The 45,416-nt window shown below is 68.7% G+C and carries 41 protein-coding genes; 17 read left to right on the top strand and 24 right to left on the bottom strand.

Features of this window, described 5'->3' with window-relative positions:
• Positions 1–359 precede the first annotated feature (359 nt).
• The gene (locus GH736_RS01025) at positions 360–1,046 is read left to right on the top strand and encodes a YdeI/OmpD-associated family protein (protein WP_159599420.1); all 687 of its coding nucleotides are present in this window, start codon (positions 360–362) and stop codon (positions 1,044–1,046) included.
• 17 nt (positions 1,047–1,063) lie between these two features.
• On the opposite strand, the gene GH736_RS01020 is transcribed toward GH736_RS01025, so the two are convergent.
• Positions 1,064–1,999, bottom strand: coding sequence for a LysR family transcriptional regulator (locus tag GH736_RS01020; protein ID WP_159599418.1), 936 nt, complete (start codon positions 1,997–1,999; stop codon positions 1,064–1,066).
• A gap of 77 nt (positions 2,000–2,076) precedes the next feature.
• Between GH736_RS01020 and GH736_RS01015 the strand changes: the two genes are divergently transcribed.
• Together GH736_RS01015 and GH736_RS01010 are read left to right on the top strand one after the other, a co-directional pair.
• Complete coding sequence (locus tag GH736_RS01015) at positions 2,077–3,831, top strand: L-aspartate oxidase (protein ID WP_159599416.1); 1,755 nt, start codon at positions 2,077–2,079, stop codon at positions 3,829–3,831.
• A gap of 21 nt (positions 3,832–3,852) precedes the next feature.
• On the top strand, positions 3,853–4,260 hold the full coding sequence (locus GH736_RS01010) for a VOC family protein (protein ID WP_159599414.1): 408 nt from the start codon (positions 3,853–3,855) through the stop codon (positions 4,258–4,260).
• On the opposite strand, the gene GH736_RS01005 is transcribed toward GH736_RS01010, so the two are convergent.
• The gene (locus GH736_RS01005) at positions 4,257–4,742 is read right to left on the bottom strand and encodes a nucleoside deaminase (RefSeq protein ID WP_159599412.1); all 486 of its coding nucleotides are present in this window, start codon (positions 4,740–4,742) and stop codon (positions 4,257–4,259) included. The genes GH736_RS01010 and GH736_RS01005 overlap by 4 nt on opposite strands.
• A 76-nt stretch (positions 4,743–4,818) precedes the next feature.
• Between GH736_RS01005 and GH736_RS01000 the strand changes: the two genes are divergently transcribed.
• Positions 4,819–5,292, top strand: a complete 474-nt coding sequence (locus GH736_RS01000; RefSeq protein ID WP_159599410.1) for a GNAT family N-acetyltransferase — start codon at positions 4,819–4,821, stop codon at positions 5,290–5,292.
• Positions 5,293–5,316: 24 nt separating this feature from the next.
• On the opposite strand, the gene GH736_RS00995 is transcribed toward GH736_RS01000, so the two are convergent.
• From GH736_RS00995 to GH736_RS00980, 4 genes are read right to left on the bottom strand one after another with little or no spacing between them, the layout of a single operon-like run.
• Positions 5,317–6,063, bottom strand: a complete 747-nt coding sequence (locus tag GH736_RS00995) for a formylglycine-generating enzyme family protein (protein WP_159599408.1) — start codon at positions 6,061–6,063, stop codon at positions 5,317–5,319.
• Between the two features lie 26 nt (positions 6,064–6,089).
• Positions 6,090–6,563, bottom strand: coding sequence for a DNA alkylation repair protein (locus GH736_RS00990; RefSeq protein ID WP_159599396.1), 474 nt, complete (start codon positions 6,561–6,563; stop codon positions 6,090–6,092).
• Positions 6,564–6,600: 37 nt separating this feature from the next.
• Positions 6,601–7,362 carry an SDR family NAD(P)-dependent oxidoreductase gene (locus GH736_RS00985; RefSeq protein WP_159599394.1) on the bottom strand — a complete coding sequence of 254 codons (762 nt, stop codon included), beginning with the start codon at positions 7,360–7,362 and terminating at the stop codon, positions 6,601–6,603.
• Positions 7,363–7,384: 22 nt separating this feature from the next.
• The gene (locus GH736_RS00980) at positions 7,385–8,335 is read right to left on the bottom strand and encodes a cytochrome D1 domain-containing protein (RefSeq protein ID WP_159599392.1); all 951 of its coding nucleotides are present in this window, start codon (positions 8,333–8,335) and stop codon (positions 7,385–7,387) included.
• A 204-nt stretch (positions 8,336–8,539) separates the two neighbouring features.
• Between GH736_RS00980 and GH736_RS00975 the strand changes: the two genes are divergently transcribed.
• The 3 genes from GH736_RS00975 (at position 8,540) to GH736_RS00965 (ending at position 11,219) form a co-directional block, all read left to right on the top strand.
• Positions 8,540–9,517 carry a ThuA domain-containing protein gene (locus tag GH736_RS00975; RefSeq protein ID WP_203230608.1) on the top strand — a complete coding sequence of 326 codons (978 nt, stop codon included), beginning with the start codon at positions 8,540–8,542 and terminating at the stop codon, positions 9,515–9,517.
• Between the two features lie 187 nt (positions 9,518–9,704).
• A complete protein-coding gene (locus tag GH736_RS00970; RefSeq protein WP_159599390.1) occupies positions 9,705–10,445 on the top strand; it encodes an IclR family transcriptional regulator in 741 nt (246 codons plus the stop codon).
• 3 nt (positions 10,446–10,448) lie between these two features.
• Positions 10,449–11,219 carry an IclR family transcriptional regulator gene (locus GH736_RS00965; protein WP_159599388.1) on the top strand — a complete coding sequence of 257 codons (771 nt, stop codon included), beginning with the start codon at positions 10,449–10,451 and terminating at the stop codon, positions 11,217–11,219.
• A 6-nt stretch (positions 11,220–11,225) separates the two neighbouring features.
• On the opposite strand, the gene GH736_RS00960 is transcribed toward GH736_RS00965, so the two are convergent.
• Genes GH736_RS00960 through GH736_RS00945 form a run of 4 tightly spaced genes read right to left on the bottom strand, consistent with a single transcriptional unit; the run spans position 11,226 to position 14,951 of the window.
• On the bottom strand, positions 11,226–11,900 hold the full coding sequence (locus tag GH736_RS00960) for a TetR/AcrR family transcriptional regulator (protein ID WP_235933786.1): 675 nt from the start codon (positions 11,898–11,900) through the stop codon (positions 11,226–11,228).
• Positions 11,897–12,808 carry a shikimate dehydrogenase gene (locus GH736_RS00955; RefSeq protein ID WP_159599386.1) on the bottom strand — a complete coding sequence of 304 codons (912 nt, stop codon included), beginning with the start codon at positions 12,806–12,808 and terminating at the stop codon, positions 11,897–11,899. The genes GH736_RS00960 and GH736_RS00955 overlap by 4 nt, the downstream gene beginning before the upstream one ends.
• Positions 12,805–13,107: a Dabb family protein gene (locus GH736_RS00950; protein WP_159599384.1), complete on the bottom strand. Its 303-nt coding sequence runs from the start codon at positions 13,105–13,107 to the stop codon at positions 12,805–12,807. Before GH736_RS00950 ends, GH736_RS00955 begins: the two co-directional genes overlap by 4 nt.
• A complete protein-coding gene (locus GH736_RS00945; protein WP_159599382.1) occupies positions 13,104–14,951 on the bottom strand; it encodes a bifunctional sugar phosphate isomerase/epimerase/4-hydroxyphenylpyruvate dioxygenase family protein in 1,848 nt (615 codons plus the stop codon). The genes GH736_RS00950 and GH736_RS00945 overlap by 4 nt, the downstream gene beginning before the upstream one ends.
• Positions 14,952–15,084: 133 nt before the next feature.
• Here GH736_RS00945 and GH736_RS00940 point away from each other — a divergent pair, with 133 nt between their 5' ends.
• Together GH736_RS00940 and GH736_RS00935 are read left to right on the top strand one after the other, a co-directional pair.
• The gene (locus GH736_RS00940; RefSeq protein WP_159599380.1) at positions 15,085–15,843 is read left to right on the top strand and encodes an IclR family transcriptional regulator; all 759 of its coding nucleotides are present in this window, start codon (positions 15,085–15,087) and stop codon (positions 15,841–15,843) included.
• A 3-nt stretch (positions 15,844–15,846) separates the two neighbouring features.
• The gene (locus GH736_RS00935) at positions 15,847–16,611 is read left to right on the top strand and encodes an IclR family transcriptional regulator (RefSeq protein ID WP_159599378.1); all 765 of its coding nucleotides are present in this window, start codon (positions 15,847–15,849) and stop codon (positions 16,609–16,611) included.
• An 80-nt stretch (positions 16,612–16,691) separates the two neighbouring features.
• Here the strand turns inward: GH736_RS00935 and dctP are convergent, their stop codons facing one another.
• On the bottom strand, positions 16,692–17,750 hold the full coding sequence (dctP, locus tag GH736_RS00930) for a TRAP transporter substrate-binding protein DctP (protein WP_159599376.1): 1,059 nt from the start codon (positions 17,748–17,750) through the stop codon (positions 16,692–16,694).
• Positions 17,751–18,067: 317 nt separating this feature from the next.
• Here dctP and GH736_RS00925 point away from each other — a divergent pair, with 317 nt between their 5' ends.
• Both GH736_RS00925 and GH736_RS00920 read left to right on the top strand, forming a co-directional pair.
• Positions 18,068–19,156 carry a Gfo/Idh/MocA family protein gene (locus GH736_RS00925; protein WP_159599374.1) on the top strand — a complete coding sequence of 363 codons (1,089 nt, stop codon included), beginning with the start codon at positions 18,068–18,070 and terminating at the stop codon, positions 19,154–19,156.
• 10 nt (positions 19,157–19,166) lie between these two features.
• A complete protein-coding gene (locus tag GH736_RS00920) occupies positions 19,167–20,528 on the top strand; it encodes an FAD-dependent oxidoreductase (protein WP_159599372.1) in 1,362 nt (453 codons plus the stop codon).
• A 26-nt stretch (positions 20,529–20,554) separates the two neighbouring features.
• Here GH736_RS00920 and GH736_RS00915 read toward each other — a convergent pair whose 3' ends face one another.
• From GH736_RS00915 to GH736_RS00900, 4 genes are all read right to left on the bottom strand, one after another.
• Complete coding sequence (locus GH736_RS00915; protein WP_159599370.1) at positions 20,555–21,001, bottom strand: type II 3-dehydroquinate dehydratase; 447 nt, start codon at positions 20,999–21,001, stop codon at positions 20,555–20,557.
• Positions 21,002–21,010: 9 nt separating this feature from the next.
• Entirely contained in the window at positions 21,011–22,291 is a 1,281-nt protein-coding gene (locus tag GH736_RS00910) for a TRAP transporter large permease (protein ID WP_159599368.1), read from the bottom strand.
• Positions 22,292–22,294: 3 nt separating this feature from the next.
• Positions 22,295–22,951 (bottom strand): TRAP transporter small permease, encoded by a 657-nt coding sequence (locus tag GH736_RS00905; protein WP_159599366.1) that lies wholly within the window; start codon positions 22,949–22,951, stop codon positions 22,295–22,297.
• Between the two features lie 207 nt (positions 22,952–23,158).
• Positions 23,159–25,849 (bottom strand): outer membrane protein assembly factor BamB family protein, encoded by a 2,691-nt coding sequence (locus GH736_RS00900; RefSeq protein ID WP_159599364.1) that lies wholly within the window; start codon positions 25,847–25,849, stop codon positions 23,159–23,161.
• A gap of 322 nt (positions 25,850–26,171) precedes the next feature.
• Here GH736_RS00900 and GH736_RS00895 point away from each other — a divergent pair, with 322 nt between their 5' ends.
• The 6 genes from GH736_RS00895 (at position 26,172) to GH736_RS00870 (ending at position 34,659) form a co-directional block, all read left to right on the top strand.
• Positions 26,172–27,623, top strand: coding sequence for an aldehyde dehydrogenase family protein (locus GH736_RS00895; RefSeq protein ID WP_159599362.1), 1,452 nt, complete (start codon positions 26,172–26,174; stop codon positions 27,621–27,623).
• Complete coding sequence (locus GH736_RS00890) at positions 27,620–28,504, top strand: citryl-CoA lyase (RefSeq protein WP_235933784.1); 885 nt, start codon at positions 27,620–27,622, stop codon at positions 28,502–28,504. The genes GH736_RS00895 and GH736_RS00890 overlap by 4 nt, the downstream gene beginning before the upstream one ends.
• Positions 28,505–28,515: 11 nt before the next feature.
• Positions 28,516–30,279, top strand: a complete 1,764-nt coding sequence (locus GH736_RS00885; protein WP_159599360.1) for a thiamine pyrophosphate-binding protein — start codon at positions 28,516–28,518, stop codon at positions 30,277–30,279.
• Between the two features lie 49 nt (positions 30,280–30,328).
• Positions 30,329–33,049, top strand: a complete 2,721-nt coding sequence (locus tag GH736_RS00880; protein ID WP_159599358.1) for a TIM barrel protein — start codon at positions 30,329–30,331, stop codon at positions 33,047–33,049.
• A gap of 65 nt (positions 33,050–33,114) precedes the next feature.
• Positions 33,115–33,720 (top strand): helix-turn-helix domain-containing protein, encoded by a 606-nt coding sequence (locus tag GH736_RS00875; protein ID WP_159599356.1) that lies wholly within the window; start codon positions 33,115–33,117, stop codon positions 33,718–33,720.
• Between the two features lie 63 nt (positions 33,721–33,783).
• Positions 33,784–34,659, top strand: coding sequence for an EamA family transporter (locus tag GH736_RS00870; RefSeq protein WP_159599424.1), 876 nt, complete (start codon positions 33,784–33,786; stop codon positions 34,657–34,659).
• Positions 34,660–34,732: 73 nt separating this feature from the next.
• On the opposite strand, the gene GH736_RS00865 is transcribed toward GH736_RS00870, so the two are convergent.
• The 9 genes from GH736_RS00865 to GH736_RS00825 form a co-directional block, all read right to left on the bottom strand.
• The gene (locus tag GH736_RS00865) at positions 34,733–35,782 is read right to left on the bottom strand and encodes a LacI family DNA-binding transcriptional regulator (RefSeq protein ID WP_159599354.1); all 1,050 of its coding nucleotides are present in this window, start codon (positions 35,780–35,782) and stop codon (positions 34,733–34,735) included.
• Between the two features lie 45 nt (positions 35,783–35,827).
• Positions 35,828–36,865 (bottom strand): ABC transporter permease, encoded by a 1,038-nt coding sequence (locus tag GH736_RS00860; RefSeq protein WP_159599352.1) that lies wholly within the window; start codon positions 36,863–36,865, stop codon positions 35,828–35,830.
• The gene (locus GH736_RS00855) at positions 36,862–37,929 is read right to left on the bottom strand and encodes an ABC transporter permease (RefSeq protein ID WP_159599350.1); all 1,068 of its coding nucleotides are present in this window, start codon (positions 37,927–37,929) and stop codon (positions 36,862–36,864) included. The genes GH736_RS00860 and GH736_RS00855 overlap by 4 nt, the downstream gene beginning before the upstream one ends.
• A complete protein-coding gene (locus GH736_RS00850) occupies positions 37,929–39,494 on the bottom strand; it encodes a sugar ABC transporter ATP-binding protein (protein WP_159599348.1) in 1,566 nt (521 codons plus the stop codon). Before GH736_RS00850 ends, GH736_RS00855 begins: the two co-directional genes overlap by 1 nt.
• Positions 39,495–39,611: 117 nt before the next feature.
• Positions 39,612–40,607 carry an ABC transporter substrate-binding protein gene (locus GH736_RS00845; protein WP_159599346.1) on the bottom strand — a complete coding sequence of 332 codons (996 nt, stop codon included), beginning with the start codon at positions 40,605–40,607 and terminating at the stop codon, positions 39,612–39,614.
• A gap of 269 nt (positions 40,608–40,876) precedes the next feature.
• The gene (locus GH736_RS00840) at positions 40,877–42,412 is read right to left on the bottom strand and encodes a sugar ABC transporter ATP-binding protein (RefSeq protein ID WP_159599344.1); all 1,536 of its coding nucleotides are present in this window, start codon (positions 42,410–42,412) and stop codon (positions 40,877–40,879) included.
• A gap of 157 nt (positions 42,413–42,569) precedes the next feature.
• Positions 42,570–43,589: a LacI family DNA-binding transcriptional regulator gene (locus GH736_RS00835; RefSeq protein WP_159599341.1), complete on the bottom strand. Its 1,020-nt coding sequence runs from the start codon at positions 43,587–43,589 to the stop codon at positions 42,570–42,572.
• A gap of 195 nt (positions 43,590–43,784) precedes the next feature.
• Entirely contained in the window at positions 43,785–44,111 is a 327-nt protein-coding gene (locus tag GH736_RS00830; protein ID WP_159599339.1) for an LPXTG cell wall anchor domain-containing protein, read from the bottom strand.
• Positions 44,108–45,196 (bottom strand): WxL protein peptidoglycan domain-containing protein, encoded by a 1,089-nt coding sequence (locus GH736_RS00825; protein ID WP_159599337.1) that lies wholly within the window; start codon positions 45,194–45,196, stop codon positions 44,108–44,110. Before GH736_RS00825 ends, GH736_RS00830 begins: the two co-directional genes overlap by 4 nt.
• Between the last annotated feature and the right edge of the window lie 220 nt (positions 45,197–45,416).

Genomic DNA, 45,416 nt, shown 5'->3' with positions numbered 1-45,416 from the left:
CCGCAACACCCGCGGCGTTCACCGCGAAGACCGCGCCGACCGCCAGCGCCACGACGCCGACCACGACGCCGACGTATGCCGCGACGCGGCGCACGAGACGCCACCCCGTGATGCGCGCCCGCCCCGGACGACGCTCGCCGAACTCGTCGGCGAAGGAATCGTCATCCCAAGACATCGGTGTGGTGCTCCGTTCGGGCGTCGGTTCATGGGGTGCCCGCGGGGCGGCCGTCGGCTCGTGGTGAGCATGCGTCGCCGACCCGTCTCTCCAGAGTACGCGCTCGCCCGCGGCCCCGCCCGCCCGATTTCCGTGGTGCGTTCAGTGGTGCACGGACGTCAGCGGCTGCTGGCAGACTCGGCTCATGGCCACGACGATCGGCACCCCCGGCGGCACGCCCGAGCGGCCGGCTGTCTTCTTCTCGGGCCCCGAGGAGTTCCGCGCCTGGCTCGAGGCCAACCACGACACCGAGACCGAGCTCTGGATGGGGCTGTACAAGCGGCACGTGCCCGATCGCGGGCTGACCTGGGAGCAGGCGGTGCCCGAGGCGCTCTGCTTCGGCTGGATCGACTCCGTCTCGCAGCGCATCGACGACGACGCGCGCCGACAGCGCTGGACCCCGCGCAAGGCCGCGAGCATCTGGTCGAGCGTGAACATCGCGCTCGTGGAGCAACTCACCTCCGACGGGCGCATGCATCCCGCCGGCCTCGCCGCGTTCGAACGGCGCCGCGAAGACCGGTCGAGCGTCTACTCGCACGAGAACCCCCTCCAAGAACTGCCGCCCGAGTCGGCGGCGCGATTGGCGGCGGATGCCGCGGCATCCGCGTTCTGGCAGGCCGCCACCACCACCTACCGCCGACAGGTGACGCACTGGGTGCTCTCGGCCAAGCAGGAGGCGACCCGCGAGCGGCGCCTGGCGCAGCTCATCGAGGAGAGCGCGGCGGGCCGGCTGGTGTCGTTCCAGCGCTACGGCGAGACACCCAAGTGGGTGGAGCGCGCCGCAGCGGCCGCGCGGGCCGCGGCATCCGGCTCAGGCTCGCAGAGCGACTGAGCGAGGCGACTCGAGCATCAGAGGCTCGTCGCCGCGAGCCGCATCGTGTCACCCGCTCTCGCCGCGAATGCCGTGGCACTCGTGGTGATCGTTCGCCGCATGACCTCGACGGCCGCGGTCGGCGCCACGTCTGCCGGTCGCGCGACGCTGATCGTGCGGTCGAGCGTCGTCCCCTCGAGCCGCACCGACCGCAGTCCCGGGCGATCGATGAGCACCATCGCGGGCACGATCGCGACCCCGAGCCCGCGCTCGACGAAGCGCAGCACCGCGTCCATCTCGGCCCCCTCGAGCACGACCTCGGGCGTGAGCCCCGACGCGCGGAATGCGGCATCCGTGGCGCTGCGGAGGTCGTAGCTCGAGCCGAACGTGATCTGCGGCAGCCGCGCGACCTCCTCGAGCGTGACGGTGTCGCGGGTGGTGAGCGGCGGCGCGGCGGCCGACGAGACCACCACGAGCTCTTCGACGAGCAATGGGGTCACGGTGAACCGCTGGGCCGACGAGGCATCCGTCGTCGTGATCAGGGCGAGGTCGAGCTCCCCACTGCCGAGTTCGTCGAGCAGCCTGAGCGATCCCTGCTCCGAGAGGTGCAGTTCGATGGCCGGATGCTCCGCGTGGAACGCGCTGAGCACCTCCGCGACGAGGCTGATGCACAGCGTGGGGGTCGCGCCGAGCCGCACCCGGCCGCGCTCGAGGCCGGCGAGCTCGGCGAGCTCCCTTCGCACCGATTCGGCATCGGCGAGCATACGGCGGGCGAGCGGCAGCAGGGACTCGCCCGCGACGGTCAGCGTGCTGCCACCGCGCGCGCGGTGGAACAGCTCGGCGCCGAGGTCCTGCTCGAGCGCGGCGATCTGGCGGCTCAGCGAGGGCTGCGCGAGGTAGAGCTCCTCGGCGGCCCGCGTGAAGTTGCCGAAGCGGGCCACCTCGACGAAGCCCCGCAGTTGCTCCAGGTTCATGTCGATAGCCTACGTGCATTGTTGTGACACGCAAGATGCATTGGAGTAATGATCCAGGCCTGCCTAGCGTGGGTCACATGAGCACCACGATCCCTTCGGGCACCGCGCCAGAGCGCCAGATCTCCACGACCGTCCTCGTCATCGGCACCGGCGGATCGGGCTTGCGCGCCGCCATCGAACTCGCCGAGGCGGGCGTCGACGTACTCGCCCTCGGGAAGCGCCCCAAGTCCGACGCCCACACGTCGCTCGCCGCCGGCGGCATCAACGCCGCCCTGGCCACGATGGACGCCGACGACAGCTGGCAGCAGCACGCCGCCGACACCCTGAAGGAGAGCTACGTGCTCGCCAATCCGCACACGGTCGAGATCGTCACGTCGGGCGCGGCCCGCGGCATCGAGGACCTCGAGCGGTACGGCATGCCCTTCGCCCGCGAGGACGACGGCCGCATCTCCCAGCGCTTCTTCGGCGCCCACACCTACCGCCGAACCGCCTTCGCGGGCGACTACACCGGGCTCGAGATCCAGCGCACGCTCATCAACAGGGCCGCGCAGCTGGGCGTGCCGATCCTCGACACCCTCTACGTCACCCGCATCCTCGTCAACGACGACGGCGCGGTCTTCGGCGCCTACGGCTTCGACCTGGAGGACGGCACCCGCTACCTCATCCACGCCGACGCGGTGATCCTCGCGGCCGGCGGGCACAACCGCATCTGGCGGCGCACGTCGTCGCGGCGCGACGAGAACACCGGAGACTCGTGGCGCCTCGCTGTCGAGGCGGGCGGGCGCGTACGCGACCCCGAGCTCGTGCAGTTCCATCCGTCGGGCATCATCGAGCCCGAGAGCGCGGCCGGCACGCTCATCAGCGAGGCCGCGCGCGGCGAGGGCGGCATCCTCACCAACGGCCTCGGCGAGCGCTTCATGGCGAAGTACGACCCCGAGCGCATGGAGCTCTCGACGCGCGACCGCGTGGCGCTCGCGGCGTACACCGAGATCAAGGAGGGCCGCGGCACTCCCAATGGCGGGGTCTGGCTGGATGTCTCGCACCTGCCCCGCGAGACGATCATGCAGCGCCTCCCCCGCGTGTACCAGACGATGCTCGAGCTGCAGATGCTCGACATCACGAAGTCCCCGATCGAGATCGCGCCCACCGCGCACTACTCGATGGGCGGCGTGTGGGTGCGACCCGAGGACCACGGCACCGACGTCCCCGGGCTCTACGCCATCGGCGAGGCGTCCTCCGGCCTGCACGGCGCCAACCGCCTCGGCGGCAACTCGCTCATCGAGCTGCTCGTCTTCGGGCGCATCGTGGGGCAGGCCGCGGCGGCGTACTCGGCCTCGCTCGACGCCCAGAAGCGCTCGGCTGCGGCCGTGCAGACCGCACGCGACGAGATCGCGGCGCTGCTGGCATCCGACGGCGCCGAGAACGTGCGTGCCCTGCAGCGCGCCATCCGCGACACCATGACCGAGCACGCCGGGGTGGTGCGCGACGAGGCCGGCCTCCTCGCGGGGCTCGCCGAGCTCGACGCGATCGAGGCGCGCATGGCTGACATCGGGGTCCACCCCGACATCGCCGGCTACCAGGACCTGGCGCACGCCTTCGACCTCAGGTCGGCGGCGCTGGCGGCCCGTGCGACCCTCGAGGCGGCGCTCGAACGCCGTGAGACCCGCGGCTGCCACAACCGCAGCGACTTCCCCGAGACGGATGCCTCGCTGCAGGTCAACCTGGTCTGGTCGCCGTCGACCGGCGTGACCCGCGAGGGGATCCCGCCCATCCCCGCGGAGATCGCGGCGCTCATGCGCGAGGTCTCGGTGGCCGGCAAGCTCGTCGAATAGCCGGGCTCATATGATGTCCGGGTGTCTCTCTTCGACCATCTCGGCATCAGCGTCGATGACCTGCCCCGCTCGATCGCGCAGTTCGATCCGGTGATGCAGGCGCTCGGGTGCACCCGTCAGGATGCCGACAACGGAGTGTCCTGGTACAAGGGCGAGGAGGAGCTGATCCTCTTCCCGGCGCGCGAGGCGGGCAGCGGGCCGCACCGCACCGGGCGGGTCGGCTGGCAGCACCTCGCCTTCGCTGTCGACTCACGCACCGAAGTCGATCGCCTGCACGCGATCGCCGTCGACGCGGGCTGGACGGCGGTGCGCGAACCGAAGCTCTACCCACGGTTCAACGACCGCTACTACGCGTCCTTCATCGAGGACGACAACGGCATCCGCCTCGAGTTCATGTACAACCCGCCGCGGGACTCGGCCGCAGGCTAGTTCGCGCCCACCGCCCGTTCGATGAGCGCGCGCACCTCGGGAACGAGTTCGTCGACCGGCCCTTCCACCGGGAGGCCGGGCGCGACGACCGTGATCGGCAGCACGCCCACGGGAGACGGCCCGGCGCCGAGTTCCCTGCGCCAGCCCGCGATCTGCTCCGCCGAGGCGACGTAGACGATCCGGCCCAGGCCGGCCCAGGCGTGCGCCGCCGAGCACATCGGGCAGTGCTCCCCCGACGTGTACACGGTGGCTGCCGCCCGCTCGTCGACGGTCAGGTGCTCGGCCGACCACCGGGCGATCTCGAACTCCGGATGCCTCGTGGGGTCGCCCGTGCTCTCCTCCCGATTCCGATCTGCGAACCGCTCGACGCCGGCACGATCGACGAGCACCGATCCGAACGGGCCGTCACCCCCTTCGAGCGCCTCCCGCGCGAGCTCGACCGCGCGGCGCAGGTGGATGAGGTCGGCCTCGGAGATCGTCATGGGCTCAAGCTTGGCGCGAGGCGGCGCCGATGGCGAGCCCTCGAGAGGTCGTGCTGCGCGGGCTAGTCTGACGGCCATGTCGGACGTCTCCGCAGATCCAAGCCCCCGACGCGCCCGCCCCGACGATGCCGAGACGGTCGCGCGCCTGCTGCACGACTTCAACACCGAATTCGAGACGCCTTCGCCGGGCACGGCCGTCCTGAGCCGACGGCTGCGGTCGCTGCTCGGCGGGCCCAGCACCATCGCCTACCTGGCGGGTGAGCCCGCGGCCGGGGTCGCACTCGTGACGCTGCGGAGCAACGTCTGGTACGCCGGGCCGGTCGCGCTCCTCGACGAACTCTACGTCCAGCCCGATCGTCGAGGTCATGGCCTCGGTGCGGCGATGATCCGGCTGCTGGTCGCCGAGGCGAGAGCGACGGGCGTCTCGGCGATCGAGATCAACGTCGACGCGGGGGACGTCGACGCGCAGCGCTTCTACGAGCGCCACGGGTTCAGTGGCACAGACCCCGATACGGGAGAGCGGGCGTTCTACTACTCCATGGAACTGTAGCCACGACGGCGCGTGCGCCACGCGTCAGCGGCGCGGCGTCCACCCGGGCGGGAGCGGACCGTCGACCGCGGCGCGCTCCGCGTCGGCCTCCGCAGACCAGCCCTGCGCGGCATCCGTCGCATCGAAGCCGCCACGCGCGACGCGGAACCCGACATCCTCGTGGTGCATGCGCGGAGCGCCGCCCCGCCGGGTCGAGGCCCTGACACTCCAGGCATCGTCGGCGAATCCACCGCCCCGGAAGACCCGATAGTCGTCGTAGCGGGCTGGGTCGAGCAGGTCCCAGCACCACTCCCAGACGTTGCCGAGGGTGTCGAACAGTCCGTTGAGGTTCGGGAGCTTGGCGCCGATGTCCTGCGGGGCCGTCACGCCGTCGGCGCTCGTCCAGGCGACCTCGGCGAGCGGTCCGTAGTGCGCTCCAGTCGATCCGGCACGGCACGCGAACTCCCACTCCGCCTCGGTCGGCAGGCGGTACCCGTCGGCGTCGACGTGCCACGTGACCTCCTCGCCGTCGAAGGTGTACACGGGGTCGAGCCCCTCCCACTCGGATGCCGCGTTGCAGAACCGGATGGCCCGCAGCCAGCTCACGTCGGTCGCCGGCCGGCGCGGGTGGGTCGCGGTCTCTCCGAGCATCTCGGCGAGCTGCTCCTGCGTCACCGGGTACACGCCGATCTCGAACGGCTCGAGGTCGACGCTCCACCGCACCTTGCGACGTGCGTCGTGCAGGATGACGGCGCCCGCTGCGATCCGTGCGAGCTCGATGTCGGTGGTCACCCGGGCAGTCTGGCCGTCATCCGAACTCAGAGCAACCTGGCGGCACGGCGCAGGTTCGGGTCGTCCGACTCCGACCACCGATGGACGATCCGTCGTGCGCGCGTGGCATCCGGTTCCTCCAGCCGTTGGAGCAGCGGACGGACGACGTCGCCGGCAAGCGGGTCGATGAGGTCCGGCACGCGAGCGTCGCGAAGGAACTGCTCGACCCGGGTGAGGTCGTTTCCCCGCAGCATCGGCACCGCGCGCTGCAGGAGGACGATCGCCGCCAGCCGGCGCTCGTACACGGGCTCCGACCACAGCTCCGACGCGAGCGCCGTGACCTCGTCGTGCGGCATCCGGGGATACCGCCGGTCAGCATCGCGCACCGTGCCGCGCACGGCGCCGACCGAGGCACCGTAGAACCTGAGGCCACCGCCGATGCGGTCGGCGTCGGCATCCGCTCGCGTGTCCGAGCCCTCGGCCTGGAGGGTGCGGTCGATGAACTCGGCCGCGGACGTCATGCTTCGATTCTCCCCGAGCCCGGGAGTCGCCCGGTCATCAGACGGCGGTGTACCCGCCGTCCACGACGAGGATCGAGCCGGTGACGAACGACGACGCGCCGCTGGCGAGGAACACGACGCTCGGCGCGATCTCCTCGGGAAGGGCGAAGCGCCGCTGGGGCGCATCCTCGACCCAGTACCGCTGGAACTCGGGTCGGTCGACCGGCGCCATCTCGGTCTTGACGTAACCCGGCGCGACGGCATTCACGCGGATGTTGTACGGGGCCCACTCGACCGCGAGCGACTTGGTGAGGTGGTGCACTGCTGCCTTCGAGGCGTTGTAGGCCGGTTGCCATTGGGGGCGGTTGACGATCAGTCCCGACATGCTCCCGATATTGACGATGGACCCGCCTCCGAGTTCACGCATGTGGGCGCCTGCTGCGATGCTGGCCTTCCACAGGGCTCGCACGTTCAGGTCCCACACGGCGTCCCACTCGTCGTCGGTCACGTCGAACGACGGGTTGTGCACGCACGTCCCGGCGTTGTTGACCAACACGTCGACCCGGCCGAGGCCGTCGATCGCGGCGTGCATCATCGCCGAGACCTGGGCGTCATCGGTGAGGTCGGCGGTGATCGGCACGAACTCGTGGCCCGCACCTCGCGCTTCGTCGACGACCGCGGCGTTCCGTGGCTCGCTGCGTCCGGCGATGGCGACGCGCGCGCCGGCTTCGGCCAGCCCGAACGCGAACGCCTTCCCGAGGCCCTGGTTGCCGCCCGTGACGAGGGCGGTCTTGCCCTCGAGGCTGAATGGTGAAGTCATGCGTGCACCTTTCGCGAACTGCTCATCCCATCCCGGCCGGAGTGGGAAGCCGGCTCCAGGCGATCCCATCGGGATTGCGACCGGTCGTGATCCGACGCAGCAGCCGTCCTGCACGGATGTCGACCTCCACGACGCAGTCGTCGGCATCGCAGGCGGAGTACGCGCGGACGCCGTCGGGGTGCAGCACGATCGCCTGCGGGTGCTCCGGGGTCGGAATGCGATGCACGACCTCGCCGGATCGGGGATCGACCACCGCGATCTCCGAAGCGGCCCTGAGCGCGACGACGAGGTGCGAACCGCTGGCCGTCACCGCCGTGCCGAACCCGATCGACGGCAACTCGATCCAACCGACGCGCTGGACGAGCTCCGTATCGATGACGGTGATCCGAGGCGAACCCTGGTCGGCTGTGTAGGCGTACCGTCCTCGGGGCTCGAGGCAGATGCGGTTGACCTTCTCCGCCACCTCCACGACGCCACGGAGCGCACGCGACGGGACATCGATCACGCTGACGCTCCCCGGGCCGACATTCGCCGTCACGAGGCGACGTCCGTCCGCGCTGACTGCGAACGTGTGCGACTCCGCCTGACCGGTCGGCAGTCGCGCGACGACTCGAAGGGTTCGCTGGTCGATCACGGTGACCGATTCGTCGAGCTCCGTGGAGACGGCCACGCGATCCGTCGAGAGCAGGCTCGATTGGTGCGGTCGGCTCGCGAAGCCCAGCCGGATCTCGCCGACACGCTCGAACGTCAGGAGATCGACGACGTCGACCCGCCGACCGTCGCTTCCCGGAGACCCGACCGGCGCATCGCTGTACACGGGCAGGAAGGCACGTCGTCCGTCGTCGGTCGCGACGACCTCATGCGGAGTGAAGCCCGATGCCGTGACGACCCCAGCAGGCATGGACGTCTCGAGGTCGATGACCTCGAGCGTGCTGTCGTCCTTGCACACGACGAGCAATCGACCGTCATCCATGGCGCCTCCGGTCTCCAGTGAACGCCATCATCGACGTTCGTGTCCATCTCCGAGCGGGTCTCCGGTGGTTGGACGTCGCGGTCGGCTTACTGGGTGGAACGGACTTTGCCTCCCCGCTTGGGCGGCGCCTAGATTCACACCAGCCTCGGACCGGTCGCGCTCGGCGCACTCGAGGAATCAGCAGGAACGATCAAAGGAGATCACATGAAATCCCTCATACGCTCCGGAGTCGCCCTCGTCGCCGCGGCAGCGCTCGGCGCGAGCATGGCCGTCGGAGGAACAGCCCTGAGCGCTGGCAACGGGAACGGCAACGGCAACGGCAACGGACTCGGTGGACAGCCGACGACGGCAAGCGAGATCTACCTCGATGAGATCAAGGACTACGGCGTCTGCCGCGGTGCCGACCCGACCTGCTACAACGAATGGGGCAACGGCTGGACCGAGGGTGAGCCGAAGCGGATCCTCATCTGGAGCCGCACCGCGGGTCCGCGCCACGCCCACCTCGGCTCGCCGCTGGCGGCAGGGCTCAACCCCCCGCTGAAGGCCGACAACATCGCCCAGGCCGCGCTCATCGCCTGGGCGGCGGAGCGCGGGATCGCGGCCGACTACACCGAGGACCTCTCGCAGTTCCGCCTCAACAACTACCAGGCGGTCGTCTTCCTGAGCTCCAACCGAGACACCCTCGACGACGCGGCGCAGACGACGCTGATGCAGTACATCCGGGGCGGCGGCGGCTTCGTCGGCATCCACAACGCGTTCGGAGCCGAGTACCACTGGCCGTACTACGAAGGCCTGCTGGGTGGAGCGAACTTCTACAACCACGGACCGAACCGGGACGGCACGGTCGAGACGATCAACGGCAACGACGTCTCGACGTCGTTCATGCCGGAGACCTGGGCCTTCAAGGACGAGTGGTACAACCTGGTGCCCTATCCCAGCTTCGTCAACGTGCTGCTCGAGGTCGACAAGGCCACGAGCGAGGCGACCCCTGCCGGCCATGGCGAGTCGCACCCGGTGAGCTGGTGCCAGTACTACGACGGCGGCCGGGCGTGGCTGACGACTCTCGGTCACGACGCCGCGGCTTGGACCGATGTCCCGCTGGCGGGTGACGAGTTCTTCAAGCAGCACGTGATGGAGGGCCTCGAGAGCGCCATGGGCATCAAGCCGTTCTGCACGGTCTGACACACGTCCACGGACTCCGCGAGTCCTGAGCCGGAGGGCCCGAACACGCCGAAGCGGCGGGTTCGGGCCCTCTCCACGCCGGCGAGACGACGTGGTCGAGCAGGGTGTGTCCCACTCAGTGGGACCGCCCCGTCGGCATTGCAGACCGCGCTTGCCGCCCCTGCCGAAGTCGGCGGATACTGCCGACATGCGATCCGCTCTCAGAGACGAGCCCGTCTCCGTGCTCGACCGGATTCTCGCCATCCTCGAGACCGTCCGGGAGTCCCACGGCTCGACCACGATCACCGGGCTCGCGCTCAGCACCGGCATCCCGAAGTCCACCGTCTCGCGTCTGGTCGGCGATCTCGTGCGGCAGCACTACCTGATGCGGACCGAGGATGGAGTCGTGATCGGCCTGAGGCTCTTCGAGCTCGGGGCGCGCGCCAGCACTCCCCGACGCCTCAGCGTTGCCGCTCTGCCGGTGCTCGTCGAGCTGTTCAACGCGACCGGTGAGCACCTGAACGTCGCGGTTCAGGAAGGGCGCGACATGCTCTCGGTGATCTCGGTGCGGGGCCGGTTGCGGCCGGTACCGTCGCGGGCGGGAGTGCGGGTGCCGTCGGTGACCACCGCACTCGGCAAGGCCGTCCTGGCATTCACGGATGACGAGTCGGTCCTCTGCAGCGTGATGACCGGCCTCGATCCTCACCAGCGTCGCGTGCTCGAGCGGGAGCTCGCCATGGTTCGGGCGGAATCGGTCGCCATCGACCGCTGCGAGACCTTCGCCGGAGTCGTGGGGGTGGCGAGCCCGGTCCTCTCACCGGAACGGTTGCCGGTGGCGGCGATCTCCGTCGCGGGGCCGGTGACGGACATGGATGCGAACCGGATGATGCCGCTCGTGCGACACGCGGCGCTCGCGCTCACCCATCGGCTGGCACTGCAGGTGGCCTGACCGATGCCCGAGGCTGCCGCGAACGACGCGCTGGGCGTCCTCGACCGCATGACCTCCATCCTCGAGGCGTTCGACCAGGACGACCGGGGATTGGGCATCTCCGAACTCGCGCTGCGTGCGGGCCTTCCGAAGTCCACCGTCTCCCGACTGGTCGCGACGCTGGTGCGCCAGAGGTATCTGGAGCGCGAAGGGAAGCGGATCCATCTCGGCCTCCGGTTGTTCGAGCTCGGGCAGCTCGCCCAGCAGCCGCGAGAGCTCAGGGTCGCTGCTCTGCCGGTGTTGGCCGACCTTCGCAACGCGACCGGTGAGAACGTGCACCTGGCCATCCCCGACCGCGGCGAGATGGTCTGCATCGGCGTGATGCGCGGTCGCTCGGCGGCACCGCCGACCGTCCGCACCGGCGGACGGCTGCCGATTCATGCCACCGCGCTGGGAAAGGCCGTGCTCGCGCACTCACCCCTTTCCGACGTCGAGGAGGTCCTCGCCTCGGGGCTCGAAGCCTGGACGTCCCGGACGATCAGGGATCCGGCGGTGCTGCGGCGTCAGCTCGTCGGCATCCGACGGGGCGCACTCGCCGAGGAGGTCGGGGAGTTCGCCGCCGGGCTGTCGTGCGCGGCGAGCGCCGTGTTCGCGCCCTCGGGCGGGCTCGTGGGGGCGGTCTCGGTCTCGGGATGCACGGATCGATTCGACGCCGACCGGTTCGCGCCGGCGATCCGCGCTGCTGCGCAGGCGCTCACGCGTCGCCTCGCCCCGGGCAGGCCGCCGGCGGTCTGACGCCGGTCAGGGCACGCGTCGATCGTTGCGACGATCCGTCATGGTCGCAACGACCATGTCGCCGATGAGCCGTCGGTGCGACTCCTGGAGTGCGGGGTCGAGCATGTCCCGATCGAAGATGGCGGCGAAGGTGTGCCGGTTGGCGACGTGGAAGCACGCGTAGGCGCTGATCATCATGTGCACGTCGACGGCATCGACGTCGTCGCGGAAGATGCCGTCGCGCACCCCCCGATCGATGACCTCCTCGAGCAGCGTGATAGCGGTGACGTTCTCGCGCAGAATCGTCTCGGACTGGCGCAGATGCTCGGCACGATGGATGTTCTCGATACTGACGAGCTGGATGAACGCCTCGTGCGTCGTGTGGTGATCGTACGTCGCCTCCGCGAGGGTTCGCAGCGCGTCATCCGGTGACAGCTCGTCGATCTGGATGCCGCGCTCGACCCGGCGGATCTGCGCGTAGACGCGTTCCAGAACTGCGAGGTACAGCCCCTCCTTCGAACCGAAGTAGTAGTAGATCATGCGCTTCGTCGTGCGAGTGCGCGCGGCGATCTCGTCGACTCGGGCGCCCGCGTAGCCGTTCGCCGCGAACTCGGCGGTGGCGACCTCGAGGATGTCCCCCTGGGTCCGGATCGCACGCTCGGTCATCCCGTTGTCGCGCACATCGCTCAGGCGATCGGTCATTGCGAACTCCCTCCGGCGCGGGACTGCCCCTCAGCGCGGACGAGCGCACGGAAATGCCGCTCCATCCGCTCACGATCGGGCAGCAGGCCCGAGATGATTCGGAGACTAGCGCATGCCTGGCCCACGGCCATCCGCCCGCCGTCGAGCACCGGATGCCCGCGCTCCGCAGCCCGCCGGACGAGTTCCGTCTCGAGGGGTCGGTAGACGACATCCGACACCCAGGCTCCCTGCCGCAGCAGGTCGGGGTCGAAGGGGATCCCGGGGTGGTGGAGCATCCCCATGGGCGTGGCGTGGACGACGCCGCTCGCGCGCGCGATCGCTCGGGGGACGTCGTCCGGTGCGAGCGTCCCGATGCGCAGCCCAGGGAAGTGCGTGCGCATCCGAGCGGCGAGGTCTTCCGCGCGGGCGGGGTCGACGTCCACCAGGTCGAGCCGCTCGGTGCCCTCCGAGAGGAGCGCGTACGCGGTCGCGGCCCCCGCGCCCCCGCAGCCGATCTGCACCACGCGCTCGAACGATGCGCCCGGCAGGCCTGCCACGAGACCGTCGCGGTACCCCATCCAGTCCGTGTTGAACCCGATGAGACGGCCATCGTCGAAGACCACGAGGTTCACTGCTCCCAGGTGCGCGGCATCCGAATCCAGCTCATCGACGAGGTCGACGACGAGCTGCTTGCATGGGTGGGTGATGTTCATCGCCGCGAAGCCCGCGGACTCGGCTTCGGCGAGGATCGCGCCGACGTCCGTTGCCGGGCGGCCCAGCTCGATCAGGTCGAAGATGCGGTACTCGTAGTCCAGTCCCATCTCCCGGGCTTCCGCTTCGTGCATCGCCGGGGTCAGGGATGCGGTGATGCCCTCGCCGATCAGGCCGACGAGGTAGCGTCCTCCGAGGTCACGCGCACGACCGGTCACGAGGCATCCGGAATCTCGAAGTCGACCGTCGCAAGCGACACCTTCACCGGTGCGGAGAGCTTCAGCACCTCGGCGTGGGCCGGATGCCGCGTGTAGGCGGCCAATCCGTCGAGGTCGTCGAAGTCGGCGACGATGGCGAGCTCATGCGACGTCGGGGCTCCCAGCACATCCGGACCGACGGTCATGCTGCGCAGTTCGGGGATGTGCCTCGGCAGCGCCCGCAGCAACGACATCCAATGCTCTCGCTGTTCCATCGTGAATTCCGGGGCGAATCGAAAGACGGCGACGTGCCGGATCACGTGAGGGCCCCCCGACGTACGGCGTGGCGATGCTGGTATTGGGCAGCGAGCCGGACGGGCGCGTTGAGCGCACCGTACCCCGCGTATCCGCCACGACGCTCGACGACCTCGAGGAACACGGTCCCGATGGGATGGGTGTAGAAGTGCAGGAATTCCCCGGTCTCGTCCCGGTCGTACATGACGTTCAGCTCCCTGAGCTCATCGAGGAGCGCAGGCTCGAGCTGGTAGCGTGCCTCGATGTCGTCGTAGTAGTTCGCCGGGATGTCGAGGGGCCTGAAACCGCGGTCACGAGCCGCACGAGCGAGCGCGAGGGCATCGGATGTCGCGAAGGCGAGGTGCTGCGGAAGGATCGCATCCGCGCTCGCACCCGAGGGCACCAGGTTGAGCGCGATTCGCAGGATCCCGTTGTCGCTGTGGAGGACCTGGCTGCGCACCAGGCCCACCGGTGCGGCCACCTCGATCGACGCCTCCGTGCGCAGGTCGAGCACCGAACGGAAGAAGAGCACCGCTGCATCGAAGTGCTGCCAGGGCTGGGCGAGGTTGACGTGATCGATACGTTCGACCATCTGCGGGTCGCCGTGCTCGGGGGCGCCGAACTCACTCACCCATGCGGGCGTCGATGCTCCCGCGGCACCGAAGAACACCTCCGACCCGTCAGGCGCTCGAACACCGACGAGGGGTTCCTCGCCTGTTCCCTCCTCCCGAGGAACGTCGGGAGCGAACAGGTCCCGCGCCCGCCGCAGCGCAGTGGCAGGATCACTCACGGAAAGGCCGATGCCCGCGACCGTCGGCCGCATCTGCTCCGAATCCGGCGCGCCGAGCACGATCCGAACGCCGCCCTGCGACCACAGCTCGACCGGCTTCGTCCGGTGCCCTCCGTGGGAGCGGAAGCCCAGTTGCCCGAGCAGGCGCCTGAGCTCGTGCAACTCGCCGGTTCGCAGCTCGACGTAGTTGATGTCGGCAGGGGGCTCGACGGCGGGAAGCCCGGCCGTGCACATCCGAGCCGCACCTCCGCCCGCCGCTGCGCCCAAGGAGGCGGCGGTCTCATGCTCGAGCCAGCGCAACGAGCGTCGCGCGTCGACCGCCGTCGCGAGCGGATCGGCCTGGCGGAAGGTGTCGTTGAAGATCTCGAGTGAGATCGGGCCGTCGTAGCCCGTTCGGACCAGGTGTCCCATGAAGGTGCCGAGGTCGAAACCGCCCTCCCCCGGGAAGAGGCGGTGGTGCCGGCTCCACGAGAGCACGTCCATGGAGAGGAGCGGGGCGTCAGCCATCTGCACGAAGAAGATCTTGTCAGCGGAGATGGTCTCGATCGCCTCAGGATTGTGGCCCTTCGAGAGGATGTGGAAGCTGTCGAGACAGAGGCCGATGCGCGGGTGGTCGGCGAGGCGCACGATGCGAGCCGCTGCTTCGAAGCTGTCGACGAATCGGCCCCAGGCGAGCGCCTCATAGGCGACGCGAACACCGAAGCGCTCGGCGACGTCCCCGAGTTGCCGCAGTTGGGCAGCGGCGAGCTGCTCATCCCCGCTCCGCGCCGTCGCGACGTTGCTGCACAACAGCAGGGTCTCGATGCCGAGGCGATTCATCAGGGCGAACTTGGCCGCGGCCCGGCGAAGGTTCTGTGCGAGGAGCTCGGGACCGACTCCCTCGAAGTCGCGGAAGGGCTGGTAGAGGTCGAGCGACAGGCCGAGCTGCTCGGCTCTCGCGCGGATCGCCTCAGGCGACTCGGGCGAGGCGACCAGATCCGGCTCGAAGATCTCGACGCCATCGAATCCCGCCTCGTGCGCGGCAACGAGTTTCTGGTCGAGTGTGCCGCTCAGGCAGACCGTGGCGATCGATGTGCGCATGGCACCCTTCTGCGTCCACCGGCATTGGCGTCCGCCTGGTTCTCAAAACAGCATTGCATGGATCTGTACGAACTAGTACGTTCGGAATCAAAGGCGATCGACGACGATTCAAGCCGCTGGGAGGGGATACTCGATGACGAGTTTCGCCGAATGGAACACGACTCCCGCTCCGCCGGGCGGACCGGCCTCCGTGCTCGGACGCATGATCGCCATCCTCGATGCCGTGAAGGACTCCGGCGGCTCGATCTCCATCACCGATATCGCGTCGACGACGTGCCTGCCGAAGTCCACCGTCTCGCGGCTCGTCGCGGAGCTCACCGCTCAGCGCTACGTCGAACGCACGGAGGACGGCGTGACCCTCGGGTTGCGCCTCTTCGAACTCGGCACCCGCGCGAGCCTCCCTCGCCGGCTGCTCACCGCCGCGGCGCCCGTCATCCGGCAGCTGCGGGACGTCACGGGCGAGCGGGTGGGTCTCTGGGTGCAGCAGGGGACGGACATGGTGTCGATCGCCGCCGTCGCGGGTCGTCTTCCGATGCTCCCGACCCGTGCCGGCATGCGCTCGCCCGCACTGACGACCGCCAGCGGCAAGGCCTACCTCGCCTTCTGCGCCGATCAGGACGTGGTGGACCGGGTCACCGCGCCGCTCATCGACGACGACGCCGACCACTTCCGCGCCGAACTCACCCATGTGCGCGCCTCCGTCGTCGCGACGGACCTCGAGGTCTCGTACCCCGGCATCTTCGCCGTCGCGAGCCCCGTCCTTGCGGGTGACCGTGTCGTGCTCGGCGCGATCTCGATCGCGGGACCCAGCGGAGCGATGGATCCGGATCGCGTCGCACCCCTCGTACGTGCCGCAGGCACGAACGTCAGCCGTCGACTCACGGCCGCATAGGACATGCGCACTTCAGACTGGACGGATTCGGTCAGCGTGCTCGACCGCGTGACGGCCGTCTTCGACGCGTTCGGCGAGAACGACGAAGGGATCGGTGTCTCGGAGCTGGCCCGGCGTGCCAACCTTCCGAAGTCCACCGTCTCCCGGCTCGCCGCCGACCTCGTCGCGCAGCGCTTCCTCGACCGCCATGGCGACAAGCTCTATCTGGGCACTCGCCTCTTCGAATTGGCCATGACCGTCGAGCAGCCGCGAAGGCTGCGGCACCTGGCGCTTCCGGTGATGACCGAGCTGCGCGACGCGACCGGTCAGACGGTGAACCTGGCGGTGCTCGAAGGCGCCGACGTCGTCTTCGTCGCGATCGTGCGCGGCGAGTCCGCCTCGAAGCCGTTGGCGAGGATGGGCGGCCGCCTCCCCGCACACGCGACGGCACTCGGGAAGGCCATCCTGGCCTTCTCACCGCAGGACGTCGTCGAGCGCGTCATCCGAGCTGGCCTGGAGGTGCGCACGCCGCACACGATCTCCGAGCCATCGGCGTTGCGGCGCGAGCTGATCGAGATCCGCAGGCTCGGGGTGGCGACCGAGAACGAGGAGTGCGCCATCGACCGCGCGTGCGCAGCGAGCCCGATCCTCGGCCATGGTGGCGCGCCCGTCGCAGCGATCTCCGTGACCGGGACGGTCGCGGACGTGGTACCCGACCGCGTCGCTCCGGCGGTGCGCGCCGCCGGGATGACGCTGAGTCGTCGGCTGGGGACGAGCCCGGCGCACTGATCCGGCACACGAGCCGGTCGGACACGCGGAGAACGGGGTGGGTGCGTCTGCGCACCCACCCCGTTCCTGGCTCGCGGAGGTCAGTCCGCGGTCTCGCGGATCGCCTGGTATGCCTCGAGGTTCTCACCGGTGAAGTAGCCCTCGAAGAACTCCTCCGCCTGACTGATGAAGGCATCCATGTCGATGTCCTCCTTCTCGATCACCGTGAACGCGTCGTTCGCGCGATACTCGTCGAGGATCTCCTCGGTCGCCTCCTCGACGCATTCCCGGTTCTCGGGGCGGATGTCGTGGACGGTCTCCTCGAGCAGCGCCGTCTGTTCCTCGCTCATCTTCTCGTACGTCTTGTCGCTGACGAGGATCCAGTGGATGCCGACGTTGTGGTCGTTCAAGATGGCGGTGTTGAGGACCTCATCGTAGCTGGACGAGCGCGTCGCGACGATCGGGTTCTCCTGGCCCACCGCGATCCCCTGCTGCAGGGCGGTGTAGACCTCCTCGACGGCCACCGACACGGGGCTCGTCACTCCGAGCGCTTCGGCATTCGCGAGGAAGATCGGGGAGTTCGGGAATCGGATCGGCACACCCTCCAGGTCATCGGGGCCGTGCACCTCGACGTCCTTGGTGGTGAAGGTGCGGTTGCCGAAGAACCACCCGTCGACGATGTTGACGCCGGTGGCCTCATGGAAACCCGAGAACAGGTCTTCCGAGCTCTCGTCGATCCACTTGAACGCGTGGTCCACGTCATTGAACGCGTAGGCGGCATCGACGACGCCGATCGGCTCGTACGTGGCGCTCAGCGCGGACGCACCCTGCAGGTCGATATCGATGTCGCCGGCCTGCACGAGCGGGAAGCGGTCTGCGTCGGGGCCGAGCTGACTTGCCGGATACAGCTCGACGGTGAAGCCGATGTCGGCTTCCTCGAGTCGCTCCTTGAGCAGCTCGACGCCGCAGAAGTAGTTCGGGGTCTGCTCGTTCTGGCTCGTCGCGACAGTGATGGTCACGGGCTTGTTGTCCGAAGCGCCCGCGTCACCGGACTCTTCGGGAGCGCCGCCGCCGCCGGAACAACCGGTGACGACGAGGGTGGTTGCTGCGAGCACCGACGCGGCGATCAAGCCTCGGCGCGTCGATCGGGCTGTGCCCATGGGACTCTCCTCTTTTTCTTCGCACGTCTTCGTGCAAGCGCCGACGTGAGATCGGTGGCCGAAGCGCGACATGCAATCGACATGCTCCGCACGGGGCGAGATCGTCGTCGACCACGCTGTCAAGCTACGGCTCGGTGGCAGTGCCGACTCTTACGGACTTCGATCGGTTCGCAAAGCGATGTCCCGTCGAGTGGAACATGCTGCCCGGAGCTCCAGTGGAGACCGTCGCCGCTGAATGGAACGACTCGTGTGCGTCGATCCATCCTGCCATACGCTCGATTCCGACCGGTGCGACGGCGACGTTGCAGGGAGGCCCCATGACCGCATCCGAACCACCCCCGCTTCGCATCGGAGTCGTCGGAGCAGGGTTCATGGGGCGGCAGCACATCGAGTTCATTCGAGCGGCCCAGGGGGCGGTCCTGGCCGCGATCGCCGACCCGCTCCTGTCCGCAGACGTGGGTCACGACTGTCCGACGTATGAGGACGTCGTCACGATGCTCGACGCAGGGGGAATCGACGCAGCCATCATCGCCAATCCCAACCCCCTGCACGTCGAGACAGCCGTCGAATGCCTCGAGGCCGGCGTCGCGGTACTGCTCGAGAAGCCGATCGCCATGGACTCCGCCGATTCCCGTCGGCTCGTCGACACGGTTGCCAAGCTGAACGGGCGACTCCTGGTCGGCCACCACCGCCGCCATCATCCGGCCGTCGCACGTGCCCGCACCGCCATCCGCGAGGGCGAGCTCGGAGAGATCGTCGCCGTCAGCGGACTCTGGTCCGCGCGCAAGGACGACGCGTATTTCACCGACACCCCATGGCACCGCGCACCGGGCGCAGGCGTCATGCTCATCAACGTCGTGCATGACCTGGACCTCCTGCGGCACCTGTGCGGCGAGGTGGCCGAGATCCAAGCGATGCGCAGTTCGCATGCCCGTGGCCTCGAGGTCGAGGACACGGTGTCGCTGAACCTCCGGTTCGAGTCCGGAGCAGTCGGAAGCTTCCTCGCCTCCGACGCCGGGGTCTCGCCGTGGGGCTGGGACCAGGCCACCGAAGAGACGCTCGCGTTCCCATTCGTCCCCGACGGGGTCGCCTACCGGATCGTCGGCACGCACGGGGCACTGTCGGTGCCGAATCTCGCGAAGTACACCTATGGTCCGTCCGTCCCTCGCGACTGGCATTCGCCGCTGTCACGTACCTACCTCCCCGTCGAACGGCGCGGCTCCTTCCAGGCACAGCTCGACCACTTCGTCGACGTCGCACGTGGAATGGCGGAGCCACTCGTCACGGCCGAAGACGCCTCCCGCACGCTCGCACTCGTCGAGGCGGCGGCGCTCGCCGCCGGCACCTCCCGGACGGTCGACGTCGCGCGGTTCCGGGCGGAAGTCGAAGCGTCGGAGCAGCCGTGACCGGGCAGCGATGACGACGCCGTCCGGTCGGGTGTTCGACGCGATCATCGTCGGCGGAGGACTCGCCGGCCTGGCCGCGACGCACCGCCTCGCCACGAACGGGCTGAGGGTCGCCCTCGTGGAGAAGCGCGATCGGCTGGGAGGCAGCTCCGCCCTGAGCGGAGGTTGGTTCGCGTTCTCCGGCTCGACGCTCCAGCGCCGAGCGGGGGTCGAGGATTCCGACGACCTGTTCCTGGCGGACATGGCGGCGACCGGCGGAGGCTTCGCCGACGAGACACTGCTGCGCGCGCTCGTCGACCGGCAGGCCGACGCGGTCGCGGCGATCGATCGTGCGGGGGCATGGACCGATGAACTCAAGGTCAGTGCCGGAATGACCGTCGCCCGCGCACACCTGATCCGCATCGGCGATCTGCTCGCGCACCTCGAGGACGAAGCCGTCGCGGCGGGTGCCGTCATCCTCACCGGCCACCCGGCCGGTGACCTCGTCACGGACGGATCCCGGGTGGTCGGCATCACGTCCGCGACCGGAGACCTCTTCGCCTCCTCAGGGGTCGTCCTCGCCAGCGGCGGGTTCTCGCGCTCGCGCGAGCTGCTCGACCTGTTCGTGCCGGATCAGGCTGCTGCCATGCCGTACGGAGGCGCGGGCAACACCGGCGACGGGCTCCGAATGGCATGGATGCTCGGTGCCGGCCTCGCCGACATCGGGCACGTCGCCGGCACCTACGGCCAGCACGCGGAAACGAGCGACGACGAGCACGAGCTGTTGACCGCCAACTACCTCGGCGCGATCCTCGTGAACGTCCACGGTCAGCGCTTCGCGGACGAGTCAGCGTCGTACAAGGTCCTCGGGTCCGCTGTGCTGGGCCAGCCGGGCCGGACTGCCTTCCAGATCTTCGATGCCGTCGTGCGGGCCCGTTCGAAGCCCGGCGTTCCGCTGTCGGACATGGAGCGCCTCGAGGAGCTCGGGCACCTCGTGAGCGCACCGACGATCTCAGCGCTCGGGCGTGAGCTCGGTATCCCGCCGGAACGCCTCGAGCGCACCGTTGCGCAGTACAACGAGAGCGTGTCAGGGCGCCGCGACGACCCGTTCGGACGGACGGGTCTCGTGAACGGAGTGGGCTCGCTGGTGCGCTTGGAGACCCCGCCGTTCTACGCCTACGCCGCCGTGACGGCGATGACCTCGACGTACGGCGGACTGAGCGTCGGGGCCGACACGGCGGTGAAGCGGGTGGACGGAAGCCGCATCGAGGGGCTGTACGCCGCAGGTGAGGTCGTCGGTGGTTTCCACGGCGCGTCCTACATGACCGGAACAGCGCTGACGAAGGCACTCGTGTTCGGGATCGGAGCCGCCGACTCGATCGCCCGCAGCTGACCTGGCGCACGACGGTCAGGCGGTCGCTACGTGCCCTGTGGCGCCAATCGGTCGGCCGCACGAATCGCCAGTTCATATCCGTAGACGCCCGCGCCGGCGATCACCACCCGTGCGACCGACGACATGAGGGAGTGGTGGTAGACCGCATCCCGGGCATGGATGTTGGTGATGTGCACCTCGACCACAGGGGTGGTGAGCATTCGAAGGGCGTCGAGGATCGGCACGGACTGGAAACTGAAACCCGCGGGGTTGATCACGACGGTCGCCTGCCGCCGGAACGCCTCGTGCAACCACTCCACGATCTCGTGCTCGGCATTGGATTGCGCGAAGAAGAGGTCGAATCCCAACTCGCTCGCCACCCGTTCGCAGTCGCCGCGAACATCGTCCAGCGTCGATGAGCCGTACACCTCAGGCTGGCGTAGACCGAGCATGTTCAAGTTCGATCCGTTCAGCACGAAGAGGGTCCTCGACATGGATGTCTCCTACATCAGGCCGAGCAGCGTCGGCAGGCTCGTGACGATGACCGGGAACAGGGTCAGGAGCAGCAGCACCGCCCCGAGCGGGATCAGGAAGGGAAGGATGCCGCGGAAGAGCTCTCCCATCGGCCTGCGAGTGATCGAGCCGACGACGAACAGCACTGCCCCGACCGGTGGTGTCAACGAACCGATCATCAGGTTGAGGATCATGATGACGCCGAGTTGTACGGGATCGATCCCGAACTGCGCGATGATCGGCATGAGGATCGGCACGAGCACCAGGATCACCGGCGGCGCCTCGAGCGGGATGCCGAGCAGGATCAGCAGCACGTTGAGCATCAGCAGGAACACGAGCGGATTGTCGGTGAATCCTGTCAGCCACTCCCCCAGCATGCGCGAGACCTGCTCGCGCGCCAGGACTTGGCCCATGAGGTTCGACGCGCCCAGGATCAGGAGGATCCCGCCCGAGATGACGACCGTCTCCTTGGCGGACTTCCAGAACACGCGCCAGTTCAGCGTGCGGTAGATCGCACCGAGGATGAGCATGTACACCGCCGCGATGCCGGCGCTCTCGGTGGGTGTGAACAGCCCACTGAAGATGCCGCCGAGGATGATCACGGGGAGCAACGCCGGTCCGATCACCCGCACGGCCGCCTTGCCGAGCATCGAGCCGACGAAGGGGCGGCTCACCGCGACGTCGGGATGGCGCCGGACCCAGAAGAAGACATAGGCGGCCAGCCCGACCGCCATGAGCATGGCAGGGATGATCGAGCCTGCGAACAGGGCACCGGTGGAGATGGACGCGGTCGCCGCGAAGAGCACGGCGGGGATGCTGGGCGGCATGACGGTGCTCATCAGCGAGCCCGCTGCCGTCAGGCCGGCCGAGAAGCCGTACGGGTAACCCGCCTTGAGCATCTGAGGGATCTGGACTTTGCTCGTCGACGCTGCATCGGCGAGCGCGGAGCCGCTGATCCAGGAGAAGCCGATCGCCGTACCGAGGTTCACGTATGCGAGGTTGCCCGGGAGCCGCGGCAGGAGCGCCCGCGCCAGGTCGTAGAGCCGCGTGGCGATGCCCAGGTGATTGGCAATGGTTCCGACGAAGATGAACAGCGGGACCGCGAGCAGCGGGAAGCTGTTGATGCCGTTGACGATCGAGGAGATCGCATAGCCCGCCGAGAGCCCGTGGCTGTAGAAGTACAGCATGCTCGACCCGATCATCGCGAACGCGACGGGGACTCTCAGCAGCAGCAGGATGACGAACAGCAGGATGTAGAGCCAGAGATCCAAGTGTCAGCCTTCCATCTCGCCGATGTCGAGCTTGCGCTCCGGACGGTTCGCGAACGGGATCTTGAAGGAGGAGTGGATCGCTGCCGAAAGGAAGCCGACGAGGGCGAAGAGGTACAGCACGCCCATCGGCACATGCATCGCCGCGCTGAGCCTGCCCCACTCGGTCTCGATCTTCACGAACGCCTCATACGCGAGGGCCAGGCTGATGATGACCATGATGACCGCCGAGACGACCCGCAAGGCGACGAAGAGCCGGGATCCGGCAAGGAGTTCGTCGAACATCTCGAGCACGATGTGCCCGTTGCGTCCAACCAGATAGCCCGTCGTGATGAAGGTCATGGCCACCATCGACATCAGGGCGATCTCGCCGGCGCCGACCCAGCTGATCGATGGGAAGTACCGCCCCAGCACTTGGTACATGACGCCGAAGACGATCAAGGTGAAGAGCGTGACGCCGATCGTGATCTCGACTGCCGAGAGGACCCGAATGAAGCCGGGGTCGGTTGGGACGCCCTTGTTGAGTTCGGGCCCAGCATAGAAGGTGTCGGTATGAGGGTAGATCGAGTCGCCGAGGGCCGCCTCTGACGCCTTCCGCGTCGCGTTCTCAGGCTCGGCGGGCTGGTCCCCCTCGGGCTCCGGCCCCGGTTCCTTGTCGGTCATGGCGTCACCGCCACGGTGTCGGGGTGCATGGTCAACCTCTCTGTTGATGCGGGGTCCTGCGTGCTCACGCACATCGCTGCCCCTGTGACTCTGGTCTGCCGTCCGGCATGTGCAAAGTCGAGTCTCGCCGAATGGGACACGGCCCGCACAGACCGATCCGTCTCCATCGAAGACGACGGAGACGGATCGGTGTCGTGTCGGAATCGGCTACTTGCGGATGGTCACCGTCGCGCTCGACGAGAGTTGTTCCTGCACGCCTTGGGTGTTGAGGACGTTGGCCCTCAGGGTCAACGTCACCTCGCCGGTCGGCACGTTGTTGTCGACGTCGGCGGCCTCGAACTGGACGATGATCCGGTTCTTGTTCGCCGTCACCTTCGCGGCCGGGATGGGAGCCGGCGAGAGCGGAGCAAGCAGGACGGCACCGCTTTCGTATTCGTATCCCGATGGCAGTTCGAAGTGAGCCGAGATCGTTCCGTTCACCCCGGTGAAGAGCCCGGTTCCCGAACCGAGATCGAGCCGGGCCGGCGTGAACCTCAGCGCCCCCGGCTGATCCTGCGGCTCGAGGTACACCTCGATCTTGCCGGTCGGCCGCGGATCGGTGCAGTCGTTGAAGAAGTACTCGCCGGCACGGTCGAACGTGTGCTGGTACGTCTCTCCCGGCTGCAGCTCGACGTCGAACTCACCCTCGAAGAACTGCGTCGCGCAATGCGGCTTCAGGTTCGGGAAGTTCGGGAACGTCTCCGCCCCGGGGTTCCGGAACGTCACCGTCGTGCCGACGGGCACGCGCAGGTGCGTGGGCTGCATCCCGTTCTGGGACACACTGTCTCGCGCCGCGGCGGTGTCGGCAGTGCGGCTGGTCCGTGCGAGGAGCACCGTGTTGCCGACCGTCTCACCGGCGACGGCCGCACCGCCCACCGGCCGACGGATCGACAGTGGTGCCGTGTCGGGTCCCTCCTGGCTTCCCGACTCGGTCGTATAGGTCCCGCCGAGCTTGAAGGCCCAGAGCGAGTCGCCCTGCGTGACGGATGCCCCGTACGGATTGGTCGATCCGGCGGCGAACACGGCGACGTACTGCTCGCCGTCGACCTCGTAGGTGACCGGCGCCGATGCGATGCCGGAGCCCGTCTGGAAGCTCCAGAGCACGCTGCCGTCAGCGGCATCCATCGCCAGGACCTCGCCATCGATCTGTCCGACGAAGAGCAGGTCGGATGCCGTCGTCAGCGGTCCTTGGCCGTGCGACATGTCCGTGCCGAGGTGGTTGCGCCACGCGACCTCGCCGGTCGACGCGTCGTAGGCCAGGATGCCACCGGTCTGGTACTGCCCGATGGCACGCAGGCCGTTGGAGGCTGCGCCGTCAAAGTGCGCGACCGGGTTCGTGCCGTACGGGAAGTAGACCAGGTTCGTGCTCTGGCTGTAGGAGTTGTTCGACCAGTCGCCGCCGCCGTTCTGACTCGTCGTCGACAGGATCGGCGCTTGGAACTGCGGGTCGTACAGGCAGCCCTCGCGGTGTCCCGACGAACCCGCAGGATAGTTGAGGAACGGCTCGTCGACCGAGACGTAGCTGTCGGGGTTGAACACGAGATTCCCCTCGGCATCCGCCTGGTACCCGTTGTAGTTCGGCACACCGCGCCAGGGGTTTCCCGGGACGTTGTCAGCGTCGAGTTTCTCCCACACGACGCAGTCCGGCATGAGCCGCGTCTCCGGCATGGGCTGCGTCGCTGCGTTGTGCTGGCGCGAGTCCGTGATCACGGGCTTCTCGGTCACGGGCAGCACGGGCTTGCCGTTGGTGCGGTCGATGACGAACTGGTGGCCTGACTTGCTGCCGTAGAAGGCGACCTTTCGCTCCTCACCGTCGACCGTGATGTCGGCGAGCGTCGGCGGGTGCACGTTGTCCATGTCCCACACATCGTGGTGGATGGACTGGTAGTGCCACTTGAACGTGCCGGTCCGTGCGTCGACGGCGACCATCGTGTCCGAGAACAGGTTGTCGCCGGGGCGCCCCGAGGCGTTCTGCGACGACGTGCAGCTGCGCGCGTTGCCGAAGGTCATGATGTAGTAGCCCAGTTCGGGGTCGACGGCGCCGTGCATCCACGACGTCGCACCGCCCTCTTCCGCGCAGTCTGTGCCGTCGGCCTGCACGGGGCCCCAGGTCGCCGACGCGTCGAAGGTCGCGCCGTCCAGGCCCGTGAAGAGCTCGCCGCGCTTCGGTCCGCCGAAGAAGTGCCAGAGGTAGTGGCCGTCGCTCGCGTCCAGCGCGACGACCGCACCGCGGTCGCCGTCCGCAGCGTGGGCGTACACGACCCCGTCGGAGTACACGGTCGCGACCTTGCCGACGCGGCCGAGGTCTTCGCCGTTGGGCCCGGTGGGCTGCACCGCCCACACCTCAGCGCCTGTCGCCTGGTCGAGCGCGACCACGCGGTTGCCGCCGGCCAGGGTGAAGATCTTCCCGTCGCCCGCCGAGACGCCGCGCCGAGTGCCCGAGGTTCCGTAGGCGGGCTTGTCCCACTTCCAGATGGCGTCCCCCGTCACGCCGTCGACGGCGATGACGCCGCCGCTCGGCGTATCGAGGTAGATGACGCCGCCGACGACGATCGGCGTCGTCTGCTGTCCGACGTTGGTCGACGCGGGCGCGACGGCCGACAGGTGCGTCCGCCAGGCCGGTGCGAGATCCTTCAGGTTCTGCTTGGTGATATCCGTCAGACCCGAATAGTGCTGATTGCCGAGGTTGCCGCCGACGGTCGGCATGTCGGCGCCGGTCGGCTCGAGGCCCGTCAGCCCCGCGGGCGGGGCCGGTTCTGCGGAACCCGCAAGTCCGTACGCGGGGGACGCGGCCACCGCGAACACCATCAGTGCCCCGATTCCCGCGACCCCCAACCTCGTGGTCAGTCGTTTGCGCATCCGTTGACTCCTTGATCGTCGTTGATCCGGCGACGGATGAGCTCTCGCCCTTCCGACGTCGCCCTGGGGTGCCGCCCGGCTCCTCCGACCTCGGGATCGGTGAATCCGCGGGTCGGTGAATCCGGCTGGCGCTCGGACGCTAACCCCGAGGGCATGGGCGGGCAACCGCATGACCCATCGAGTGGTACAACTGCCGCCGTCGGCAGCCGCGGATCTGGATGGCCGGAGCCCCGTTTCTGCCCAATGGGACACGCTTTGTCGACGACGACGGCGTGTGCCTACCATGCGGCAATCGGCACAAATGCCCATGGACGGAGTTGTCATGGCCGCTTCAACACCCAAGTCCCTCTCCCCTGAGCAGGAGCAGGAACTCGATGACGTCTTCGCCCGAGCGCAGGCCGCGCTCGCGATCATCGAGACCTATGACCAGGCTCGCGTCGACCGCCTGATCCAGGCCGTCGCGTGGGCGGTCGCGAACCGCTCCGCATTCCATCGGCTGGTGGGGATGGGAATCGAGGAGTCCGGCCTCGGCGACTTCGACAGCCGCATGAACAAGCGGATGAAGATCCGCGGCGTCCTTCGGGATGCGCTGCGCAGTCCCTCGGTGGGGATCATCGAGGAGGATCCCGAGAAGGGGCTCGTCAAGTACGGGAAGCCGGTCGGGATCATCGGATGCGTCGTCCCGACGACGAACCCCGACCTGACCCCTGCCGGCAACGCCATCTACGCGATCAAGGCCCGCGACGTCGTGGTGTTCTCGCCGCATCCGCGGTCGAAGCACACGACCTTCGAGACCGTCCGGCTCATGCGCGAGGCGCTGGAGGCGGAGGGCGCGCCCGCCGACATCCTGCAGTGCATCACGCTGCCGAGCCTGGCGGCGTCGCAGGAGATCATGCGGCGATCCGACCTCGTGATCGCCACGGGCGGTCAGGGCCTCGTCCGAGCGGCCTACAGCTCGGGAACGCCCGCCTACGGAGTGGGGGCGGGCAATGCGACCGAGTTCGTCGATGAGACCGCCGACCTGAAGGAGACGGCACGCAACTGCATGCTGTCCAAGACGTCGGACTTCGGCTCGGGCTGTTCGGCGGACGGGAACGTCCTGGTGCCCGCGGGGCGGTATCGGGAGATGCTCGATGCGCTCCAGGCCGAAGGCGGATACCTCGCGACGTCGGATGAGCGAGCGGCGCTGCAGTCGGTGATCTGGGACGAGGAAGGGCACCGGCTGCCAGACACCGTGGCGGTGTCGCCGCAGGCGCTCGCGAGGGCCGCCGGATTCGACATCCCAGCGGACCGCAGGTTCATCCTGGTCGAGGGCGACGGCATCGGCGACGACCGCCAGTTCTGCAAGGAGAAGTTGACCACCCTGATGGCGGTCCACGCCTACGAGGGCAGCTTCGAGGACGGCGTCGAGCTCGCGAAGCGGCTCTACGACATCGGCGGCAAGGGCCACTCGTGCGGCATCGCCTCCACCGACGATGCGCACATCGACTACTTCGCCCGCCACATGCCGGTCTCGCGGATCATGGTCCGCCAGCCGAACTCGAAGGCGAACGCGGGATCGTTCACGAACGGGATGCCCATGACCTCGTCCATGGGGTGCGGCACCTGGGGCGGCAACATCACCTCCGAGAACGTCTCCCTCCGTCACTACCTGAACACGACGTGGGTCGCGCGCACCATCGCCGAGGACCGGCCATCCGACGAGGAGCTGTTCGGGGACTTCTACGACGAAGCGCTCGAGTCGTCGGACGCGACACTGGCGGCGGCCCCGTGACCGCACCGGGGAACGACGGTGCCGAGCGCGAGCCGGTGACCGGAACGTCGCCGGAAGCCCTCGTCGACGAAGCACGCCGCTGGTGGCGAACGGACATCATCGACATCAGCCCCGGGGAGATCGCACTGCGCGGCTATCCCATCCAGGAGCTCATCGGCAACGTCGGATTCGTCGACACCATCTGGCTCATGCTGCGCGGCGAACTGCCCTCGCGCGCTCAGGCCGCCCTCTTCGAGACGGCACTCGTGGCATCCGTCGACCACGGACCGCAGGCGCCGTCGATCGCGATCGCCCGGATGGCGACGACCTGCGGTGTGCCCGTCAACGGCGCGATGGCGTCGGCGATCAACGTGCTCGACGACGTCCATGGCGGTCCGGGCCAGCAGTGCATGGAGTTGTACCTCGAGGTCGACGCCGAGCTCGAACGATCGGACGACCTCGAGGAGGCGGTCCGGCTCGTCCTGCAACGGCACCGCGATGCGGGCGTCCGCTATTTCCCCGGATTCGGCCATCGATTCCATCCGCTCGATCCACGCTCGCCTCGCCTGCTGGCGCTCGTCGACGCGGCGGCGGCGGAGGGGGTGGTGAGCGGCCGCTTCGCGGCGATCGGCCGCGCGGTCGAGCACGCGATCAACGAGGGCAGGCCCAAGCCCATTCCCATGAACGTCGACGGAGTGACGGCCGTCATCTACTGCGAGCTCGGGTTCAGCCCTGAGCTCGGGCGCGGTGTCTTCATCCTCGCGCGCTCGGTGGGCATCCTCGCCCACACCGTCGAGCAGATGACGCAGGGTGGCCGCATCAAGGGTCCGATGCCGAAGTCCATCGGATACACCTACTCGGGTCCGGCTCGCCGATCGGTCCCGCACGAAGGCGACGAGTGAAGGAGAACGCCATGAAGGACCTGGTTTCCAACCAGATCGTTCGATACCTGGAGGCACGCGAGGTCGAGCACGTCTTCGGGCTGTGCGGACACACGAACATCGCGCTGCTCGCAGCCCTCGAGAAGAGCGAGCGCATCTCCTTCGTGAACGTGCGCCACGAGCAGATCGCCGCCCACGCCGCCGACGGCTACGCACGGGTGGCCAAGCGGGCGGGAGTCGTGCTGACGCACCTCGGCCCGGGCCTGACGAATGCCACGACCGGGGTGGCCAACGCCGCACTCGACTCGATCCCGATGGTCGTCATCGCCGGCGACGTGCCCACCCACTACTTCGGGAAGCATCCGCACCAAGAGATCAATCTCCACGCCGACGCGGCGCAGTACGAGATCTACCGGCCGTTCGTCAAGCGTGCATGGCGGGTCGACCAGCCCCACCTCATCGCCGAGGTGCTGGACAAGGCATTCACCCTCGCGGAGAGCGGCCGACCCGGTCCCGTCCTCGTCGACGTGCCCATGGACGTGTTCTCCGCGGAGATCGACGTCGCGCTGTTCGACAAGGTGGTCGGGAACACCCGTTCGCTGGTGAGGCCCAGCCTCGATGAAGCGGTGGCCGAGCGGATCGTGCAGCACCTCCTGGATGCCGACCGGCCCGTGCTGTACGTCGGTGGCGGCATCGTCGCTGCCGACGCGGCATCCGAGCTCGCCGAATTCGCCTCGCTGCTGTCGCTCCCCATCGCGCACAGCCTCATGGGCAAGGGCGCGATGCCCGACGACAGCGCCCTGGTCCTTGGCATGACGGGATTCTGGGGAACGGCGTTCACCAACGAGACGACGCGAACGGCCGACTGGATCCTCGCACTGGGCACCCGGTTCGCGGAAGCCGACTCGAGCTCGTGGTACCCCGAGTACACCTTCGACGTGCCCACGACGAAGCTCATGCAGATCGACGTCGATCCTGCCGAGCTCGGACGCAACTACCCGCTGGAGATCGGCGCGCTGGCCGACCTCAAGTCCGCGCTGGCCGTGCTCGTCCGTGTCGCGCGCCGCCTCGCCCCGGCAGGCGTGCGGCGCGACGAGCTGCTGGCGCAGATCGCCGTGAGTCGCGCGACGGTGAAGCTCCAGAATGCGGCTGCCCAGGCCTCCGACGCCTGGCCGATGCGACCCGAACGGATCCTCTCCGAGACTCGGGAGGTGCTGCCGGCCGACGCGATCATCACCACGGACGTGGGCTGGAACAAGAACGGCGTCGGCCAGCAGTTCGACATCCTCACTCCCGGCACGTTCCTCACGCCGGGCGGATTCGCGACCATGGGCTTCGGGGCGCCCGCCGCCGTCGGGGCCAAGATCGCCCGCCCGGATCGCGTCGTCGTCTCCCTCGTGGGCGACGGCGGCTTCGGACAGAACCCGGCGGTGCTCGCCACCGCTCGGGAGGAGAACGTTCCCGTCGTCTGGGTCGTCATGAACAACAACGCCTTCGGCACCATCGCAGGGCTCGAGAAGGCCGCGTTCGACACCACCTACGGGACGGTCTTCGGCAACGCGGACGATCCGATGTACACGAACTTCGCCGCGATCGCGGAAGCCTACGGGGTCACCGGCATCAAGGTCGACTCCGCTGCGGAGTTCAAGCCGGCCCTCGAGCGTGCGATCGCGCTCGGCAGTCCGGTCGTGATCGACGTGTCCATGGTGAATGTGCCGACGCCGACCACGGGCCACTGGAACATCCTCGACATCTACTCGCCCGATGCGGCGATCGAACACGTCGCGACGCACTGAGCACCGCGGTCACCAGCCCGAAATCGCTCGCACGTGAGGAGGTTCACTCATGAACGTCGTCCCCGGTGCGCAGAACGTCATCATCTCGACCGTGTGCCTGTCGGGCACGCTCGAAGACAAGTTGCGCGCCGCGGCGGCGGCCGGATTCGCCGGGGTGGAGATGCTCGAGTACGACCTCGTCATGTCGCCGTGGTCGCCCGCCCGAATGGCCGAGGAGGCTGCGAGCCTCGGCCTGTCGGTCGACGTGTACCAGCCGTTCCACGTCGAGACGGTTCCGCCCGACCTCTTCGTCGCCGGCCTGCGTCACGCCGAGCGGAAGTTCGACCTGCTGTCCGAACTCGGCGCGCGCGTCCTCGTGTGCTGCTCGTCGAGAACCGCGAGCGGACTCGACGACGACGATCTCACGGCGGAGCAGCTGAACCTCCTGGCTGACCGGGCCGAGCAGCGCGGACTCCGGCTCGCGTACGAGGCCGTGCCCTGGGGACGTGTCCGCACCTTCCAGGATGCCTGGCGCATCGTCGAACGTGTCGATCACCCCGCGCTGGGGATGTGCCTCGACAGCTTCCACGTCCTGTCCGTCGACAACGATCCCACCGCCATCGCCCGGGTGGCCCGCGAGAAGGTGTTCCACGTCCAGCTCGCGGATGCGCCCCGATTGAACATGGATGTTCGAGAGTGGAGCCTCCACTACCGGATGTTCCCGGGACAGGGCTCGCTCGACATCGCTGGATTCCTCAGCCGGGTCCTGACCATGGGGTACACCGGCCCGATCGCGCTCGAAGTGTTCAACGATGTCTACCAGCAGGAGGATCCCAGGCACGCCGCCACCGACGCGATGCGCTCCATGCTCACGCTTGCCGAGGCGGCCGCCGCCCGCGGCACGGGAGACGCATCCCAGTTGTTCCCTCACGGCCACCTGACACCGGCTCCGCGGCTGGAGGGCTTCGCGTTCGCCGAGCTCGCCGTGGACGAGGTATCCGCCCCCCTCGTCTCGCGCGCCCTCGCCGCACTCGGGTTCGCGCACGCCGGGCAGCATCGCTCCAAGCCGGTGGAACTGTGGGAGCAGGGCCGCGCTCGGGTCCTGCTGAATCTCGCCCCCGACCGCTCGGTCGCTCCGGCCACCGCATCGATCAGCGCGCTCGCCGTCGAGAGCACGGACCCGACCGCCTCGATCCGACGGGCTGAGCGGCTGCTGGCAGCGAAGCTCGCGCGACGCCGCGGCCCCGACGAGACCGACTTGGACTCCGTGGCCACCCCCGACGGCACGGCGCTGTTCTTCTGCAACTCCGATGGCGAGCGTGCGTGGCTCGACGACTTCAGTCCGACCGGTGCAACGGACGACGCCTCCCCCATGCTCGGGGGAATCGATCATGTGTCCATCACCGAGTCGGTCGACGACTTCGATCAATCCGCCCTGTTCTTCCACGCTGTCCTCGGCCTCGAGCCGGGCGCCTCTGCGGAGATCACTGCTCCCTTCGGACTCATCCGCAGTTGGTCGGCACGAGATCCGAGTGGACGCGTGCGCATCATGCTGAGTACGACCCCGCTGCGGCGCGGCGATTGGGCGCCCGGCGTCTCGAGTCCGCAACTCGTCGCCTTCGCCACCGACGACGCGATCGAGTGCGCGAGGATCATGCGCGAGCGCGGAGCACCGATCCTCGAGATGCCAGGCAACTACTATGACGACCTCGGTACCCGCCTGTCCCTGCCGACCGAGTTCGTCGACCGCCTTCGCGAGCACTCGATCCTCTACGACCGGGACGAGCGCGGGGAGTTCCTGCACTTCTTCACGGAGATGCTGGGCTCGCGCGTCTTCTTCGAGGTGGTCCAGCGCGTCAACGGCTATGCGGGTTTCGGTGATCCCCACAGTGTTCCGTTGCGCATGGCCGCGCATCGTCGGCAGCGGTTGCGCATGCTGGCGAGTGCACCGACCGAGGCGGCATCCGAAGACCGGCACGACTACTCGCTCGCTCACCTGACCGCGCTGAGCCTGTCGCCTCCTGAACTGGTGGACGCCGCTGCCGCCGCCGGCTACCGCTATGTGGGCGTGCGGATGACCAAGGTCACGGCGCAGGAACCCCACTACCCGCTGGCATACGACCCGGCGTTGATGCGGGCCACGAAGACGCACCTCGCGGCGACCGGCATCGAAGTGCTCGATATCGAGCTCGCGCGCTTCACGTCGGGAGACAGTCCGCGCGACTACCTGCGCTTCCTGGAGGCGGGCGCCGAGCTCGGAGCCCGTCACGTCATCACGCAGCTGCCGGATGCGGACTTCTCACGCAAGACCGATCGGTTCGCCGAGCTGTGCCAGTTGGCGTTGCCGCTCGGGCTGACCATCGACCTCGAGTTCCCGTCATGGACGGAGACCCCGAACCTGACCGAGGCCACGCGAGTCCTCCGGGCGGCCGACCAACCCAACGCAGGAATGCTCATCGACCTCCTGCACTTCGCCCGGTCGGGATCCAGCGTGGACGACCTGCGGATGCTTCCACCCGAATGGTTCCACTACGCCCACGTGTGCGACGCGCCTGGGGAGATTCCCACGACCACCGCGGGACTGATCCACACGGCACGCTTCGAGCGTCTCTTCCCGGGTGAAGGCGAGATCGACATGCTCGGCATCCTGGCGGCCCTGCCTGCAGGCCTTCCGTTCGCGCTGGAGATACCGCGCGCGATGCTCGTGGCGCAGGTGGGCGCGAAGGAGCACGCCCGTCTCGCGATCAGCGCCGCCCGCCGTCACCTCGACGCGGCTCACGTGGTGGTGTGACGAAGCGAATGGGTCGCCCGGCGTCCGCGTAGAGGACTGCACGATCAGTGCAGTATGCTGCACTGATGGGATTGGATGCAGAAGCATTGGCGGGCGTGATCGGGTCCCGGGTGCGACACGAGCGCATCGATCGGGGCTGGACGCTCGACCGCCTCGCCGAGGTGGCGGGGGTCAGCCGCCGGATGGTCGTCAGCGTCGAGCAGGGAACCGTCAACCCGAGCATCGGCACCCTCCTGCGGCTGAGCGATGCCCTGGGCGTCGGACTCCCCGCGCTCGTCGAGCCCCCGCATCGTGCACGGACGAAGGTCACTCGCGCCGGCGGAGGGGCCGTCCTGTGGCGCGGCGACACCGGCGGGCGCGGGGTCCTCGTCGCCGGCACCGAACCACCCGACGTGCTGGAACTCTGGGACTGGACGCTCGCGCCCGGCGAGACGCATGCGAGCGAGGCGCACTCGGAGCGCACCCGCGAGCTGCTGCACGTCCACGAAGGCACGCTCGCCATCGCCCTGGCCGGCGAAACGTTCACCCTCTCGGTCGGCGATGCGCTGAGCTTCGTCGGTGACGAGGCGCACTCCTACGCGAACCCGGCTGACGTGCCCACCCGCTTCTCGCTCGCCGTGTACGAGCCGGGCGTCGGATCCGCGCACCGGAAGGACGGCATCGATGGGTGAATCGTCCTCGATCGGAGCATCGTGAGCCGGTTCAGCGTGGCGAACAGCGTGCCGGCCTGGTCGATGGCCGTCGCCGCGATGCTGCTGATCCAGCTGTGCAATGCGCTGTCCGTCGGGCTCATCGCGGAGGTCGGCGCGGCGGGCACCGCGTGGCTTCGGCTCAGCATGGGCGCGCTCGTCCTGATCCTGATCGCTCGGCCGCCGCTGCGCTCGATCCGTCGAGCGGATGTCCCTGCGCTCGTCGGATTGGGTGTCGCCAGCGGCCTCATGACCACGGCGTTCCTCTCGGCGATCGACCGCATCCCGTTGGGGACCGCGGTCGCGATCGAGTTCCTCGGGCCGCTGACGGTCGCGGCGATCCTCAGCCGCAGCCGCCGCATGATGGTGTGGCCCGTGCTCGCGCTCGCGGGCGTGGTGCTGCTCACCGAGCCCTGGCGCGGTGAGATGGACCTGATCGGGGTGGGCTTCGCCGCGCTGGCCGGACTCGGCTGGGGCGTCTACATCGTCTTGACCCAGCGCGTGGGCGATCGCTTCGCCGGCATCAGCGGCCTGTCGATGACGATTCCGATCGCCGCGATCGTCACGGCCTTCATCGGGGTTCCGCAATCGTTCGGACACCTCGACTGGCGGGTCCTGCTGTTCGCGCTCGTGCTCGCACTGCTCGCCCCCGTGCTCGCGTTCGGGCTCGAGATGCTCGCCCTGCGCCGGATGACGCACACCGCGTTCGGAACGCTCATGGCGCTCGAACCGGCGTTCGGCGTGGTCCTCGGCCTGCTGGTGCTGCACCAGCTGCCGTCGGTGCTGCAGGTCGCCGGCATCCTTCTCGTCGTGCTGGCCGGTGCCGGCGCGCAACGCGGCGGTGCGCGGGTTCCTGAGTCACCGACCACGCCCGGGCCCGTGCCCTCGCCCGACACGTCCCCGTCACGGCTGCTGCCGTGACCCGAACCACCGTCTCCGATCCCCATGCCCCCGCCTTCCGGGTTCCGCGCGAGTGGAGACCGAGCCGGTCGCGTCATCTCGAGAGGTGCGACCGCGGCGCAGCGGTGCTCCCGCGCTCGACGAGGCGCGTCGGCCTTCGTGCGATTTCACCGTGCCGTCGCTCCCCCAGTTCGGCCAGGACGGCGTCGAACGCCTCCCGTCCGAGCGCCTCGAGGTCGCGTCGGACGGTGGTCAGCGGCGGCGTGTAGTACTCGGCGTCGGGGGCATCGTCGAATCCCACGACGCTGACGTCGGCGGGGATGTCCATGCCGCTCTCGCGGAACGCCCGCATGAGCCCCAGCGCCATCTGGTCGTTCGCGGCGAACACCGCGGTCAGCGACGGATCCGTCGCCAGCAGGTGCCGCGCTGCGGCGTACCCGCCGGCTGCGGTCCAGTCCCCCGCGATCGGTGCCGGCGCCTCGAGCCCGTGCTCCGAGAGCGCCGAGCGCCACGCACGCGTACGCTCCGTGCCGTCCAGGGAGCGCGGCGGCCCCGACACGTGCCTGATGTGGCGATGTCCGAGGCCGATGAGGTGCTCGACGGCGGCCTTCGCCGCGCGGAACTGGTCGGGATCCGCGGATCCGCCGGGACCGGCGACATCGGGGCCCACGGCGACCACCGGCACGCCGACCTCGCCGCCCGCGATGGTGGCGACCGTCTCACGAGTGGACGCGACGATGCCGATCGCGGCGACGTTCCGCCGCACGAAGAGGTCGACGGCCTCCCGCACCTGCCTGGAGTCGGACTCGCGAATCTGCGCGGCGAGCACCGCGTAGCCGGCCCGCGCGGCCGCCTCGGTGAAGTGCAGGGCCATGCTGGCGGGGGCGTGCCACGGAGGGCCCTCGACGATCAGGCCCACGGAGAGCGACCGCTTCGTCGCCAGCGCGCGGGCCGCCTCGGACGGCACGTACCGCAGCTGCGCGATCGCCAGTTCGACCCTGGCCCGAGTGGCGGGTCGCACGTTGGGCAGCCGGTTCAGCACCCTGGAGACCGTCTGGTGCGACACGCCCGCCAACCGTGCGACATCCATGATCGTGGAGGTCGGCCGGATGTCACCATGGCGCGTCTGCCGATCCTGCGACACGTGGACCCCCTCGAGACCCAGGACCTGGCGTGCCTCGCGCCGCGCCTATTCGCGCCGTCGTGCGAGCACGAGCCGCTGGAGCAGGACGAAGACGAGGAGGATGCACCCGGTGATGATGGTGGTCGCCTCGGGCGGGATGCCGCCGTCGCGGGTGATCAGCACGTTCATCAGGCCGAGCACGAGGGCGCCGACGACGGAACCGAGCACGAACCCGACGCCGCCGGTCAGCAGCGTGCCGCCGATCACGGTCGCGGCGATCGCATCGAGCTCCCAGCCGATGCCGGTGATGTTCTGGGCGCTTCCGAGGCGCGCGGTGTAGACGACCGCGGCCAGACCCGCGAGGGTGCCGCTGATGACGTAGACCCACAGCTTCGTGCGGGGAACCGGAAGTCCCATGAGGCCGGCGGACTGCTCGGAGCCGCCGATCGCGTAGACCGTGCGACCCATCCGCGTGCGATGCAGCACGAAGAAGGCGATGCCGACCACGATGACGGCGATGATGACGCCAGGGGTGATCACGAGGTCGTTCACCTTCGGGCCGTCGATGAGCTTGAAGTTCGTGGCCAGGAGACGCACCGGTGAGTCATCCGCCAATCGCTCCGGAACGGTGCTCAGCATCGCTGCGAGCCCGCGTCCCAGGAACATCATGGCGAGCGTGGCGATGAACGGCTGCACGTTGAAGTACTGGATGAGGATGCCGGATGTCACGCCGAACGCCGACCCGATGAGCACCATGAGGCCCATCACGAGCCACGGATCCCATCCGGCATTGATCAGCAGGACGCCCGACACGCTGCTGAACGCGATGATCGCCCCGACCGAGAGGTCGATCCCGCCGGTGAGGATCACGAAGGTCATGCCCGCGGCGAGGATGATCAGGTGCGCGTTGTTGATGAGCAGGTTCGACAGCGTGTTCGCCTGCAGGATCCGGCCGTAGGCGACCTCGCCGTAGATGATCATCGCGACGAAGATGACGATGGCGGCCAGGGTGGGCAGCAGGTCCACGTGGAGCTTGAGCCAGTTCCGGATGCCGCGGCTCTCCGCGCGCACGGGTGCGTGCTGGCGCATGGTCGTGGTGCTCATGCGGGGATGACCTCTTTCTGAGGAGTGTGCGGCCGGCTGGCGCGGCGCTGGCGGAAGACCTGGCGGACCCGCTCGGACTGGAGGAGGCAGAGGACGACGATCACGATCGCCTTGAACGCCGGCGTGGCGGATGACGAGACGCCGAGGAACACGACCGTCTTGTCGAGGGTCGCGATCAGCAGGGCGCCCACGACGGCGCCGGTGATGTTGAACTTGCCACCGGCGAGGGACGTTCCGCCGATGACGACGGCGAGGATGGCGTCCAGTTCGAGTTGGTATCCGGTTCGCGAGACGTCCACCGTCATGACGCTCGCCGTCCCGAAGACCCCGGCGATGCCCGCCAGGACGGCACTGAAGATGTACACCGTGAACAGGAGGCCGCGTCGGTTCACGCCGGCCAGGCGGGCGGCCTTGGGGTCCATGCCGATCGCCTCGATCATGAGCCCGAGCGCACTCCGCCGCACCAGCACGCCGACGGCGATCACCACGAGGAGCGCGAGGATGAAGACGACCGGGATCCCGAAGACGTACCCGTTGGCGAGCCATCGGAAGGAGTCGTTCGTCGCGGCCGTGTTCTGGCCGCCCGTGATCACCTTCGCGAGCCCGCGTCCGGCGAGCATGATGAAGAGGGTGCTGATGAAGGGCTGCAGCCCCACGACGGCGACGAGCACGCCGTTCACGGTGCCGAGGACGGCACTGATCAGCACCGCGAGGCCGAACGCGAGGAACGCGTCGCCCACGGATCCCGACGCGCTGTGCAGGAACTCCATGGAGACCGCTCCCGAGACGACCATGACGGAGCCGACGCTGAGGTCGATGCCTCCGGTGGCGACCACCAGGCACATGCCGACCGCGATCAGCATGATCGGTGCCGCGGCGCGCAGGATGTCGATGAGGTTGCCGACCAGGTTGCCCGTCGTCGGACTGACGCTGATCGACAGGTAGGTCGGATCCTTCAGGACGTTGATCAGCAGGAGCACCACGATGGCGACGATGCCCCAGAAGTACTGGCGTCGAGCCAGCTCGGCGAACCAGCGCCCGATGCTCGGTGTGGTGTCGCTCATCATGCGATCTCCTTGACGTCGTCGTCAGCGGCGGAAGTGTCGGTCATGCCTTCCTCGGCGATGGTGGTGATGATGGAGTCGGCCGTGACCGATGGCCCGTTCGCGACCTCGGCGATCTTCCGGTGGTCCTTCAGGACCACGATGCGGTCGCTGAGCCGGACCACCTCTTCGAGTTCCGAGGAGATGAAGACGATGGAGACCCCTTCATCGGCGAGGGCGATGACCCGTTCCTGGATCTCGGCCTTCGCGCCGACGTCGATCCCCCTCGTGGGCTCATCCAGGATCAGGATCTCGGGCTTCGTGGCGAGCCACCGGCCGAGGAGCACCTTCTGCTGGTTCCCGCCCGAGAGGTTCTTGATCGCCCGGTCGGGATCAGCCGGCCTGACGTTCAGGTCGACCAGGTACCTGCTGACCAACGCGTCCTTCTCCTTCCGTGGGATGGGACGCGCCCACCCACGCTTGGCCTGGACGCCGAGGATGAGGTTCTCGCGAACACTGAGGTCGCGGATGATCCCCTCGTCACGTCGGTTCTCGCTCGAGAACGCGATCCGCTGGGACAGTGCGGATGCCGGCGAGTTGATGTCGACCCGCTTGCCGCGGAGTTCGACCGACCCGGTCTCGATGCGATCGGCGCCGTAGATGAGCCGCGCGAGCTCGGTGCGGCCCGACCCGAGCAGGCCCGCGAAACCGACGATCTCGCCGCGGTGGAGGTCGAGGTCGAGCTGCTCGATCGCACCCCGCCTGCTGATCCCGGTGGCCCGGTAGATGGGAGCGTCCGTGTGACGGTGATCGCGCACGGCGTTCTCGGAGTCCAGCGACTCGAGCACGACGAGGTCCTTGCCGATCATCTTCGAGATCAGCGAGCTGCGGTCCAGTTCGGGGGTGAGGTATTCGCCCTCGAACCTCCCGTTGCGGAGCACGGTCAGGCGATCGCTGATCGCGTAGACCTGGTCGAGGAAGTGCGAGACGAAGAGGATCGCGACGTCCTGGTCTCGGAGGCGCCGCATGACGGTGAAGAGCTGTTCCACCTCGTTGGCGTCGAGGCTCGAGGTCGGCTCATCGAGGATCAGCACCTTCGACCGCGACACCATCGATCGGCTGATCGCGACGAGTTGCTGGAGGGCCAGGGACAGCGACGAGAGCGGTGCCCGCGGATTCAGCCGGCCGAGTCCGAGCTTCTCGAGCACCTCGGAGGCGGCCCGGTGCGTCGCCCGCCAGTTGATGCCGAGCGGTCCGCGGACCTCGTGCCCGAGCATGACGTTCTCGCCGATCGTCAGGTTCGAGCACAGGTTCACCTCCTGGTACACCGTCGAGATGCCGGCATCCTGCGCGTCCGACGTGCCGTTCAGCCGGGTGGGCGCGCCCGAGACGAAGATCTCGCCGGCGTCGATCCGGTAGACACCGGTGAGGGCTTTGATCAAGGTCGACTTGCCGGCCCCGTTCTCTCCCATGAGGGTGTGCACCTCACCGGGGAAGAGCCTGAAGTTGACCCCGTCGAGCGCTTTCACGCCGGGGAACGAGATGGAGATGTCGCTCATCTCGACGATCGGCAGCGACTCTGTCATCGCATTGCTCCCAGTGTTCGTCCGCGATCCGCGGATCGCTGTGGATTGGAGGATGCGAGGCCCGCCCATCGGGCGAGCCCCGCATCAGGAGCGCCGAGGTGGCACCTCGGCGTCGGCTCAGAACTTCCGGTCGGGAAGCGCCTCAGCGGCGGCCTCGGGCGAGTCGAAGGTCTCGCTCGGGACGATGATGTACGAGTCGACGGACTCGCCGTCCAAGACCTTGTTGACCACGTCGAGGGCGGTCTCGCCGAACAGCGGGTTGTACTCGGCGACGAAGCTCAGCTTGTTGTCGGCGAGCGCCTCGAGCGCAGCCTTGGTGCCGTCGATGGTGGCGATCTTGACGTCGACCCCGGGAACCAGGCCGGCTTCCTCGACCGCCTGGATGGCGCCGAGGCCCATCTCGTCGTTCTGGGCGAAGACCACCTGGATGTCGTTGTTGTTGGACTTGAGGACGGTCTCGAAGACGCTCTTCGCCTCTTCGGTCGACCAGTTGGCGGTCTGGGCGCCGACCTTCACGAAGCTGGGCTCCGAACCGATGACCTCGTCCCACCCTTCGTTGCGCTCGTTCACGACCGACACACCGGCCGGCCCCTCGAGGACGAAGTAGTTCGCGCCGTCGGGGAAGGCGCCGACCGCCCAGTCGGCGACACCCTGGCTGACCTCGTTGTTGTCGGGGGCGATGCGGGTGACGTAGAGGTCGGTGTCGTCGGGCTCGATGCCGCGGTCGATGAGGATGACCGGGATCTCGGCCTCCTGCGCACGCTCCAGCGAGTCCTCCCAACCGGAGCCTTCCGTGGCAGAGAGCAGGATCACGTCGACGCCCTCGTCGACGAACGACGTGAACGCGTCGATCTGCGACTTCTGGTCGAGGTTCGTCGCCGGCGCGTACTTGAGGTCGAAGCCGGCCTCCTTGGTGAAGGTGTCCTGGATGTTGGCCTCGTTCGCCTCACGCCAGGCGCCCTCGGGCCCCACGGCGACGAACCCCACGGTGGTCAGCTCGTCGTCGCCGCCACCCGCGGCCGAAGCTCCGCCCGAGCAGCCGGCCAGGCCGAACGCGAGTGCGCCCGCTGCGGCCAGACCCAGGACCTGGGTGAATCGCCTCGTTGCAGACATGTGATCTCCTCCTCGAGATACCGGGTTTCCGGGCATTCCGGATGCCCCATGGCCGTATCGGCCGAATGTGATGGATTGCAGCAGCACCGCTCATGCGTGCCTTGCCGGAATGTTACCGGGAACATTTCAACGAGCGCAACCATCGAAGTCATAATGCGGTTGGCGGCCGCGTCGAAGGTGTTACCGATCACATGATCGAGGACCCGCTCGGACTCGCGGCCTTCGCGCGGAGCGGCCGAGGTCGGCCTCGCCGGCCGGCGCGCGGGCGGTCACTCCGATGGCTCGTGGTCGGCGGCGATGAGCTCGACGATCGTGTCGACGGTCACCCCCGGGCCGTTGGTGATCTCGCCGATCTTCTCGCGGTCCTTCAGCACGACGATGCGATCACTCAATCTCACGACCTCCTCCAGCTCGGAGGAGATGAAGACCACGGCCACCCCGTCGCGCGCCAGTTGGGCCACGCGCCGCTGGATGTCCAGCTTGGCGGCGATGTCGACACCGCGCGTCGGCTCGTCGAGGATCAGCACCCTGGGGCGTGTCGCGAGCCAGCGCGCCAGCAGGACCTTCTGCTGGGCGCCGCCCGACAGGTACCGGACGGGAGTGTCGGGAGCGGCGGGCCGGATCCCGAGACCCTCGATGTACGAATCGACGAGGTCGTCCCGCTCTTCGCGGGTGATCGGCCGCGCCCAGCCTCGCAGCGCTTGGAGGGCGAGCACGATGTTGTCACGGACGCTCAGGTCCTCGATGACGCCCTCGACGCGACGGTTCTCGCTCGACATCGCGACACGGTGGCGGAGCCCCGCCCGTGGCGTGGCGATGGTGCTCCGCCGGCCGTCGATCCAGAGCGCGCCGGAATCGGCTCGTTCCGCTCCGCTCATGAGGTACGCGAGCTCGGTGCGACCGGAACCGCGCAGGCCGGCCAGCCCCACGATCTCACCTCGATGCAACGTCAGGTCGATCGGCTCCATCTGGCCGCGGCGCGCGAGCGAGGCAGCGCGGTACACCTCACCGCCAAGCGGCTCGTGGAGGTGCGACTGACGCTGGGAACCGAGCGCCTGCAAGCCGGCGATGTCCTTGCCGATCATCTTCGAGATCAGGTCGGCGCGATCCAGCCGCTTCGTGAGGTATTCGCCTTCTCGGCGCCCGTTGCGGAGCACGGTCATGCGGTCGCTGATCGCATAGACCTGCTCGAGGAAGTGCGAGATGAAGACGATCGCGACTCCGCGGTCGCGCAGGCGCCGGACGACGGCGAAGAGCCGGTCCACTTCGTCGGGCTCGAGACTCGAGGTGGGCTCGTCGAGCACCAGCACGCGCGGCGCGCCGACCATCGCCCGGGCGATCGCGACGAGTTGCTGGATCGCCGGAGGAAGCACGGACAGCCGAACGCGCGGGTCGAGGTCATCGAGCCCCAGCTGGCCGAGCATGTCGGCAGCACGTCGTCGCGTCGCGGTCCAGTTGATGCCGAAGCGTCGCCTGGTCTCGTTGCCGAGCATGACGTTCTCGGCGACGCTGAGGTTGGGAACCAGATGACTGTCCTGGTAGACCGGGGCGATTCCCGCCGCCGCACTCTCGACGGGCGTCGTCAGCCTCCGGACCACCCCGTCGATCCGGATCTCGCCGCGCTCGAGTTGGTACGCACCCGTCAGCGCCTTCACCAGCGTCGACTTCCCAGCACCGTTCTCACCCATGATCGCGTGGACCTCACCGGGGAAGAGCCGCAGGTCCACGTCGTCCAGCGCCAGCACACCGGGGAACGCGACCGTGATGCCGGTCATCTCGACCACGGGGGCAGGTGCGGGAGTCATCGTCGAATCCATCGTCGGTTGGCGCGTGGGACCCAGGAGGTTGATCGATAGACCTCCTGTCGCATTCAGCCTAGGCGACGGTGCGCCGAACGGCACCCAGATGACGGCCCCGGCCTCGAAGGCCCGGCCGGTCGTCGTCGGCGGGAGCCCGGCGTCGTCAGCGTCGGCGGGGCGGCGCGGTGGAATCGCGCACCTTGAGCTCCACCGCGATCTTCGTGCGCTGCGGGATCTCCTGGCCCTCGACCGCTGCGCGCAGGACATCGACCGCCTTGACGCCGAGGGCGTGGAAGTCCTGCCGGACCGTGGTCAGGGGCGGGAGGAAGTGCCGTGAGACCGGCAGGTCGTCGAACCCGACGATGCTGATGTCGTCGGGCACGGAGAAGCCCGCCTCGTGGAATCCGTGGATGAGTCCGAGGGCCATGTCGTCGTTCGCCGCGAACACCGCCGTGTAGTCGGGAAGACGGCTGACGCCCCGCGCGAAGTCGTAGCCGAAGTCGGCCGACCAGTCGCCCACGACGATCGGCCGCTCACGGATGCCCCACGCCTTCACCCGGCTGTGGAAGGCTCGTTCGCGCGCGCGGGCGTCGAGCCAGTCGAGCGGCCCGGCGACGTGGAGGATGTCGCGGTGGCCGAGCTCGGCCAGGTGGTCGACGGCGAGCGTTGCCCCGAACTGCTGGTCGACGGAGACGGTGAGGAAGGTCGGATCGCTGTCCGCCTTGATCACGAGGACGGGGACCCCGATCGTGATCTTCCGCAGGGCCGAGACGGAGGACGACCGTGGAGCGACCACGCAGATGGCGTCGACCCCCTGGGCGGTGAGGTGGTCGACGGCGTCCTGCGGACTCATCGAGTCATCGTCGCGCATGGCCACCGAGCTCACCGAGTACCCGGCCTCGCGCGCGGCGAACTCGACGGCCCGCAGCGTGCTGGTGGGTCCGTACTCGACCGCACTCTCGATGACCACGCCGATGCGCTTGGTGCGCTGCGTGGCGAGTGCTCGCGCCGTGAGGTTCGGACGGTAGTTGAGCTCCTCGATCACCTCGAGCACCCGCCGCCGCGTGGATTCCCGGATGTTCGGGTAGTCGTTGAGCACGCGTGACACGGTCATGTGCGACACGCCGGCGATCGAGGCGACCTGCCGGATGTTGGGTTTCTCCGGGCCTGCGTTCGCGGTCACTCACACTCCGCTCATCGCGACGAATCCGTCGCAGGACCTATACGACCGGGTACCGCGCGCTCGGTGGGGTCTCCAGCGTTCCCGGTGCTGCTGTGCAGACGTGCCAAGCATACCGATCGACGTACCCCACGGCCGGGATCATGCACAGTGGCCGTGGAACGCGTCGGAATCCCTCCCGGGGACGAGCGCCGACGCTCATGTCCGCTCCGGTCCGGCGGAACGGGTCCGCCGGGCGCCGACCGCGAGGAGCACCCCCGCCATGACCGTCCCGGTCCCGAGCAGGGCGAGCGCCTGGGATGCGACACCGGTCGACGGCAGCATGGCGCCCGGCTCGTCGACGCATGCGGCCGGGGACGCGCATGCGGGCGCGATCCGCACGATGACGTCGACCTGGTTGCCGTCGGCCTCGCCGGCCCACGCGGGCGATCCGGTCGAGGTCATCAGGAGCAGCCCCACGGCGGCGACGCCGTGCAGCAGGAACCGCCGCGCGCTCGATCTGCTGCGCTCGGGAATCCGAGTCACGCGTCGCCCGCACCGGCGATGCTGTTCGCGAACGCCTCGCGTCGGCCCGCTTCCTGGGCCTCCTGCACGAGACGCTCGATCTCGCGGGCACGACGGCGTCGGCCCCAGAAGAGCCCACCGATGATGAGCGCGACCGCCGCGAGGATGATCAGGTGCGGCCAGGGCATCGTCCACACGAAGACGTCGCGGGTGATGGGTGCCATCGGGGTGGTCCCGCCGTCGGGCCCGACGACCGCGGGTCGCAACTCGATCGGCACCACCGCGAAGCCGAGCGGCCAGATCTCCGGGACCTCGACGGCCACCGCCCTGCGGTCCCCGGGAAGGAGCTGCACGGGCTGGGCAGCCTCCCCGCCCGAGGGCTCGGGCGGCATCCGGCCGTCCGAGCCGGCGGAGACGGGAACGTCGAGCCGGACGTTGCCGGCGTTCTCGAGCGTGGCGCTGACCTGGATGGCGCCGGGCGCGAAGGGGTTCCACGAAAGGTCGTAGCCCGCCTCGATCGCCGCCACGTCCAAGGCGGGCTGCAGTTCGCCGGTCACTCGGGTCATCACCCGGAACCCGACCCTGCTCTCCACGCCGAGACGTGTGCCGGCCTCCGACGAGTCGACCGAGAAGACGGCCGCGGCGATTCCCGCCGCATGGTCTCCCGGAGTGGCGTTCTTCGGCACCTCGACCGTGAACGGGAGGATGCGCGTGCCGCCGGGCGGCACCGTGACCTGCTCGGCGACGTCGATCCAGGTCCCGGCATCCTTCGATTCCTGATCCGAGGGCAGCATGTTGAATCGGCCGGTCGAGGTGAGGTACCCGTCTGCGGCAGCGAGTGTGAAGGTGATCTCCTCGACGCCGAGATTGCGCACCGCGAGATGCTCGGTGGCGGTCTCTCCCGGGTCGAGTTCCAGCTCGACCCACGCCCGGCCGTCGGGACCGTTCTCGTCTGCCGGGCTCGCCGCCCACGTGACCGTCGGCTCGTCGTCGGCGACCGCCGCTCCGGCTCCTGCCAGCTGCAGCGCCACCACCACGAGGGCGGCGATCGTCGCCGCCCCTCGTCGTGCTCCCACGCGCATGCCGCGCTCAGGACTCGTTCCCATGCTCCTGCTCTCCTGTCGACGAGGTCTGCTCCCGCTCCGCAACGGGGCGGATGCCCGAGGGCGCGACCCGTGGGCCGCGCCCTCGGACCACCATCACTCGAAGAGTGAGAGGGTGATGGTGGCGGTGTAGTCGCCGGGGGCGACGGTGGCGGGCGTGCGCAGGAACAGGTCCGCGGTCGCGGTCCATGACCCCTCGGACGCGACCGCCTCGGAATCGAAC

Origin of the sequence: Agromyces humi (assembly GCF_009720255.1) — a bacterium.
In the GTDB taxonomy this organism is placed as follows: domain Bacteria; phylum Actinomycetota; class Actinomycetes; order Actinomycetales; family Microbacteriaceae; genus Agromyces; species Agromyces humi.
This window is presented reverse-complemented; position numbering and strand designations above follow the sequence as displayed.

Coding starts and splice junctions, on each gene's coding strand:
- GH736_RS01025 (WP_159599420.1), top strand. CDS start 360: ATGGCCACGACGATCGGCACCCCCGGCGGCACGCCCGAGCGGCCGGCT.
- GH736_RS01020 (WP_159599418.1), bottom strand. CDS start 1,999: ATGAACCTGGAGCAACTGCGGGGCTTCGTCGAGGTGGCCCGCTTCGGC.
- GH736_RS01015 (WP_159599416.1), top strand. CDS start 2,077: ATGAGCACCACGATCCCTTCGGGCACCGCGCCAGAGCGCCAGATCTCC.
- GH736_RS01005 (WP_159599412.1), bottom strand. CDS start 4,742: ATGACGATCTCCGAGGCCGACCTCATCCACCTGCGCCGCGCGGTCGAG.
- GH736_RS01000 (WP_159599410.1), top strand. CDS start 4,819: ATGTCGGACGTCTCCGCAGATCCAAGCCCCCGACGCGCCCGCCCCGAC.
- GH736_RS00990 (WP_159599396.1), bottom strand. CDS start 6,563: ATGACGTCCGCGGCCGAGTTCATCGACCGCACCCTCCAGGCCGAGGGC.
- GH736_RS00985 (WP_159599394.1), bottom strand. CDS start 7,362: ATGACTTCACCATTCAGCCTCGAGGGCAAGACCGCCCTCGTCACGGGC.
- GH736_RS00980 (WP_159599392.1), bottom strand. CDS start 8,335: ATGGATGACGGTCGATTGCTCGTCGTGTGCAAGGACGACAGCACGCTC.
- GH736_RS00975 (WP_203230608.1), top strand. CDS start 8,540: ATGAAATCCCTCATACGCTCCGGAGTCGCCCTCGTCGCCGCGGCAGCG.
- GH736_RS00970 (WP_159599390.1), top strand. CDS start 9,705: ATGCGATCCGCTCTCAGAGACGAGCCCGTCTCCGTGCTCGACCGGATT.
- GH736_RS00965 (WP_159599388.1), top strand. CDS start 10,449: ATGCCCGAGGCTGCCGCGAACGACGCGCTGGGCGTCCTCGACCGCATG.
- GH736_RS00960 (WP_235933786.1), bottom strand. CDS start 11,900: ATGACCGATCGCCTGAGCGATGTGCGCGACAACGGGATGACCGAGCGT.
- GH736_RS00945 (WP_159599382.1), bottom strand. CDS start 14,951: ATGCGCACATCGATCGCCACGGTCTGCCTGAGCGGCACACTCGACCAG.
- GH736_RS00940 (WP_159599380.1), top strand. CDS start 15,085: ATGACGAGTTTCGCCGAATGGAACACGACTCCCGCTCCGCCGGGCGGA.
- GH736_RS00935 (WP_159599378.1), top strand. CDS start 15,847: ATGCGCACTTCAGACTGGACGGATTCGGTCAGCGTGCTCGACCGCGTG.
- dctP (WP_159599376.1), bottom strand. CDS start 17,750: ATGGGCACAGCCCGATCGACGCGCCGAGGCTTGATCGCCGCGTCGGTG.
- GH736_RS00925 (WP_159599374.1), top strand. CDS start 18,068: ATGACCGCATCCGAACCACCCCCGCTTCGCATCGGAGTCGTCGGAGCA.
- GH736_RS00920 (WP_159599372.1), top strand. CDS start 19,167: ATGACGACGCCGTCCGGTCGGGTGTTCGACGCGATCATCGTCGGCGGA.
- GH736_RS00915 (WP_159599370.1), bottom strand. CDS start 21,001: ATGTCGAGGACCCTCTTCGTGCTGAACGGATCGAACTTGAACATGCTC.
- GH736_RS00905 (WP_159599366.1), bottom strand. CDS start 22,951: ATGACCGACAAGGAACCGGGGCCGGAGCCCGAGGGGGACCAGCCCGCC.
- GH736_RS00900 (WP_159599364.1), bottom strand. CDS start 25,849: ATGCGCAAACGACTGACCACGAGGTTGGGGGTCGCGGGAATCGGGGCA.
- GH736_RS00895 (WP_159599362.1), top strand. CDS start 26,172: ATGGCCGCTTCAACACCCAAGTCCCTCTCCCCTGAGCAGGAGCAGGAA.
- GH736_RS00885 (WP_159599360.1), top strand. CDS start 28,516: ATGAAGGACCTGGTTTCCAACCAGATCGTTCGATACCTGGAGGCACGC.
- GH736_RS00880 (WP_159599358.1), top strand. CDS start 30,329: ATGAACGTCGTCCCCGGTGCGCAGAACGTCATCATCTCGACCGTGTGC.
- GH736_RS00875 (WP_159599356.1), top strand. CDS start 33,115: ATGGGATTGGATGCAGAAGCATTGGCGGGCGTGATCGGGTCCCGGGTG.
- GH736_RS00870 (WP_159599424.1), top strand. CDS start 33,784: ATGGCCGTCGCCGCGATGCTGCTGATCCAGCTGTGCAATGCGCTGTCC.
- GH736_RS00860 (WP_159599352.1), bottom strand. CDS start 36,865: ATGAGCACCACGACCATGCGCCAGCACGCACCCGTGCGCGCGGAGAGC.
- GH736_RS00855 (WP_159599350.1), bottom strand. CDS start 37,929: ATGAGCGACACCACACCGAGCATCGGGCGCTGGTTCGCCGAGCTGGCT.
- GH736_RS00850 (WP_159599348.1), bottom strand. CDS start 39,494: ATGACAGAGTCGCTGCCGATCGTCGAGATGAGCGACATCTCCATCTCG.
- GH736_RS00845 (WP_159599346.1), bottom strand. CDS start 40,607: ATGTCTGCAACGAGGCGATTCACCCAGGTCCTGGGTCTGGCCGCAGCG.
- GH736_RS00840 (WP_159599344.1), bottom strand. CDS start 42,412: ATGACTCCCGCACCTGCCCCCGTGGTCGAGATGACCGGCATCACGGTC.
- GH736_RS00825 (WP_159599337.1), bottom strand. CDS start 45,196: ATGGGAACGAGTCCTGAGCGCGGCATGCGCGTGGGAGCACGACGAGGG.